43 protein-coding genes and 1 tRNA gene are annotated in these 52296 nt (G+C 64.9%); 10 read left to right on the forward strand and 34 right to left on the reverse strand.

The features are described from left to right. The 6 genes from VKZ87_RS10420 to VKZ87_RS10445 form a co-directional block, all read right to left on the reverse strand. Window positions 1-432, reverse strand: a 432-nt coding sequence (locus tag VKZ87_RS10420; RefSeq protein WP_324221192.1) for a ferric reductase-like transmembrane domain-containing protein, incomplete at its 3' end; no start/stop codon positions are given. 108 nt (window positions 433-540) lie between these two features. Next, window positions 541-3399: a pyruvate, phosphate dikinase gene (ppdK, locus tag VKZ87_RS10425; protein ID WP_324221193.1), complete on the reverse strand. Its 2859-nt coding sequence runs from the start codon at window positions 3397-3399 to the stop codon at window positions 541-543. A 7-nt stretch (window positions 3400-3406) separates the two neighbouring features. After that, window positions 3407-5476: a glycine--tRNA ligase subunit beta gene (gene glyS / locus VKZ87_RS10430; protein ID WP_324221233.1), complete on the reverse strand. Its 2070-nt coding sequence runs from the start codon at window positions 5474-5476 to the stop codon at window positions 3407-3409. A 4-nt stretch (window positions 5477-5480) separates the two neighbouring features. Beyond that, a complete protein-coding gene (locus VKZ87_RS10435; RefSeq protein WP_324221234.1) occupies window positions 5481-6359 on the reverse strand; it encodes a glycine--tRNA ligase subunit alpha in 879 nt (292 codons plus the stop codon). A gap of 112 nt (window positions 6360-6471) precedes the next feature. Beyond that, entirely contained in the window at window positions 6472-6699 is a 228-nt protein-coding gene (locus tag VKZ87_RS10440; RefSeq protein ID WP_324221194.1) for a hypothetical protein, read from the reverse strand. 87 nt (window positions 6700-6786) lie between these two features. Beyond that, the gene (locus VKZ87_RS10445) at window positions 6787-7533 is read right to left on the reverse strand and encodes a tRNA1(Val) (adenine(37)-N6)-methyltransferase (protein ID WP_324221195.1); all 747 of its coding nucleotides are present in this window, start codon (window positions 7531-7533) and stop codon (window positions 6787-6789) included. A 117-nt stretch (window positions 7534-7650) separates the two neighbouring features. Here VKZ87_RS10445 and VKZ87_RS10450 point away from each other — a divergent pair, with 117 nt between their 5' ends. Continuing rightward, window positions 7651-8673: a polyprenyl synthetase family protein gene (locus VKZ87_RS10450; RefSeq protein ID WP_324221196.1), complete on the forward strand. Its 1023-nt coding sequence runs from the start codon at window positions 7651-7653 to the stop codon at window positions 8671-8673. 97 nt (window positions 8674-8770) lie between these two features. Beyond that, window positions 8771-8847 (forward strand) — tRNA-Pro (locus tag VKZ87_RS10455). A gap of 23 nt (window positions 8848-8870) precedes the next feature. Here the strand turns inward: VKZ87_RS10455 and VKZ87_RS10460 are convergent. The 10 genes from VKZ87_RS10460 to VKZ87_RS10505 all read right to left on the reverse strand — a co-directional run bounded on the left by VKZ87_RS10460 (window position 8871) and on the right by VKZ87_RS10505 (window position 20530). Then, entirely contained in the window at window positions 8871-9779 is a 909-nt protein-coding gene (locus VKZ87_RS10460) for a DMT family transporter (RefSeq protein WP_324221197.1), read from the reverse strand. Window positions 9780-9855: 76 nt separating this feature from the next. Continuing rightward, on the reverse strand, window positions 9856-11046 hold the full coding sequence (locus VKZ87_RS10465; RefSeq protein ID WP_324221198.1) for an ABC transporter substrate-binding protein: 1191 nt from the start codon (window positions 11044-11046) through the stop codon (window positions 9856-9858). A gap of 95 nt (window positions 11047-11141) precedes the next feature. Continuing rightward, window positions 11142-12329 carry an ABC transporter substrate-binding protein gene (locus VKZ87_RS10470; RefSeq protein WP_324221199.1) on the reverse strand — a complete coding sequence of 396 codons (1188 nt, stop codon included), beginning with the start codon at window positions 12327-12329 and terminating at the stop codon, window positions 11142-11144. Window positions 12330-12498: 169 nt separating this feature from the next. Further along, window positions 12499-13677 carry an ABC transporter substrate-binding protein gene (locus VKZ87_RS10475; protein ID WP_324221200.1) on the reverse strand — a complete coding sequence of 393 codons (1179 nt, stop codon included), beginning with the start codon at window positions 13675-13677 and terminating at the stop codon, window positions 12499-12501. Window positions 13678-13842: 165 nt separating this feature from the next. Continuing rightward, a complete protein-coding gene (locus VKZ87_RS10480) occupies window positions 13843-15021 on the reverse strand; it encodes an ABC transporter substrate-binding protein (protein WP_324221201.1) in 1179 nt (392 codons plus the stop codon). Window positions 15022-15103: 82 nt separating this feature from the next. After that, complete coding sequence (locus tag VKZ87_RS10485) at window positions 15104-16978, reverse strand: AMP-dependent synthetase/ligase (protein ID WP_324221202.1); 1875 nt, start codon at window positions 16976-16978, stop codon at window positions 15104-15106. Window positions 16979-17014: 36 nt separating this feature from the next. Continuing rightward, window positions 17015-17824, reverse strand: coding sequence for an ABC transporter ATP-binding protein (locus VKZ87_RS10490; protein ID WP_324221203.1), 810 nt, complete (start codon window positions 17822-17824; stop codon window positions 17015-17017). A 3-nt stretch (window positions 17825-17827) separates the two neighbouring features. Beyond that, a complete protein-coding gene (locus tag VKZ87_RS10495) occupies window positions 17828-18586 on the reverse strand; it encodes an ABC transporter ATP-binding protein (protein ID WP_324221204.1) in 759 nt (252 codons plus the stop codon). After that, entirely contained in the window at window positions 18583-19659 is a 1077-nt protein-coding gene (locus VKZ87_RS10500; protein ID WP_324221205.1) for a branched-chain amino acid ABC transporter permease, read from the reverse strand. The genes VKZ87_RS10495 and VKZ87_RS10500 overlap by 4 nt, the downstream gene beginning before the upstream one ends. Before the next feature lie 16 nt (window positions 19660-19675). Continuing rightward, window positions 19676-20530 carry a branched-chain amino acid ABC transporter permease gene (locus VKZ87_RS10505; RefSeq protein ID WP_324221206.1) on the reverse strand — a complete coding sequence of 285 codons (855 nt, stop codon included), beginning with the start codon at window positions 20528-20530 and terminating at the stop codon, window positions 19676-19678. Between the two features lie 190 nt (window positions 20531-20720). Between VKZ87_RS10505 and VKZ87_RS10510 the strand changes: the two genes are divergently transcribed. Further along, window positions 20721-21641 (forward strand): MBL fold metallo-hydrolase, encoded by a 921-nt coding sequence (locus tag VKZ87_RS10510; protein WP_324221207.1) that lies wholly within the window; start codon window positions 20721-20723, stop codon window positions 21639-21641. A 12-nt stretch (window positions 21642-21653) separates the two neighbouring features. Here VKZ87_RS10510 and VKZ87_RS10515 read toward each other — a convergent pair whose 3' ends face one another. Further along, window positions 21654-22994, reverse strand: a complete 1341-nt coding sequence (locus tag VKZ87_RS10515) for a ferredoxin reductase family protein (RefSeq protein WP_324221208.1) — start codon at window positions 22992-22994, stop codon at window positions 21654-21656. A 678-nt stretch (window positions 22995-23672) separates the two neighbouring features. After that, window positions 23673-24446: a GGDEF domain-containing protein gene (locus VKZ87_RS10520; protein WP_324221209.1), complete on the reverse strand. Its 774-nt coding sequence runs from the start codon at window positions 24444-24446 to the stop codon at window positions 23673-23675. Between the two features lie 264 nt (window positions 24447-24710). Here VKZ87_RS10520 and purE point away from each other — a divergent pair, with 264 nt between their 5' ends. The 3 genes from purE (at window position 24711) to VKZ87_RS10535 (ending at window position 26856) form a co-directional block, all read left to right on the forward strand. Then, window positions 24711-25211 (forward strand): 5-(carboxyamino)imidazole ribonucleotide mutase, encoded by a 501-nt coding sequence (gene purE / locus VKZ87_RS10525; RefSeq protein ID WP_414655644.1) that lies wholly within the window; start codon window positions 24711-24713, stop codon window positions 25209-25211. Between the two features lie 2 nt (window positions 25212-25213). Further along, complete coding sequence (locus VKZ87_RS10530; protein ID WP_324221211.1) at window positions 25214-26308, forward strand: 5-(carboxyamino)imidazole ribonucleotide synthase; 1095 nt, start codon at window positions 25214-25216, stop codon at window positions 26306-26308. A 143-nt stretch (window positions 26309-26451) separates the two neighbouring features. After that, window positions 26452-26856, forward strand: a complete 405-nt coding sequence (locus tag VKZ87_RS10535) for a hypothetical protein (RefSeq protein ID WP_324221212.1) — start codon at window positions 26452-26454, stop codon at window positions 26854-26856. Window positions 26857-26865: 9 nt separating this feature from the next. Here the strand turns inward: VKZ87_RS10535 and VKZ87_RS10540 are convergent, their stop codons facing one another. Continuing rightward, window positions 26866-27501: a COQ9 family protein gene (locus VKZ87_RS10540; RefSeq protein WP_324221213.1), complete on the reverse strand. Its 636-nt coding sequence runs from the start codon at window positions 27499-27501 to the stop codon at window positions 26866-26868. Beyond that, window positions 27498-28034 carry a peptide deformylase gene (def, locus tag VKZ87_RS10545; protein ID WP_324221214.1) on the reverse strand — a complete coding sequence of 179 codons (537 nt, stop codon included), beginning with the start codon at window positions 28032-28034 and terminating at the stop codon, window positions 27498-27500. Before def ends, VKZ87_RS10540 begins: the two co-directional genes overlap by 4 nt. Window positions 28035-28225: 191 nt before the next feature. Here def and rpsU point away from each other — a divergent pair, with 191 nt between their 5' ends. After that, the gene (gene rpsU / locus VKZ87_RS10550; RefSeq protein WP_324221215.1) at window positions 28226-28432 is read left to right on the forward strand and encodes a 30S ribosomal protein S21; all 207 of its coding nucleotides are present in this window, start codon (window positions 28226-28228) and stop codon (window positions 28430-28432) included. A gap of 113 nt (window positions 28433-28545) precedes the next feature. On the opposite strand, the gene VKZ87_RS10555 is transcribed toward rpsU, so the two are convergent. The 3 genes from VKZ87_RS10555 to VKZ87_RS10565 all read right to left on the reverse strand — a co-directional run bounded on the left by VKZ87_RS10555 (window position 28546) and on the right by VKZ87_RS10565 (window position 30684). Then, window positions 28546-29844, reverse strand: coding sequence for a TIGR04295 family B12-binding domain-containing radical SAM protein (locus tag VKZ87_RS10555; RefSeq protein ID WP_324221216.1), 1299 nt, complete (start codon window positions 29842-29844; stop codon window positions 28546-28548). Then, window positions 29841-30101 (reverse strand): hypothetical protein, encoded by a 261-nt coding sequence (locus VKZ87_RS10560; protein ID WP_324221217.1) that lies wholly within the window; start codon window positions 30099-30101, stop codon window positions 29841-29843. The genes VKZ87_RS10555 and VKZ87_RS10560 overlap by 4 nt, the downstream gene beginning before the upstream one ends. A gap of 232 nt (window positions 30102-30333) precedes the next feature. Continuing rightward, window positions 30334-30684 carry a PRC-barrel domain-containing protein gene (locus VKZ87_RS10565; RefSeq protein ID WP_324221218.1) on the reverse strand — a complete coding sequence of 117 codons (351 nt, stop codon included), beginning with the start codon at window positions 30682-30684 and terminating at the stop codon, window positions 30334-30336. Window positions 30685-30839: 155 nt separating this feature from the next. On the opposite strand from VKZ87_RS10565, the gene VKZ87_RS10570 reads away from it, so the two are divergent. After that, complete coding sequence (locus tag VKZ87_RS10570) at window positions 30840-31703, forward strand: SDR family oxidoreductase (RefSeq protein WP_324221219.1); 864 nt, start codon at window positions 30840-30842, stop codon at window positions 31701-31703. 146 nt (window positions 31704-31849) lie between these two features. On the opposite strand, the gene VKZ87_RS10575 is transcribed toward VKZ87_RS10570, so the two are convergent. After that, complete coding sequence (locus VKZ87_RS10575) at window positions 31850-32422, reverse strand: sigma-70 family RNA polymerase sigma factor (RefSeq protein WP_324221220.1); 573 nt, start codon at window positions 32420-32422, stop codon at window positions 31850-31852. A 204-nt stretch (window positions 32423-32626) separates the two neighbouring features. Then, window positions 32627-32803, reverse strand: coding sequence for a NepR family anti-sigma factor (locus VKZ87_RS10580; RefSeq protein ID WP_324221221.1), 177 nt, complete (start codon window positions 32801-32803; stop codon window positions 32627-32629). Window positions 32804-33235: 432 nt separating this feature from the next. Between VKZ87_RS10580 and VKZ87_RS10585 the strand changes: the two genes are divergently transcribed. Further along, window positions 33236-34060, forward strand: a complete 825-nt coding sequence (locus VKZ87_RS10585) for a Ku protein (protein ID WP_324221222.1) — start codon at window positions 33236-33238, stop codon at window positions 34058-34060. Window positions 34061-34064: 4 nt separating this feature from the next. On the opposite strand, the gene treY is transcribed toward VKZ87_RS10585, so the two are convergent. Genes treY through VKZ87_RS10615 form a run of 6 tightly spaced genes read right to left on the reverse strand, consistent with a single transcriptional unit; the run spans window position 34065 to window position 48052 of the window. Then, entirely contained in the window at window positions 34065-36797 is a 2733-nt protein-coding gene (treY, locus tag VKZ87_RS10590; RefSeq protein WP_324221223.1) for a malto-oligosyltrehalose synthase, read from the reverse strand. Continuing rightward, window positions 36797-38581 carry a malto-oligosyltrehalose trehalohydrolase gene (treZ, locus tag VKZ87_RS10595; protein ID WP_324221224.1) on the reverse strand — a complete coding sequence of 595 codons (1785 nt, stop codon included), beginning with the start codon at window positions 38579-38581 and terminating at the stop codon, window positions 36797-36799. Before treZ ends, treY begins: the two co-directional genes overlap by 1 nt. After that, on the reverse strand, window positions 38578-40656 hold the full coding sequence (glgX, locus tag VKZ87_RS10600; RefSeq protein ID WP_324221225.1) for a glycogen debranching protein GlgX: 2079 nt from the start codon (window positions 40654-40656) through the stop codon (window positions 38578-38580). Before glgX ends, treZ begins: the two co-directional genes overlap by 4 nt. 3 nt (window positions 40657-40659) lie before the next feature. Beyond that, complete coding sequence (glgB, locus tag VKZ87_RS10605; RefSeq protein ID WP_324221226.1) at window positions 40660-42810, reverse strand: 1,4-alpha-glucan branching protein GlgB; 2151 nt, start codon at window positions 42808-42810, stop codon at window positions 40660-40662. Beyond that, the gene (gene treS, locus VKZ87_RS10610) at window positions 42807-46115 is read right to left on the reverse strand and encodes a maltose alpha-D-glucosyltransferase (RefSeq protein WP_324221227.1); all 3309 of its coding nucleotides are present in this window, start codon (window positions 46113-46115) and stop codon (window positions 42807-42809) included. Before treS ends, glgB begins: the two co-directional genes overlap by 4 nt. Continuing rightward, the gene (locus VKZ87_RS10615) at window positions 46112-48052 is read right to left on the reverse strand and encodes an alpha-1,4-glucan--maltose-1-phosphate maltosyltransferase (RefSeq protein WP_324221228.1); all 1941 of its coding nucleotides are present in this window, start codon (window positions 48050-48052) and stop codon (window positions 46112-46114) included. Before VKZ87_RS10615 ends, treS begins: the two co-directional genes overlap by 4 nt. A gap of 125 nt (window positions 48053-48177) precedes the next feature. Here VKZ87_RS10615 and malQ point away from each other — a divergent pair, with 125 nt between their 5' ends. Continuing rightward, the gene (malQ, locus tag VKZ87_RS10620; protein ID WP_324221229.1) at window positions 48178-50205 is read left to right on the forward strand and encodes a 4-alpha-glucanotransferase; all 2028 of its coding nucleotides are present in this window, start codon (window positions 48178-48180) and stop codon (window positions 50203-50205) included. On the opposite strand, the gene aroQ is transcribed toward malQ, so the two are convergent. The 3 genes from aroQ to VKZ87_RS10635 form a co-directional block, all read right to left on the reverse strand. Next, window positions 50132-50566, reverse strand: coding sequence for a type II 3-dehydroquinate dehydratase (aroQ, locus tag VKZ87_RS10625; protein ID WP_324221230.1), 435 nt, complete (start codon window positions 50564-50566; stop codon window positions 50132-50134). The genes malQ and aroQ overlap by 74 nt on opposite strands. A gap of 14 nt (window positions 50567-50580) precedes the next feature. Then, window positions 50581-51882 carry a TRAP transporter large permease gene (locus tag VKZ87_RS10630; RefSeq protein ID WP_324221231.1) on the reverse strand — a complete coding sequence of 434 codons (1302 nt, stop codon included), beginning with the start codon at window positions 51880-51882 and terminating at the stop codon, window positions 50581-50583. Beyond that, window positions 51879-52296: TRAP transporter small permease (locus VKZ87_RS10635; RefSeq protein ID WP_324221232.1), on the reverse strand; the 418-nt coding region annotated here is incomplete at its 5' end. The genes VKZ87_RS10635 and VKZ87_RS10630, both read right to left, overlap by 4 nt.

Below are 52296 nucleotides of genomic sequence, written 5' to 3' on the forward strand. Positions count from 1 at the left end.
CAGCCGCCGCAGCGCGCCGTCCGTCGAGGTCAGGCCCAGCAGGGTCAGGCCGAACAGGGCGGAAAAGCCGATGACCAGGTAGGTGCGGCTGACGATCTCGGTCGCGACCTTCAACAGCAGGAAACCCTGATCGCCGGCATAAAGGCAGAGATGCAGCAGGGCATAGAACAGGGCTGCCAGTCCGATCTGCCGCCGCAGCAGGATCAGCTTCCGCCAGCGCAGCAGGCGGCGCAGCGGCGTGATCGCCAGCGACAGCAGCAGGAAGCGGACCGCCCAGAGACCGGCCTGGTGCAGCGCTTCGTCATAGGGGCGCGGACCGAGGTCATGGCTGAACGCACGCCAGCCCAGCCACAGCGCCGGCAGCCAGAGCAGCAGGAAGCAGGCTGATTTCAGCGGCGACAAGGCACCGTTGCGTTCGGTCCAGGGCAGCATGAGGGCAACCTGTCGCGTCCGCGCGCCGGGCGCAAATAACAAAGCCGTCAGACACATGAAAACGGCGCCGGATCGCTCCGGCGCCGCTTCACACTCCGGTGAGGCCGATCAGGCCTCGCTTTCCTTTTCCTCGCTGATCGCGGCCTGGGCAGCGGCCAGCCGCGCGATCGGCACGCGGTAGGGCGAGCAGGACACGTAATCGAGGCCGGCATTGTGGCAGAAGCGCACCGACGACGGGTCGCCGCCATGCTCGCCGCAGATGCCGAGCTTGAGATTGCCGCGGGACTTGCGGCCGCGCTCGACGGCAAGCCGCACCAGTTCGCCGACGCCGCTCTGGTCGATGGTGACGAAGGGGTCACGCTCGAAAATGCCGGCGCGCAGGTAATCATCCATGAACATCGCGGCATCGTCGCGGCTGATGCCCAGCGTGGTCTGCGTCAGGTCGTTGGTGCCGAAGGAGAAGAATTCGGCGGTCTCGGCGATCTCACCGGCGCGCAGGGCGGCCCGCGGCAGCTCGATCATGGTGCCGACCAGATACTTCACCTTCCTGCCCTGCTCCTTGAAGACGGCCGCTGCCACGGCATCAACGCGCTTCTTCATGAAGTCGATCTCGGCCTTGGTGGCGACCAGCGGGATCATCACCTCCGGCTCAACCGGCTTGCCGCCGGCCTTCGAGACCTCGACCGCGGCCTCGAAAATGGCGCGCGCCTGCATCTCGTAGATTTCCGGGAAGGTGATGCCGAGGCGGCAGCCGCGATGGCCGAGCATCGGGTTGGTTTCCTCCAGCGCCTTCTTGCGCTCGCGCAGCGCCTCGACGCTCAGGCCCGTACCCCTGGCAACGGCATCGTAATCGGCGTCGGACTTGGGCAGGAATTCATGCAGCGGCGGATCCAGCAGTCGGATCGTCACCGGGCGGCCCGCCATGATCTTGAACAGCTGCACGAAGTCGTCGCGCTGCATCGGCAGGATCTTGGCCAGGGCCTTCTTCCGGCCTTCGACGCTGTCCGAGAGGATCATCTCGCGCACCGCGGTGATGCGGTCGGCGTCGAAGAACATGTGCTCGGTGCGGCAGAGCCCGATGCCTTCGCAGCCGAAGCGGACCGCCGTCTCGGCATCCGCCGGAGTCTCGGCATTGGTGCGCACCTTCAGCCGGCGCATCTTGTCGGCCCAGGCCATCAGCTGGGCGAAATCGCCCGACAGCTGCGGCTCGATCATCGGCATCAGGCCGAGGATCACCTCGCCGGTCGAGCCGTCGATGGTGATCACGTCGCCCTTGTTGATGGTCACGTCGCCGACGACCATGCGGTTCGCGGCATAGTCGATGCGGAGACCGCCGGCGCCCGAGACGCAGGGCCGCCCCATGCCGCGCGCCACGACGGCGGCATGGCTGGTGGTGCCGCCGCGCGCCGTCAGGATGCCCTTCGCGGCATGCATGCCATGGATGTCCTCCGGCGAGGTCTCGACGCGGCAGAGGATGACATCCTCGCCCTTCGCGGCCATCTGCTCGGCGTCATCGGCCAGGAAGACCACCTTGCCGCTGGCGGCGCCCGGCGAAGCCGCCAGGCCCTTGGCAATGACCTTGCGCTCGGCCTTGGGATCGGGCGTCGGATGCAGCAGCTGGTCCAGCGAGGCCGGATCGATGCGCGTCACCGCCTCGGCCTGGGTGATCAGCTTTTCCTTCACCATGTCGACCGCGATCTTGAGTGCCGCCTTGGCGGTGCGCTTGCCCGAACGGGTCTGCAGCATCCACAACTTGCCCTGCTGGACCGTGAACTCGATGTCCTGCATGTCGCGGTAATGCTTTTCCAGCTTCTGGAACACCGAGACCAGCTGCTTGAAGGTGGCCGGCATCGATTCTTCCATCGACGGAAGCTCGTTGCCCACGGCCAGCCGCGCCTTCTTGGTCAGCTGCTGCGGGGTTCGGATGCCGGCAACGACGTCCTCGCCCTGGGCATTGATCAGATACTCGCCGTAATAGGTCTTCTCGCCGGTAGCAGGATCGCGGGTGAAAGCGACGCCCGTGCAGGAGGTCTCGCCCATGTTGCCGAACACCATGGCCTGCACGTTCACCGCCGTGCCCCAGGAGGCCGGGATGTTGTTCAGGGCGCGATAGGTGATGGCACGCTGGTTCATCCAGCTGGAGAAGACCGCGCCGATGGCGCCCCAGAGCTGGTCCTGCACATCCTGCGGGAAGGGCCGGCCCAGTTCCTGCTGCACCTTCTTCTTGTAGGCGGCGACCAGTTCCTTCCAGTCCTCGGCCTTCAGGTCGGTGTCGAGGACCAGGCCCTGCTCTTCCTTGTGCATCTCGAGGATTGCCTCGAAATGCTCATGCCCGACGCCGAGCACGACGTCGGAATACATCTGGATGAAGCGGCGGTAGGAATCCCAGGCGAAGCGCTCGTTACCCGACTGGCGCGCCAGCGCCTCGACGGTGACGTCGTTCAGGCCGAGATTGAGCACCGTGTCCATCATGCCCGGCATCGAGGCGCGGGCGCCCGAGCGCACGCTGACCAGCAGCGGCATCCTGGCGTCGCCGAACTTGGCGCCGACCAGCTTCTCGACCCGCGCCAGCGCGGCATCGACCTGCGGCTTCAGCTCCTTCGGGTACTTCTTGCCGTTGTCGTAATAGGCGGTGCAGACCTCGGTGGTGATGGTGAAGCCCGGCGGCACCGGCAGGCCGAGATTGGACATCTCGGCGAGGTTGGCGCCCTTGCCGCCCAGCAGATTGCGCATGTCGGCGCGGCCCTCGGCCTTGCCGTCGCCGAAAGCGTAAACCAGCTTGCCCTTGACGGGGGACGTGGCCTTGGCCGATTTCGCGGCGCTCTTCACCGCGGTGCCGATGGCCTTCTTGAATTTCACGACGGCACGTTTGGCCTTGGCGGCCTTCCTGGCCTTGGCGGCCGGCTTGCGAGAGGCGGTAGTCTTAGTCTTGAGCTTGGTGGTCTTTTTTAGCTTCGTCTTGGCCATAGCTCCATTACCCTTCGATCTGGGAAAAGTCGGCGATACGATCCATGCAGCCGGCGACAGCCGAAAGCAGGCTCAGGCGGTTGCGACGTATGGCGGCATCGTCGCTGTTGACGGTGACCTTGTCGAAGAAGGCGTCGACGGGCGCACGAAGCCGCGAAAGTGTGGCAAGATAGAGGCGGAATTCGCCTTCGTCCTGTGTCTTCGCAGAGACTTCGCCACCCTGCTCCGCCAGTGCTGAGACCAGACTTTTTTCCTCGTCCTGCGCGATCAGGCTGCTGTCGATCTCGCCAAGCCTGAGATCGGGCGTTTTCTTCAGTTCCGCACGGACGATGTTGTTGGCGCGGCGGTATGCAACCAGCAGGTTTCCGCCATCCTCTTCGGTGAGGAAGCGGCTCAGCGCCTCGGTCTTGGCCAGCACGCGCACCAGATCGTCGTCGCCGCCCTTGGCGAAGACCGCCGCGATCAGGTCGTGACGCACGCCCTTCTCGCGCAGATGCACCTTCAGGCGGTCGACGAAGAACTGCATCAGCTCTTCCACCACGTTGCGCTCGCTGGCCGGCTGCACGAGCTGCAGCGACAGCGCCGAACGGAAGAGCGGCCGCAGCGGCAGGGACAGCCGGTTCTCGATCACCAGCCTGATCACGCCGAGCGCCGCGCGGCGCAGCGCATAGGGATCCTTCGATCCGGTCGGCTTCTCGTCGATGGCGAAGAAGCCGGCCAGCGTGTCGATCTTGTCAGCCAGCGCCACCGACACCGCCACCGGATCGGTGGGGCAGCGGTCGTTCGGGCCCTGCGGCGCGTAATGCTGCGCGATGGCTTCCGCCACCGGCGCGGCCTCGCCGTCATGCAGCGCGTAATAGCGTCCCATGATGCCCTGCAGTTCCGGGAATTCGCCGACCATGCCGGTGACCAGATCGGCCTTGGCCAGCCGCGCTGCGCGACGCGCCTGCATGGCGTCGCCGCCGATGCTGCCCGCAATCTCGTAGGCAAGGCGCTCGACGCGTTCGGCCTTCTGCGCCACGGTTCCCAGCCTGGCGTGGAAGACGATGTCTTTGAGCGCCGACAACCGGCTTTCCAGGGTCTGCCGGCGATCCTGGTCCCAGAAGAATTTGGCATCCGAAAGCCGCGCATTCAACACGCGCTCGTTGCCGGCGACGACCTGCTTGCCGCCGTCCTCGGTCAGGGTGTTGGCGACGATGACGAAGCGCGGCGCCAGCGCGCCGTCCTTCGTGTTCAGGGCGAAATATTTCTGGTGCGCCCGCATCGTCGTGGTCAGCACCTCGCGCGGCACGTCCATGAACTGCTGCGGGATGGCGCCGAGCAGCACCACCGGCTGCTCGACCAGACCGGTCACCTCGTCGGCCAGTCCGGCATCCTCCACCAGGGTCAGGCCCTCGCTCTCGGCGGCGAAGGCGGCATCCTTCAGCACGGCGGCACGGCGGGCTGCGAAATCCGGCTCGACATAGGCCTGGCGCAGGCGGCGCAGATAGTCGGCGGCATCGCGCACGCTGAAGCGCTGCGGTGCCTGGAAGCGGTGGCCGGCGGTGCTGTCGCCTGCCGTGAGATGGCCGAAGGTGAAGGGCACCACCTGGCCTTCGAACAGGCAGAGGATGCTGTGCAGCGGCCGCACCCAGCGCAGCGGCCGGTCGGACCAGCGCATGGATTTCGGCCAGGGCAGCTGGGCCAGCGCCTCGGGCAGTATCTGCGCCAGCACGGAGGCGGTCGCCTCGCCCTTCTTCTCGACCACGGCGAACCAGAATTCCGCCTTGCCGACGGTGCGCTTTTCGCACTGGTCCAGCGAGGCGAGGCCGGCGGAGCGCAGGAAACCCTGCACGGCGGCATCGGGCGAGCCGACGCGCGGCCCCTTCTTCTCCTCGCGCAGATCCGGCTGGCTGCGCGGCAGGCCGGTCACCACCAGCGCCAGGCGGCGCGGCGTGACGAAGCTCTGGTGGCTTTCGAAGGTCAGGCCGGCCTTCCTGAGGCCGTCGGTGACGAGGCGCGCCAGATCCTCGGCGGCGCGCTGCTGCATGCGGGCGGGAATTTCCTCCGAATGCAGTTCGAGCAGGAGTTCGCCCAGCATCTCAGGCGCCTTCCACGGCAGCGTGGCCGCGCGATTTCAGCCACTGGGCGCAGCAGGCTTTGGCAAGCGCGCGGACCCGGCCGATATAGGCGGCGCGCTCGGTCACGCTGATCACGCCGCGCGCGTCCAGCAGGTTGAAGGTATGGCTCGCCTTCATGCACTGGTCATAGGCCGGCAGCGCCAGGCCCTTCTCGATCAGCGCCAAGCATTCCTTCTCGACATCGGCGAAGCGGCGGAACAGCTGCTCGGTGTCGGCATGCTCGAAATTGTAGGCGGAGAACTCGCGTTCGGCCTGGTGGAAGACGTCGCCGTATTTCACGCCGCGGCCGTTGAAATCGAGCTCGTAGACATTCTCGCAGCCCTGCACATACATGGCGAGGCGCTCGAGCCCGTAGGTGATCTCGGCCGAAACCGGCGAGCAGTCGAAGCCGCCGACCTGCTGGAAATAGGTGAACTGCGTCACCTCCATGCCGTCGCACCAGACTTCCCAGCCCAGACCCCAGGCGCCCAGGGTCGGGCTTTCCCAGTCGTCCTCGACGAAGCGGATGTCATGGTTCTTCGGCGAGATGCCGAGCGCTTCCAGCGAGCCGAGATAAAGCTCGAGCACATTGTCCGGGCTCGGCTTCAGGATCACCTGGAACTGGTAGTAATGCTGCAGCCGGTTCGGGTTCTCGCCGTAGCGGCCGTCCTTCGGCCGGCGCGAGGGCTGCACATAGGCGGCGTTCCACGGCTCGGGGCCGAGCGCCCGCAGGGTGGTGGCCGGGTGAAAGGTGCCGGCGCCGACTTCCATGTCATAGGGCTGCAGCAGCAGGCAGCCCTGCCGGGCCCAGTAGGTCTGCAGCGTGAGAATGAGGTCCTGGAACGACGAAGCCGCGGCGATTCCGGTGGGCGCCATCGAGGGTCCTTTGCGCTCTCGCCTTGTTGCGGTGCGGGGTGGTCGAAAACGGGCGGGACCTTAGCCACCGCCTGCCCAAGAATCAAGGCACTGGGGATTAGACGACCGGATAAGGGCAGTCGTTGCGGCCGCAGGATTTCGCCGTGCTTTCCGCCACATAGGCGCCGCAGACGCGGCAGGCGGCCAGATCCTCGGCCTTCACCTGGGGACGCGGCGGCGGCGGGGTCACCGGCGTGGAATCGGGCGCCGATTTCTTCCGGTTCACGTAGCGGTAGCCGTACCAGACCCCGGCAATCACGAGAATCAGCAGAAGATATTTCAGCATGGGCACAGGATCCGGCCGGTTGGTCTGCCGACGGGGCGGCGGATGGTCAATTCTGCGGCCTTGGCGGGTGGGCCGCAAGGCCCGGGGTCAGGCGGGAAACGGCGCGCCGTCGCGCAGCACGGCGTCAACCGCCGGATAATAGCCGCCATCGGCCCGGTGCAGCACCACGCCGGGCTCCAGGGTCAGGGGCGCCCGGCTGCCCTTCACGGCGCGGATGATCACCCGCTTCGCCGCCTCGCCTTCCCGGGACCAGAGCGGCGTGACGCGGATGGCGCCGGCTTTTGCCGCCAGCGCGGCCAGCAGTTCCGGCAGCCGCTCGCTACGGTGGATCAGGGTGATGCCGCCGCCCGGACGGCAGAACCGGGCCAGGGCCGCCACCCAGTGGCCCAGATCGGCCTCGCCCGCCTCGCTGCGCGCGGTGGCCCGGCCGGCATGGGGCGAAGCACGGTGGCGCCGGGCGTCGAAATAGGGCGGATTGGCGAACACCTGGTCATAGCTGTTGGGTACGATCCCGGCGACCCGGGCACGGATGTCGCCGGCTGCGACCTTCAGCCGCGCCGCCATGCCGTTCGCCGCGATGTTCCGGTTGCAGAGCGCGACCAGCTCTTCCTGGATCTCGATCCCGTCGACCGCCACCTCACCGACCCGGGCGGCGAGGCAGAGCATGCCGACGCCGGTGCCGCAGCCGAGATCGAGGACACGCATGCCCGGTTCGGCCGGCACGGCCGCGGCCAGCATCACGGCATCGGCGCTGGCGCGCTGGCCCCTGCGCGGCTGCACCACATGCACCCGCCCGCTCAGCAGGGCGTCTTCGGTCAGATCGTCGCTCAACATCGTGGAATATTGGAGATTTGCGTCACAAAATGCGACCGGCAGGACGGCCGGGCAAAGCTTGACCGGTCTTGCCAGCCCACTATGCTCCAGCCGGAACGCCAGACACAACACGGGCTTATGGTGCAGACCGCTCCGAAAACGCAATTCGCCGAGGCTAGGACGCCGAGCATCGAGCCGCTGCGCCAGCTCGTCGCCGACGACATGGCGGCGGTGAACCGCGAGATCCTCGCCCGCATGGCGAGCGAGGTCAGCCTGATTCCGGAACTGGCCAGCCACCTGATTGCCGCCGGCGGCAAGCGGATCCGCCCGCTGCTGACGCTGGGCGCCGCCCGGCTATGCGGCTATCGCGGCGACAAGCATGTCCTGCTCGCCGCCTGCGTCGAATTCATCCACACCGCCACCCTGCTGCATGACGACGTGGTGGACGAAAGCGAGCGCCGGCGCGGCAATTCGACCGCCAACGTCCTGTGGGGCAACCAGCCCTCCGTGCTGGTCGGCGATTTCCTGTTCAGCCGCGCCTTCCAGCTGATGGTCGAGACCGGCTCGCTGGAAGTGCTGCGCATTCTCGCCAATGCCTCGGCGGTGATCGCCGAGGGCGAGGTGCTGCAGCTGATGACCGCCAACGACATGGATTCCACCGAGGCCGACTACCTGCGGGTGATCGAGGCCAAGACGGCGGCCCTGTTCGCCGCCGCGACCCGGGTCGGCGCGGTGATCGCCGGCCGCCCGGAGCCGGAAGTACAGGCCATGGACGATTACGGCCGTTTCCTCGGCATCGCCTTCCAGCTGGTCGACGACGCGCTGGACTATTCCTCCGACGGCGCGACCCTGGGCAAGAATACCGGCGACGATTTCCGCGAGGGCAAGGTGACCCTGCCGGTGGCGCTGGCCTTCGACCGGGGCACGGAGGCCGAGCGCGGCTTCTGGCGACGGGTGATCGAGCGGCCCGAGGAGCAGAACGACGATGACTGGTCCCAGGCCCTGCGCTATCTGGAGCGCCACGGCACCATCGCCGAGACGCTGGAGCGGGCCCGCCTCTACGGCCACAAGGCGCATGAGGCGCTGGCGGTCTTCCCCGCCGTACCGGCCCGCGAGGCCCTGGCCGAGGCGGTCGATTTCGCCATCGGCCGGGCGCTCTGACCCGGGCGAAAGGCCTGATTTTCCCAAAGCATATTCCTGACGGGGCGCGGCTTGCGGGCGGCTGCCCCAGGCGCTATACAGGCGCCCGCGCCGGCGGCGGAGTGTAGCTCAGCCTGGTAGAGCACTAGCTTCGGGAGCTAGGGGCCGGAGGTTCGAATCCTCTCACTCCGACCAGCGCGCCTTTCCCCAATTTCCCCTCATTCGGTCCAGACCTGCGGCACCGGCTGCCGCCGCACCGTTTCGCGGTAGAGGATGTACAGCCCGCTGGCGACCACGATGGCGCAGCCGACCCAGGTCTGCAGGTCGGGGAAATCGCCCCAGATATACCAGCCGAACAGCACCGACCAGAGCAGGTGGGTGTAGTCAAAGGGCGCCGCCACCGAGGCCGGCGCCAGCGCATAGCCGCGCGTCATGAAGAGCTGGGCCGTGCCGCCCATCAGACCGACGCCGATCAGCAGCGGCAGGTCCGACCAGGCCGGCGTGACCCACACGAAGGGCAGCGTCAGGCCGGTCACGACGGTGCAGAAGGCCGTGAAATAGAAGGCGATCGTCGTCGACGGCTCGCTCTCGCTGAGCTTGCGGATCTGGATCATCGCCAGCGCATAGAGCAGCGTCGCCAGCACCACGATCAGCGCCCCGCTCTGCACCATCCCCATGCCCGGCCGGATGATCACCAGCATGCCGATGAAGCCGACCACGATGGCCGACCAGCGATGCACCCCCACCTTCTCGCGCAGCAGCCAGATCGACAGGAAGGCGATGAAGATCGGGCCCGAGAAGGAGATCGCCGTGACATCGGCCAGCGGCATGAAGCTGTAGGAAAAGAAGAAGCCGAACATGGCCGCCAGGCCGAAGGCCGAGCGCATGCAGTGCCCGAGCAGCTGCCGTGTCCGCAGCAGGCCGAGGCCGCCGCCGCGCATCACCATGACCAGGATCGGCGGAAAGGCGCAGAGGCTGCGGAAAAACATGATCTGCAGCGTGGGATAGCCGGCGGTCAGCCATTTCACCAGGGCATCCATTACGCCGAAACAGGACACGGCGAACACCATGCAGCCGATGCCGAGGGGGATATTCGGCTGGCTGCGAACGAAAGGCGCGACGGGCATGGGGGACGCTTTTATGACATGAGAAGGCCCGGCATGTGTGCCATGCCGGGCCCGGATTTGCACCCGTCTTCGGGGATCAGTTCGTGAGCAGGTCCCCGCTCCGCACCCAGCGGCCGTTCTTCACCTGGGCCAGGAAGGCGGCGTCGGTGCCGTTGCGCCTGTTCGGCCCGAAGGTCATGACCGGGCCGCCGAAGATGTCCCTGTAGCCCTGGATCGATTCCATCGCCTTGATGAACTTCTCCACCGTCAGGTCCTTGCCGGCACGGTCCAGCCCCATGACGACCAGATCGGCGGCGACATAGGAAAGCTGCGCCGAGGGATTCGGATCGCTGCCGTACCTGGCCTTGTACTTGTCCACCCACTGCTGGATCGCCGGCGAGCCGGTATCGCGATAGGGCGCCTCGATCTGCGTCATGGCGTAGAGGCCATCCGTCACCCCGCCCGGCGCGCCGGAAACGTTGAGGTCGAAGGCCGCCGTCGTGCCGACCATGTCGACCTCCCAGCCCATCTTCTTGGCCGTGGCGATCGGCAGGATCGAGTCGCGCACGATGGTGCCCAGCGTGATCAGGTCGCAGTTGGCCGCGCGCAGCCGGGTGATCTGGGCGGTGAAATCGGTATCCGCCGGCTTATGGGTGGCGGTTTCCACCAGCTTCATGTTCATCGCCGCCAGCTGGTCCCTGGTGCCATCCAGGATCTCGCGCCCGAAATCCGTATCCTGATGCAGCGAGCAGATATTCTTGCGCCCCTTGACGGTGGCGAAATGCTTCACCGCGGCCCGGATCTGCGCGTAGTAGGACGTGGTCGCCGACCATTTCAGCGGATGGAAAGGTTCGAACATCTGCCGCGCCGCGGTCAGCGGGAACATGTTCGGCACGCCGGCCTTGAGCTGGTCCGGCAGGATCGCGTTATTCATCGGGGTGCCGATCGACAGCAGCATGAGGAAGATCTTGTCGCGGTTGATCAGCTTGTTGGCCGCCTGCACCGAGCGCGGCACCTGGTACTGGCCATCCTCGACGATGTAGCGGATCTTGCGGCCATGGATGCCGCCTGCCTCGTTCACCTCGTCGAAGCGCATCCGCGCCGCATTGGCGGAATGCACGCCGAAGGCCGCCGCCACACCGGACAGGTCGGTCTGCGTGCCGATGATGATCTCGGTCTTGCTGACGCCCTGCAGCTTCGGCTGCGCGAGGGCCGTGTGGCCGGCCGACAGGGACAGAAGGGCGACGGTCGCGAAGCCGGCAACCGCGCCGATGGTGACTCTGGTCATGGCTCTCTCCGTTTCAGGGATAAAAAAGGCCGCGACCACCCCGGAGGGCGCTCGCGGCCGGTCATCTCAAGCACACCCGGTAATCCTGCTGCCGCTCAGCTCCCGTAATTGACCGGGCCGGCAATCTGGACGAAGCGGCCTTTCTGCACCTGGTACAGGAAGCTCTCGTTGCTGCCCTGGCGCTTGTCGGGCCCGTAGGACGCCACCGGACCGCCGAAGATGTCGCGATAGCCCCTGATGCTCTCCATCGCCGCGATCAGCGTATCCACGGTCAGGTTCCGGCCGGCGCGGTCGAAAGCGAAGATCAGCTGGTCCGCCAGGGCATGGCCGTAGACGGCGCCGATGTTCGGATCGCTGCCGAACCGCTCCTTGTAGCGGTCCATCCAGGCGACCACCGTGGGTGACGCCGTGTCGCGATACGGCAGCACCGTGCCGGCCATCGTGTAGAAGCCCTCGGTAACGCCGCCCGGCGCCCCGGCGACGATCTGGTCGTAATTCGCCGACTGGCCGAGGAAGGTGACGTCCCAGCCCATCTTGCGCGCCGTGGCATAGGGCACGATGGCGTCGCGGATGATGGTGCCGAGCACGACGAGGTCGCAATCGGCGGCACGCAGCTTGGTGATCTGGGCGGTAAAGTCGGTGTCGGCCGGCTTGTTGGTCGCCGTCTCGATCAGCGGCAGATTCATCGCCTTGGTCTGGTCCTGCACCGCCTCGAGGATCTCCTTGCCGAAATCGGTATCCTGATACAGCGTGCAGATGCGCTTCTTGCCCTGGTTGGCGACCATCCAGACGATGCCGGCGCGGATCTGGTCGTAATAGGTCGAGCCGCCGGAGAATTTCAGCCGATGGAACGGCAGATACATCTGCCGCGCCGCGGTGATCGGAAAGAAGTTCGGCACATTCGCCTTCAGCTGGTCCGGCAGGACGGCGTTGTTCATCGGGGTGCCGAGCGCGCCGGCCATCAGGAAGATGTTGTCGCGGTTGATCAGCTTGTTGGCCGCCTGCACGGCGCGCGGCACCTGGTACTGGTTGTCCTCGACGATCAGCCTGATCTTGCGGCCATGCACGCCGCCCTGGGCATTAAGTTCGTCGAAGCGCATCCGCATGGCGTTGGACGAGCCGACACCATAGGACGCCGCGACACCGCTCAGGTCGGTGTGCATGCCGATGATGATTTCGGTGGCGGTGACGCCGCGGGTTTTGCCCGATTGCGCCGGGGCATGCCCGGCGGCAAGCACGAGAACGGCCGCTGCTGCGACCCCGAGTAATCCTACTCCACGCATGCGAACCTCCCTGGAATTTTTATAGTTGCGGGAAAAGACTAGCGTGGAAGCAGGGTGTCGCCACCCGGAATTTACGTTACGTCAGCAATGCTGACCCGCTTGCTGCGTTGCGCAAAAGAAAACGCCCGCGGCTTGCGCCGCGGGCGTTCCGACCGAAGCCGTATACGGATCAGTACTTCAGCGGGCCGGCAATCTGCACGAAACGGCCCTTCTGGATCTGATAGAACAGCACGTCGGTGGTGCCCTGGTGCTTGTTGGGACCGAAGCTGATCACCGGGCCGCCGAAGATATCGCGGTAGCCGTTGATGCTCTCGAGTGCCGCGAGGAACTTCTCGGTGGTGAGATCCTTCCCGGCACGCTGCAGCGCGGTGACGATCAGATCGGCGATGTTGTGGCCGTACACGGCGCCGATATTCGGATCGCTGCCGTACTTCGCCTTGTAGGCATCCCACCAGGCGGCAACGGTGGCGTTGGCGGTGTCACGATACGGCATCACCGTGCCGGCGCCGACATAGAGGCCCTCGGTCACGCCGCCGGGCGCGGAGGCCACGATCTGGTCGAAGCTGGCCGACTGCGACACGAAGTCGACATCGGTCCAGCCCATCTTGCGGGCCGTGGCATAGGGCACGATGGCGTCACGCACGATGGCGCCCATGGCGATCAGGTCGCAGCCGGCCGAACGCAGCTTGGTGATCTGCGCGGTGAAATCGGTGTCAGTCGGCTTGTTGGTGGCGGTCTCGACCACCTGCATGTTCATCGCCTTGGCCTGGTCCTGCACCGCTTCCAGGATCTCCTTGCCGAAATCGGTATCCTGATACAGCGTGCAGAGCTTCTTGCGACCGTTCTTCTCGACCAGATACTTGATGCCCGCGCGGCTGTGGTCGTAGTAGCTCGAGAAGGTCTGGAACTTGAGCTTGTGGAACGGCTCGGCCATCGAGCGTGCCGCGGTCAGCGGCGACAGGTTCGGCACATTGGCCTTGAACTGCTCCTCGAACACCGCATTGTTGTGCGGCGTGCCGAGGGCGCCGGCCATCAGGAAGATGCGGTCGCGATTGATCAGCTTGTTCGCTGCCTGCACGGCGCGCGGCACCTGATACTGATGATCCTCGACGATGAAGCGGATCTTGCGGCCATGCACGCCGCCTTCGCCGTTGATCTTGTCGAAGTACAGCCGCATGGCGTTCGACACATGGACGCCGTAGGACGCCGCCGGCCCGCTGAGATCGGTATGCTGGCCGATCACCACCTCGCTCTTGGAGACGCCACGCACATTCTGCGCCATGGCCGGGACCGCAGCTGCGGTCGCCAGCGCCATCGCGGCAACACCGAGTACATAAACTCCACGCATCTCAATCTCCCCAGAAAAAGTTTCTTGTTTGCGGATCGAGGCTAGCCCGGAACCGCATGGAATAGATAGCAGATTCTGCCGTTTTCCGGGTGACTGTGCAGCGCAAAAGAAAACGCCCGCGGCAAAGCCGCGGGCGCCTCCTACCCCTTTAACCCTTTAAGGGTTTTAATACCGGAGCGGGCCGGCAATCTTCACGAAACGGCCCTTCTGGATCTGGTACAGCAGCACCTCGTTCGTGCCGAGATGCTTGTCCGGGCCGAAATTCACCACCGGGCCGCCGAAAATGTCGCGGTAACCGCTGATGCTCTCCAGCGCCTTGACGAACTTCTCGGTCGTCAGGTCCTTACCGGCCTTTTCCAGCGCGGTGATGATCAGGTTGGCCGTGTTGGTGCCATAGACGGCGCCGATATTGGGGTCCGCGCCGTATTTCGCCTTGTAGGCGTCCCACCAGGCCGCAACCGTGGCATCGGCGGTGTCGCGGTAGGGCATCACCGTGCCGGCGCCGACATACATGCCCTCGGTGACGCCGCCCGGCGCCGAGGCCACGATCTGGTCGAAGCTGGCCGACTGCGAGACGAAGTCGACGTCGTTCCAGCCCATCTTGCGCGCGGTGGCGTAGGACAGGATGGCGTCGCGCACGATGGCGCCCAGCGCCACCAGGTCGCAGCCGGCGTTGCGCAGCTTGGTGATCTGGGCGGTGAAATCGGTGTCGGTCGGCTTGTTGGTCGCCGTCTCGACCAGCGGCAGGTTCATCGCCTTGACCTGGTCCTGCACGCCTTCCAGGGTCTCCTTGCCGAAATCGGTGTCCTGGTAGAGCGTGCAGATTTTCTTGCGGCCGTTCTTCTCGACCACGTATTTGATGCCGGCGCGGATGTGGTCGTAGTAGCTCGAGATGGTCTGGAACTTGAGCGGATGATGCGGCTCGACCATCGAACGGGCGGCCGTGACCGGGTTGACGTTCGGGATGCCGGCCTTGAACTGCTCCTCGAACACCGCGGCATTATGCGGCGTGCCGAGCGCGCCGGCCATGATGAAGATCTTGTCGCGGTTGATCAGCTTGTTCGCCGCCTGCACGGCGCGCGGAACCTGATACTGGCTGTCCTCGACGATCAGCCGGATCTTGCGGCCATGGATGCCGCCCTCGGCATTGATCTTCTCGAACTGCAGCCGCATCGCATTGGACGAGCTGACGCCGTAGGACGCCGCGACGCCGCTGAGATCGGTATGCATGCCGATCACGATTTCCGACTTGGTGACGCCGCGCACGTTCTGCGCGGATGCGGTGCCGGCAAGGCCGGCTGCGGCCAGCAGGGCCGCCGAAAACGCCAAAGACCTGATACGCATACTGTATTTCCTCCTGGGTGGGCCTGGTTCTACTGCAAAGGACAGCCGATTCTCACGCCGGCATGAATCTTCCGCCGGTGCCTCAGGCGCCGGCATACATCTCGTCGATCATCGCCTTGTACTTCTCGTTCACGAATTTCCGCTTCAGCTTCATGGTCGGCGTCAGCTCGTCGTCCTCGGCCGTCAGCTGCTGGTCGATCAGGCGGAACTTCTTGATCGTCTCGACGCGGGCGAAATTGCGGTTCACCTTCTCGATCTCTTCCCAGATCAGGTCCTGCACCTCCTTCGCGTGGCACAGCGAAGCGAAGTTGGTGAAGGGCACGTTCAGGTCCTGAGCGTATTTCACCACGTTCTCGTGGTCGATCATGATCAGGCAGGTGAGGAACTTGCGGCGGTCGCCGATCACCACGGCGTCCGAGATATAGGGGCTGAACTTCAGCTGGTTCTCGATCTCCGACGGGGTGATGTTCTTGCCGCCGGCCGTGATGATGATGTCCTTCATCCGGTCGGTGATCTTGTACCAGCCCTCGTTGTCGACCACGCCGACATCGCCGGTATGCAGCCAGCCGTCGATGATGGTCTCGGCGGTCTTGGCCGGATTGTTCAGGTAGCCCATGAAGACGTGCGGTCCCCTCAGCAGAATCTCGCCTTCCGGGCTGATCTTCACTTCCGTGTTCGGCACCGCCTTGCCGATCATGCCGAGCTTCACCTCGCCGTCCGGCGGCGCGGTGGCGAGGCCGACATTCTCGGTCTGGCCATAGACCTCGCGCATATCCTTGCCGAGTGCGAGATACCACTTGATCAGGTCGGGCGAGATCGGCGCCGCGCCGGTGACCAGCCACTTGCAGCGGTCGATGCCGATCATGCGCTTGACGTTCTTCAGCACCAGCAGGTCGGCCAGCCAGAAGGCGAATTTCAGCAGGGCCGAAGGCTCGCGGCCTTCCAGGCGGCATTGCGCGACCTTGTAGCCGATGCCCAGCGCGGTGCGGTAGGCCCATTTGCCGAAGGCGGTCGCGTCCTTCATGCGGATGGCAATGCCGGAGTAGAATTTCTCCCACAGCCGCGGCACGGCGAAAAAGACGGTCGGCTGCACCTCCTGCAGGTTCTGCGCCACCGTCTCCGGGCTCTCGGCGAAATTCACCGTCGAGCCCGAGCGGATCGGCCAGAGCAGCGTGAAGCCGCGCTCGGCGATGTGGCAGAGCGGCAGGAAGCTGAGCTGCTCGTCGCTCTCCCCCTGCTCCAGCAGGCGCCCGGCATTCTCCATCTGGAACACCAGGTTGCGGTGGCTGATCATCGCACCCTTCGGCGCGCCGGTGGTGCCCGAGGTGTAGATCAGGATGGCGAGATCTTCCGGCCGGCCGAGTTCGAGCTGCTGCTCCCAGTAGTCCGGATTGTCCTGCTCGAAACCGCGCCCGAGCTCCAGCAGCTGGTCGAAGCTGATCACCATCGGATCGCTGAAGTCGGTCAGGCCCTCCATGTCGATGACGACGATCTTCTTCAGCGTCGGGCAGCGGTCGCGCACCTCGAGGACCTTGTCGAGCTGCTCCTCGTTCTCGGCGATGTAGACCACCGTGCGGCTGTCGTTGACGATGTATTCGACCTGCTTGGCCGAGTCGGTGGTGTAGATGCCGTTGGTTACCGCGCCGATGCCCTGGGCGCCGAGATCGGCGTAGAGCCACTGCGGATTGCCTTCCGAGATGATCGAGACCACCTCGCCGCGCTTCACCCCCAGCGCGGCGAAGCCGAGGCCGGCATGCTTGGCGTTCTCGCCGTACTCGGTCCAGGTGATCGACTTCCAGATGCCGAGATCCTTCTCGCGCATCGCCACCTTGGAGCCGCGCTCCTTCACCTTGCGCCAGAAATAGCGCGGCAGGGTGTCGCGCTCTATCACCTCGAGGATATCGGCATCGACTTCCACGCCCGTCTTGGGGTCGCGCTTCTTCGCTGTATTCGCCATGGCCGTCCTCCCGTCACGACCGGCGCGGCATCTCTGCTAGCGCCAGGTCTTGCGTTTCTTCCAGCGGCGCTTGCCGCGTACGCCCTGTTCCTTCATGCCGAGGTAGAATTCCTTGATGTCTTCCTTCTCGAGCAGCCGGGCGCAGGTATCGGCCATCACGATGCGGCCGACCTCCAGCACATAGCCGTAATGGGCGGCGTTCAGCGCCACGTTGGCGTTCTGCTCGACCAGCAGGATGGTGGTCTTCTGCTCGGCGTTGATGCGGACGATGATCTCGAAGATGTCCTTCACCAGCTTGGGCGACAGGCCCAGGCTCGGCTCGTCGAGCAGCAGCAGCTTGGGCCGGCCCATCAGCGCGCGGCCGATCGCCAGCATCTGCTGCTCGCCGCCCGACATGGAGCCCGCCGGCTGGTGCTCGCGCTCCTTCAGGCGCGGGAAATAGCCGTAGACCATCTCCATGTCCCGCGCGATGCCGTCGGCATCGCGGCGCGTATAGGCGCCCATCAGCAGGTTGTCGCGCACGCTCAGGAACGGGAAGGTCTCGCGCCCCTCCGGCACATGGCCGATGCCGAGCCGCATCACCTTGTCGGGATCCATCTTCTGGATCTCGCGGCCCTCGAAGACGACGCTGCCCTTCTGCGGGTCCATGACGCCGGAAATCGTCTTCAGGATCGTCGTCTTGCCGGCGCCGTTGGCGCCCAGCACGGTGACGATCGATCCCTTCGGCACCTCCAGGCTGACGCCGCGGATCGCCATGATCGGACCGTAGTAGGTTTCGATGTTGCTGAGCCGCAGCAGCGGCTCGGCGGCATTCGCTTCGGGGGCGGGCTTGAGTTCGGCGCTCATGCTTCAGCCTCCCAGATACGCCTTGACCACTTCGGGGTGGCTCTGCACCTCCGAAGGGGTGCCCTGCGCCAGCACGCGGCCGTAATTCAGCGCCAGCACGCGGTCGGACACCTCGTTGACCAGGCTCATGTCATGCTCGACCATCAGCACGGTGATACCGAGCTCGTTCTTGATGTCCTGGATCCACCAGGCCATGTCCTCGGTCTCTTCCGTGTTCAGGCCCGAGGACGGCTCGTCGAGCAGCAGCAGCTTCGGCTCGGAGCAGAGCGCGCGCGCCAGCTCGACCACCTTGCGTGCGCCGTAGGGCAGATTCACGATCAGCGTGTCGCGGTAATGCTGCAGGTCGAGGAAGTCGATGACATGCTCGGCCTTCTCGCGGTGCGCCAGCTCGCTTTTCCGCACATGCGGCGCGAAGACCATTTCCCACCAGGGCTTGGTGCCGCGATGGGCATGGCGGCCGAGCAGCAGGTTCTGCAGCACGGTGGCATGCTCGAACAGCTCGATGTTCTGGAAGGTGCGCGCGATGCCCATGCCCGCAATCTGGTGCGGCGGCACGCTGGTGATGTCGCGGCCCTCGAAGATCAGCCGGCCTTCGGTCGGATTGTAGATGCGGCTGATCAGGTTGAAGACGGTGGTCTTGCCGGCGCCGTTCGGGCCGATGATGGTGAACACCTCGCCCTTGTTGATGGCGAAGCTGACCCCGTCGACGGCCTTGATGCCGCCGAAGTTGATGGCGATGTTGTCAGCCTGGAACAGCGTCACCGGAAGCGCTCCGACTTGGTATAGGTCTTCTGCCGCTTGAAGGTTGCCTTCTTGTAGAGCGGGAAGAGCGAGAAATAGAGCTTCACCTTGAGCCAGCGGCCGTAGATGCCGAGCGGCTCGAACAGGATGAAGAAGACCAGGATGACGCCGAACAGGCCCGGCTCGAGGCCCGGCTGGCGGGCGATGTTCTCCGGCAGGTAGTCGCGCAGGATGGCGATCATCTGCGGCAGGGCGCCGACGAAGATGGCGCCGTAGATCGCGCCGTGGATCGATCCCAGCCCGCCGACCACGACCATCAGCAGCAGCTGGATCGAGAGCAGGATGTTGAAGGCATCCGGCGCCAGGTAGCCGATCTTGTGGGCGAACAGCGTACCGCCGAAGCCGGTGAAGCCGGCCGAGATGGCAAACGCCAGCGTCTTGTAGCGCGCGAGGTTGACGCCCATCGACTGCGCGGCGATCTCGGAATCGCGGATCGCGATGAAGGCGCGGCCCGTCGGCGTGCGCAGCAGATTGAGCGCCACCAGCACCGCGAGCACCGTCGCGCCGAGGCAGAGATAGTAGAACGGCACGTCGTCGGTGATCGCGACGCCGAAGGCCTCCGGCCGCGGCACCGGGAAGCCGGCGAAGCCGCCGGTGACATCTTCCCAGCGGATCAGGATCTGCTCGATGATGAAGGCGAAGGCCAGCGTGGCAATCGCCAGATAGATGCCGGTGAGCCGCAGCGCCGGGAAGCCGATCACCGCGCCGATGAAGGCCGACAGCAGGGTCGCCGCCGGCACCGAGATGACGAAGGGCACGCCGAGCTTGAGCAGCACGGCATGGGTATAGGCGCCGATGCCGAGGAAGGCGGCATGGCCGAGCGACACCTGGCCGGTATAGCCGACCAGCAGCATCAGGCCGATGCCGACCACCGCGAGGATCAGCACGTAACTGATCTCGCCGAGCCAGAAATTCTCCAGCACGAAGGGGGCGGCGATGAGAGCCACCATCAGCAGGCCGTACCAGAACCGCGCGACATTGTCGGGGAAAAGGTTGATGTCCTGGTTGTAGTCGGTTTTGAAGAGAAAGCGCATCGGCTACACCGTTTCCCTACACACGCTTGCGGCCGATATTGCCGAACAGCCCCTGCGGACGCAGGAACAGCACGCCCAGGATGACGACATAGGCCGCGACATCCTTGAAGCCCTCGGCGAGATAGACGCCGGAAAACTGTTCGATCACGCCGATCACCAGACCGCCGATCACCGCGCCCGGGATCGAGCCGAAGCCGCCCAGCACGGCGGCGGCAAAGGCCTTCAGCCCGAGCAGGCCGATGGTGACGTCGATGAAGGCAACCGGCGCCAGCAGGATGCCGGCCACCGCGGCGACGCCGGCGGAAATCGCCCAGATCAGCGAGAAGATCATCTTCACCGGGATGCCCATGTAATAGGCGGCCAGCTGGTTCTGCGACGCCGCCTGCATGGCGACGCCGATGCGGGTGAAGCGGAAGAAGGCGTAGAGCGCGGCACAGAGGATCGCCGTGCCGGCCACGATGGAGGCGTTCACGTCGGCGATGACCAGCCCGCCGGCGCGGATCACGCCGCCGGTGAACGGCGTCTCGAAGCTGCGCGTCTCGGTGCCCCAGATCATCGAGGCGGCGGCGCGGAAGATGAAGCCGAGCCCGATGGTGAGCATGACGACGGCGAATTGCGGCTGGCCGATCACCTGGCGCAGCACCACGGTGTCGAGCAGGTAGCCGAACACGGCCATGAAGAGAACGGCGCCGGCGAAGGCGATCCAGTAATTGAGGCCGAAGCCCTCGATCAGGGTGAAGGCCACGAAGGCGCCCAGCATCAGCAGGTCGCCCTGGGCGAAGTTCACCATTTCGGTGGCCTTGTAGATGAGCACGAAACCGAGCGCGATCAGGCCGTAGATGCAGCCCGCCGCAAGCCCGTTCAGCAACAACTGGACGATTTCAGACAGCTTGTCCTCCCAATTCCCTCAAAGGCGATTCTTGGTGTCGCCATAAAGTGATGGCAGATTATGTATGCGGAAACGTCGCGGTCAATGGCTTCGCGCTCGCGTGAACGCTTGTCATCCGAAGCTGCCGCGCAAACTTTACGGTTTACGCAACGTCAATACTGCAGGAGCCGAGATGGCGATCCCTTTTGTGAAAGAACTCGACTTCGCTTACGGCACCATCGCGCAGTTGAGCCCGCTGGTGCGCCGCGTGATCGCCCGCAATCCCTCCGCCTTCACCTTTCACGGCACCGGCACCTATGTCGTCGGCCGGCCGGGCGGCAGGGTTGCCGTGATCGATCCGGGGCCTGACGACGATGCGCATATTGACGCACTGCTCGACGCGCTGCGCGGCGACACCGTCAGCCATATCCTGATCACGCACACCCATCGCGACCATTCGCCCGGCGCCGCCCGGCTGAAGGAAGTGACCGGCGCGCCGACCTATGCCTACGGGCCGCATCCGCTGCCCAGGGGCGGCATCGCCGTGGAGGAAGGCGGCGACCACGATTTCCGGCCCGACCATCTGCTGGAAGACGGCACCCGGCTGGTGGGCGATGGCTGGACGATGAGCGCGCTGCACACGCCCGGCCATATCTCGAACCATCTCTGCTTCGCGCTGGAGGAAGAACGGGCGCTGTTCTCGGGCGACCATGTGATGGGCTGGTCCACCACGGTGATCTCGCCGCCCGACGGCAACATGACGGATTACTACAACAGCCTGCGCCGGCTGCTGCCGCGCGAGGACCGGCGCTACTACCCGACCCATGGCGCGCCGATCGACGAGCGCACCACCGGCCGCGACCCGCAGCGTTTCGTCGAGGCCCTGCTGGCGCACCGCATGGGCCGCGAGACGCAGATCATCGACTGCCTCACCCGCAACGGGCCGATGACGATTCCGCAGATGGTGCAGCGCATGTATGCCGACGTGCCGTCCTACCTGCACGGCGCCGCCGCGCGCTCGGTGCTGGCGCATCTGATCCACATGGCGGCGGAAGGCCGCGTGAAGGCGGAGGGCGATGCGGTGGACGAGCGGGCGGTGTATCGCCTCGGATGACGGCGACCGGCCTCAGCGCAGGTTGAACATTTCCTGGTGGAAGTGGTCGGGCGGAAAGCCGCGGGCCGTCATCGCCGTGCGCAGGGCGTCGCCGAAGGCCGGCGGCCCGGCGAACCAGATCGCCGCCGCCTTCCAGTCGGGAATCATCTGTTCCAGCCGCGCCAGGTCGAGGCGGCCATCCTGCTGCTCGACGAGCAGATGGAAGCGCACGCCGGCTTTTCCCGCCAGCATGCGGATATTGTCGATGAAGGCGGCTGCCGGCGCCCGCGTCGTGTAGATCAGGTCGACATCCGCATCGAACTGCCGCTCGGCCAGGCCCTGCAGCCCGGCGATGAACGGCGAGATGCCCATGCCGCCGCCGATCCAGATCTGGCGGCGCCGTTCGCCCTGGAAGTCGAAGCGGCCGTATGGCCCTTCCACGACGACGGTCTGGCCGGGGAAAAGCTGCTGCGGCAGGACGCGGGTATAGTCGCCCAGTCCCTTGATGCTGAAGCTCAGCCGGCCGTCGCGGCGCCAGGCGGAGGTCATGGTGAAGGGATGCGCGCCCTCGCCGCCGCCGAAATCGATGAAGGCGAACTGTCCCGCCTGATGGCCGGGCCAGGCCGTGCTCAGCCGGATGCCGACATCGAGCACCGCGTTGTCGTCGTGATACCGCAGGGTCTCGATCGCGCCGACCGCCCGGCGGCTCTTGCCGATCCGGTGCAGCAGCGAGATGGCCGCGGCAACCGAACCGGCCGCCATCAGCAGGATCATGATCGGACCGAGCGGCGCCGACCAGTAGCTGCGATCCATCAGGATGACCGAGTGGAATACCAGCACGAGATAGAGCGCGGAGAGCAGCCGGTGCGCCGGCAGGAACCAGCGGTACGGAAACCGCTTCCACAGCGCCACGACGACCAGCACAAGCAGAAGGTAAAAGGCCCATTCGCCCAGGTCACCGGCGATGTCCCGCCAGTCGCGGAAGGGATCGAACCCGACCGGCGCGGCGGATGGCGCGGATGATGGACGGGCCGGCCGGGTCAGCCAGCCCTGCCGCACGGCCCAGCGCGGGCCGTTCTCGAACAGCCAGTGCAGGACCGCGAACAGGGTGCCGGCGATGCCGAGCCATTTGTGCAGGCGATAGAATTTGTCGAGCCCGCCGAGCAGCCTCTCGATCTGCGCCGGCCGCGCCGCAAGGATCACCGCCACCGACATGCAGCCGATGGCCAGGATGCCGCTGTAGTAGATCAGGCTGCTGCGCAGCCGCCAGAAGCCCGAGGTCAGCGCGCCTTCGGGCAGGCTCAGCAGCCAGGCCGCGGTCAGCAGGAGCAGAATGGCGGCAAAGACGAATCTGAGGCGGTTGATGACGGACATTGCAGATCCCGTTGCGGTCCGGCCGGACGGCCCGGCAGCATCGCCGCGCGCGGCCGCGCATTGCTCCGATCAGAGCATCAGCCGGGCTGTCCGGCGTCAAGAATCCAGCCGCCACTGACAATCAGGCGCAGGAAAATCTGCGCGCGCAGGTCGCTTCCGGTGGGTTCGCTGGTAGTGCCGATCCGGCAAGGTGATGCACGCCGGGCTGGTTCTTTTTCATCTATCGTTCGTCAATCGCCCGCGATCCTCATCGGAGGGTGGAAACTTGGAGCGGCTTGGCGCGACCACTGTCGCATACTGAGAGCGCTGACGGATGACTTGACCTTCTTCCTACATTATGTACATATTATGTTCCTATCGGTCAGGCAGCCTTCCCTGCGGTCTGGCCCCCTGCTGTTGAACATCGTCAATCGGATCAGCGACATACGGGTGTATGCCGGCTTTTGATGCCTCGATGCGCGCGCCCCTGAGCATGCTCTCCGGCAACGGGACTCAACGGGATTCAACAGGACTGAACGGGACTCAACTGGCTCTCAACGGGATTGAACGGGACTGAACTGGCTTCCAACGGGATCGAACTGGCCCCGAACGGGCTCCAACGGGACCGGGCAGGTTCAGGACTATCAATGGGTTGGCGTAAAACCGCCGTCGCTGGCGGCCTTCGGAGCCGGTTGTCGCTCACGCCCGGGCGGCGCGGCGGGCGAGCTTGTGGTTGTACATCATCTGGTCGGCGGCAGCCAAAGCGGTGCCGGGATCCTCGCCGGCCTTGAGCGGATAGACACCGTAGGCGGCATCCAGCGGCAGGACCTTGCCTTCCCAGTGCAGCGGCCGGCGGTGAATCGCCTCGGCCAGCATGTCGGCCTTCTCGCGCGCCTGCTGCGCGTCCGTCTCGCTCAGGATCACGCCGTATTCGTCGCCGCCGAGGCGGGCCAGCACGTCCACCTCGCGGGTATTGTCGAGCAGGATCTGCCCGACCTGGATCAGCGCCGCATCGCCCGCCGCATGGCCATGCTTGTCATTGATCTCCTTCAGGCCGTTGAGGTCGAAATAGATCAGCGCCGAGGGGCGGCCGTAGCGCTCGACATGGGCCATGGCGCGCGACAGCTCACGCACGAAGGCGCGGCGGTTGTAAAGCGGCGTGAGCGTGTCGCGGTCGGCCAGCCGTTCCAGTTCGGCGAGGCGGTGCCGGGTGCGGTTCAGCTCGTTGCGCAGCTGGTCCACCTCGCCCATCAGCCGCATGATGGCATCACGCACCCGCGGCGTAAGCTCGGTTTCCGGAATGCCCATGACGGTGGCGGTGGCGGCCGGCGGGGCAACCGGCGCAGCGGCGGCCGTGCCCTGAGTCGCGGCCACGGGCAGCGGACGCGCGGCGGCACCGCCGGCGCCCACGTTGCCCACAGGCAGGCTGCCGGATCCCAGGCCGACCGGGCGGCGATCCTCAATCCTGGCCATTTCTCATGCCGAACATGGCTCCACCACGACAGGACCGGCGGTCCAGCCGCCGGACGCACTCCACCCATTCAGAACCAGTGAAGCCTGCCGACCATTAACAAATCATGGTGCTGGCGAATCAAGCGGCAAATTGCCCCGCCGGCGTTACAGTTCGATAAGCAGTGCGGCGGAGCCGTCCGCGAGCCGATTTAACCGGCCGGGGGCCGCTTTACAGGCGGGACCCGCTCCCTATAATCCGCGCCTTTCCGCGACAGGAGCATGCAGATGGCGTCCCGTAAATCGCCTCTCGTCGGCATCATTATGGGCAGCCAGTCCGACTGGGCCACCATGCAGCATGCCGCCGAGATTCTGGCAGCGCTGAAGATCCCGGCCGAGCACCGCATCGTTTCGGCCCATCGCACGCCGAAGCGGCTCTACGATTATGCCACCACGGCAGCGGAGCGCGGCATCAAGGTGATCATCGCCGGCGCCGGCGGCGCCGCCCATCTGCCGGGCATGGCGGCCGCCATGACGCATCTGCCGGTGCTCGGCGTGCCGGTGGAAAGCCGCGCCCTCAAGGGCCTCGACTCGCTGCTCTCCATCCAGCAGATGCCCGGCGGCGTGCCGGTCGGCGCGCTGGCCGTCGGCAAGCCCGGGGCGATCAATGCCGCCCTGCTCGCCGCCAGCATCCTGGCGCTGAACGACCCCGCCCTGTCGAAGCGCCTGCAGGCCTGGCGGGCGAAGCAGACGAAATCCGTCAAGCTGCAGCCCGTCAGCGGAAAATGACCATGACGCCGATCGCGCCCGGCTCGATGATCGGCATTCTCGGCGGCGGCCAGCTCGGCCGCATGCTGGCGATCGCGGCGGCCAGGCTCGGCTATCACTGCCACATTTTCGCGCCCGATGCCGATCCGCCGGCAGCCGAAGTCTCGGCGCGCTGCACCCGGGCCGAATATACCGATGCCGCCGCCATGGCGGCCTTCGCGGCCTCCTGCGCCGTGGTGACCTACGAGTTCGAGAACATCCCGGTCGAGCCGGTGGCGGCGGTCGCGCGCACTGCGCTGGTGCGGCCGGGCGTCGAGACGCTGCGCATCACCCAGGACCGGCTGCTGGAAAAGACCTTCTGCAACGAGCGCGGCATCGGCACCGCGCCGTTCCGCGCCGTCGGCTCGCCCGCAGATCTGCAGGCGGCGATCGCCGACCTCGGCCTGCCGCTGGTGCTGAAGACGCGGCGCATGGGCTATGACGGCAAGGGCCAGGTGAAGATCGAGCGCGCCGACCAGGCGGCCGAGGCTTTCGCGTCGCTGAAGTCGGATGCACTGATCGCGGAAGGGTTCGTGGCCTTCCGCCGCGAACTGTCGGTCGTGCTGGCGCGCGGCACCGATGGCCGCATCGTTTCCTGGGGCCCGGTGGAGAATATCCATCGCAACCACATCCTGTGGCGCACCCTCGCGCCTGCGGTGATGGAACCGGCGCAGCGCGAGGCGGCCGAGCGGATCGCGGCCACGCTGGCGGAAGGCCTGGACTATGTCGGCGTGCTGGCGGTCGAGCTGTTCGACTGCGGCGACCGCATTCTGGTCAACGAGATGGCGCCGCGGGTGCACAATTCCGGCCACTGGACGCTGGATGCCGCCGTCACTTCGCAGTTCGAGCAGCATATCCGCGCCATCTGCGGCCTGCCGCTGGGCAGCGGCGACCGGCTCTGCGACGCCGTGATGGAGAACCTGATTGGCGACGAGATCGGCACCTGGCCCGCCCTGCTGGCCGAACCGGACGCCAAGCTGCATCTCTACGGCAAGGCCGAAGCGCGGCCCGGCCGCAAGATGGGCCATGTCACCCGGCTCTCGCCGGCGGGTCGCCCCGGGACGCTCAGCCGGGAGTAAGGGTTTATTCACCCTGTTCCGCTTGGCGGCAAACGGCGCCTGTCCTATACTCGGTCACAGAATAATCACCGCGTCCCGCCGAGAATGACGGGTCCTGCCGGCACCGGCCAGAAGGCTGCGGGCTGCCGGGCGGAGCGAGCCTCATGGCCCTGATCGACAGCGTTTCCTCTGCCGGCGCCGCCGCGCTGCAGCCCTTCCAGCCGCGCTCCCTGCAGGGCGATACCGGCACCGACAATCCGTCCGTGCAGCAGTTCCAGCAGCAGCTGCAGACCCCGCCCGCGATACAGCCGGGCGCAACCCAGACGCCGGGCGCGGTGCAGCAGCCCGAGCCGCCGCAGAATCCGCCGCCGCCCCAGCCGGTCACGGGCAATGCACCGGGCAGCAACGCCCAGTCGCTGAGCGAGATCCTGCGTGAGGCCAGCGAGCGGCAGGCGGCGAATAACGAGCCGTCCTCCTCGCCTTCGGCAGTGAACTACAACGCCAACGGCACGCCCAACGCGGCGCAGCGCCCGACCCAGGCGGGCCAGCTCGTCAGCCTGTCGGTCTGAGGTTTCTTCCTAGGCGCGGCGGAAGCCGCGCGGCGCCAGCCGGTCGGTGAAGCGCCGCAGCCTGCCCTTCGCCTTCTCGATGCGCATCACGTCGGCCAGCCGCCGGTCGAGGAAACCCGCCGTGGCGGTGAAGCCCTCCGACTTGTCGTCCAGCCAGCGCAGCAGCGTCGCCGAATAGACGCCGGCCAGCATCAGCCGCTTGGTGTAGAAGTTGAAGTCGGTCGCGGTGTCGCCGGCGGCATACCAGATCGCGTCCACCGTACGGTAAAGCTGCTTCAGCGCACGCGGCGCATGCTGCGGCAGGGCTTCCAGATTGAGCGCCCGGCGCACCGCCTCGCGATGCGGTGCGACCAGCTCGAGGCGAGTGAGAATCGCGGTGCGCACGCGCTCCGGCACCCGCATGGCGGCGAGATCGCGGCTTTCCAGCGCGCGCAGCATGGCGGCATCGGTTTCCGCCACCCAGAAATCGAGCACGGCAACGGCGCCGTCGGGGAAGGCGCGCGATACCAGTCCGGCATCGAAGCCGCAATCCCTTGCCGCCATCGCCAGCGCCTTGTGGCTCCAGCCGTCAAACGGCACATGGACCAGCATCGCCTCCAGCAGGGCGCGCCTTTCGCTGAGGAGATGCGTCGTGTCGCTGCTCATTCCTCTGCCTCCTCGGGCCGCAGGGCGGCCCGGTGCTTCAGTTCGGTTTCAAACACCAAGTCCTTCAGGTCGGTCATGCGCTGCGGATAGAGGATGCCGTCCAGGTGATCCAGTTCGTGCTGCACCACGCGGGCATGCCAGCCCTCGACCTCGCGCGCGAGCCGGGTGCCGTCCGGCAGGGTACCCTCATAGACGATGCGGGTGTAGCGCGGTACAAGGCCGCGCAGACCGGGAACCGACAGGCAGCCCTCCCAGGCAAGATCCTTCTCCTCCGTCAGCGGCTCCCAGCGCGGATTGACCAGGGTCACCAGCTCCCGCCTGTCCTCAGGGCCTTCCGGCGGGGTCAGGAAAACCGCCACCCGCAGGGGGACATGGACCTGCGGCGCCGCCAGCCCCTGGCCGGGGGCGTCGATCATGGTTTCCACCATGTCCCGGATCAGGGTCCGGATCTCCGGGGCGGTCGGATCGGCCACCGGATCGGCCGGCTGGGCCAGCACCGGGTGCCCCATGCGGGCGATTTTCAGGATTGCCATGGCCCCAGCCTAGGGCGGTCCGGGTCATAGGCCAAGTACCACAAGGCCTTAGCCGCTCCGGGACCGGCCCGGAATCTTGCCGGAAGGCGTGAAACGCGCTTCACAAAGGCCGATCGCCGTGCTAGAAGGCGCGGCTTGCCGGAGCTCGCTCCGGACAGATTCTCTTGGCAATTCGAAAGGATGGGACACACGTGCAAGTCCTGGTGCGCGATAACAATGTCGATCAGGCCCTGAAGGCGCTGAAGAAGAAGATGCAGCGTGAAGGCATCTTCCGTGAGATGAAGCTGCGCGGCCATTACGAGAAGCCGTCGGAGCGCCGCGCCCGTGAAAAGGCCGAAGCCATTCGTCGCGCCCGCAAGCTGGCCCGCAAACGCGCCCAGCGCGAAGGCGCCGCATAAGAATTTCGGTCGAATTGCCGATTGATGAAGCCGCCCGGATCACCAGGCGGCTTTTTCATTGGTCCGGCATCCTGATCAGCCTGATATCGGCGCCGGCCACCGTATCAGCGCCATCAGGACATGACGCGGCCCCAGCGCGGGCTGCTGCATGACTCCTCCAGAACCGACAGCGGCAGCAGCCGCTCATCCTGGATATCGCTGAAGTCGCGCAAGGCGGCGAGATAATGCTCATGCGCGCGTTCCCAGGCATGATCGTCGGGTTCACCCCAAAGCGCGCGATAGCCTGGCGAACTCGGATAGGGATAGAGCGGCGCCGGCTCGTTGGCCCAGACGCCGGATTTCTGCAGCCGGTCGCGCCAGTAATCGACCAGGGCCGGGTCATCCTGCACCCTGCCGGTCAGATTGGCCTGCACGAAGGGAACATGCCGGCGCGCCTTGATCAGCAGGGCGGCAAGGGCCTCGGTGTCCAGCCGGCAGCTGGCTAGCTGTTCCTGCCCCTCCACCGCCAGGCTTTCGATGCCGGCCTCGATGGAGACGCAGCCGGCACGCCCGAGCAGCTCGAGCAGTTCAGGCTTCCAGAGATCGATGCACGTCTGCACGCCAAACCGGACGGGCCGCGCGATCAGTGCCTCGAGCAGGGCCTTCTGCGGCAGGAAAATCTCGTCGACGAAATAGAGATAGGTGACGCCCTGCCGGATCAGGCCGTCGATTTCCTCCAGAAGCGGTACGAGATCGCGGCGGCGGTATTTGTCGCGGAAATCGGTCAAGCTGCAATCGTACGGACAACCGCGCGAGGCCTCCACCTCGGCACCCGGGCCGTCCGGCTCGCGGTCGAAGCGGTGATGATGGTGGTGGTGGCGCGCGATCCATTCGTCCGGCCAGCAGAGGGCCGGATGGGACGCGAAGGAAGTTGCATGAACAGCCGCCTCGACATGGCCTGCTCCGTCACGGCAGGACACTGCCGGCAGGCTCTCTGGAGCGTGGCCATTGGCAAGTTCGAGTACGACTTCCTCGCACTCGCCGCGGATGACGCAGCCGACGCCGAGCCTGCGCAGGGTTGATCCGGGCGTGGCCGAGCCATGCGGTCCCACCGCCACGGTTCGGCCGCCGCGGCCTGCGAGCGCGGCAAGGAATTCCGCCGGCACGCGCAGTTCCGGGGGAGCGCAGCGCCAGAACAGGTAGGTCGGCGCCGTGGTCAGCACGGTCATATCCGGCTCGAACGCCCCCACGCTCTCCGCCGTCTGGGTCATCGTCAGGTCGAGCAGATGACCATCCAGCAGCAGGACTTCATGGCCGGCCTGCTCCAGCAACGCCTTGGTGTATCCCAGTTCGAGCGGCAGATGGGGCGAGCGACAGCCGTAATAGATGCTGCCGTCGAAACTCCAGGGGGGGTTGACGAGGGCCACTCTCATGCGCGCAGTCTTTCCGGTTTACCGGCCCGCATGCCGGGGCCACCGCTCAGGGACCCGATCCAGCCAGCCGGGTCGCGCAGACGCTGACGCCAGCCGATATGGACGCATCTGCCGAACTGATGCTCGAGGACATCGCGCACCTGCACGCCGTCGCCATGGCTGATGATCAGCGCGCCCTTCGTGGCGCGCAGCAGGAAATGTGCCTCCCAGTCCTGATCTCGGGTGCCGCGCCGCCAAGGGGTGTAGCTGCAGCTCATATGCAGCACGGCGACCGGCAGACCGGAGGATCTCGCGTCAGCGCATCCGGAGCCCGGGCATGGTGATCGCGCCGCAGCAGTTCCCGACAGAGGTAGCGCCCCGCCGGTAACCGGAGAATGCGATGCGATGCCATGCCATCCCTTTTCCTGGTCGGAGGGTGCCGCAATGTGGCCAGCAACACTGGCCTGCTGTTTTGGTTCCTGCGGTATTTCCGGCAGAAACCCTGCTGTTCTAGAGCCAGTAGGGTGGCACGCCGTAATATTCATGGACCTGCTGGCCCCAGGCCCTGTCCTCCCAGTCCATGCGGTCCCCCGCGCCGTAGTTCGGCGCGCCCTTCAGACGCTCCTTGTCGAGATCGACGACATAACCGTCCTTCTCGGTGTCGTATTTCAGCACGCTCCAAGGCAACGGATGATGGCGGTCGCCGATGCCGAGAAAGCCACCGAACGACATGTCGGCGTAAGCCACTTTCCCGGTCAGCTTGTCGATCATCACATTCTGGATGGAGCCCAGTTTCTCGCCGGTGGAATTGTAGACCGTGGTGCCTTCCACCTTCTCGGAAGAGATCAGCCGCGAACCCATCGTCGCCTCCATTTGAGCCTCGATTCCCATAACGGTAACGGCCGGGCCCTCCGGCCGAATGAGGAGTCAACCTGCCGGTCAGACCTCGGTTCCAAAGTCCCGCGGAACAGGAAAAACGGACGAAGGGTTGCAGCGATCACGCAAGGAGGACGAGCATGACACAGAGCAAGGCAGAGACGGCACGACCGCCGCAGCAGCAGAACAAACAGCCCGGTTCGGAGAAGCCGATGCGGCCCAGGCCGCAGGATCGGGCGGAGAACTACAGGGCAGCCGGCAAACTCGAAGGAAAGGTCGCGCTGATCACCGGCGGCGACAGCGGCATCGGGCGCTCGACGGCGATTGCCATGGCGAAGGAAGGTGCCGATATCGCATTTGCCTATCTCGACGAACACGATGATGCCGCGGAGACAGAACGCCTTATCTCCGCGACCGGTCGCAGTTGCAAGCGCCTGTCAGGCGATCTGGCGAGCAGGGATACCGCCGTCAGGATTGTCGAGGAAACCCTGTCGACCTTTGGAAAGATCGACATCCTGATCAATAACGCCGCCGAACAGCATGTTGCAAAGAGCCTGACCGAAATTGACGAGGCGCAGCTGAAAACCACCTTCGGGACGAACATCTTTGCGATGTTCTTCCTGACGCAGACGGTACTGCCGCATCTGAAAAAAGGCGCGGCAATCATCAACACGACGTCGATCACCGCTTTCCATGGCCATCCCGTGCTGATCGACTATGCCTCCACCAAGGGGGCCATAGTCGCCTTCACCCGTTCCATGGCGAAGGCGCTTGTCGATCAGGGCATCCGGGTGAATGCCGTGGCGCCGGGGCCGGTCTGGACGCCGCTGATCCCGGCCTCGTTCAGTGCCGAAGAGGTGGCGAAGTTCGGCAACAGCAACCCGATGGGCCGCGCCGCCGAAGCGGATGAAATTTCACCCTGTTACGTCTTCCTGGCCTCCGAAGACGCCGCCTTCATGACCGGGCAGGTGCTGCATCCCAATGGCGGGGAGTACATGGCCTGACAACAGGGAACCTTCGGCGCGCCGCCGGGTTGATACGGCGGGAAAGTATTTACGGAGGCTGAGTGATGTCCGAAATCGGAAAGTGGGCGCGCGACCTGGCCTTCCTCTGCCTCGTGATCGGCACGCTGGGTGTTGTAATCTGATCCCTAGCTGTCCCGGGAGGCCTCGCTGCCGATCAGGTCGGCCGGAGAAATTTCCTTCATATCCTCAAGTCCAAAGCGGGGCGCCTGCCCCTCGCCCTCGAGCATCAGCGCCATGGCCTGCCTGGCGCGCGACAGTCGGCTTTTGATCGTGCCGATGCTGCAGCCGCAGATCGAAGCGGCTTCCTCATACGACAGGCCGCTGGCGCCGATCAGGATGAGCACCTCGCGCTGCTTCAGCGGCAGGCGATGCAACGCCTCGGCCACTTCCTGCAGCTCCAGCCGCGCCTGCTGCGCCGGCTGGGCGACCAGTCCTTCGGCATATTTTCCGTCGACATCAGCCACTTCGCGCCGCTTCTGACGCAGAAGATTGTAATAGGTGTTGCGCAGAATCGTATAGAGCCAGGCCCGCATGCTGGTTCCCAGCATGAACGCCTTCCGGTTGGCCCAGGCTTTCGCCAGCGTTTCCTGGATCAGATCATCCGCAAGATCACGGTTATGGCAAAGGGAATGTGCCCAGGCACGCAAAGCGGGGATCTCTGCCAGCAGCGTCGCCTTGAAATCCGGTTTCGATGCCATGAACATCCTTCACTGAAAAGCTGACTAACGGGAACTGCGACGGAGTGCTGACGAAGCATTGTTTCCAATGTCGTTACACGGTCGTGCAATGACAAGGGATAAAGTTGTGTCCGGAGAATATGAAAGGCGCATGCGCGCCGAGTGTTGAAGACGGGCTATACAATGCAAGGTATATGGCTGCGGCGATCACGCCGCTGCCGGAAACTAGCCCTTTTCTTCCAGCTCCTTGAGCTTGTCGACAATACGCTGCGGGATCGGTTCGCTGGCGATGTTGTCGAATAACTGCTTGAGGCTGCGGCCAAGCCAGTCCTGCGAACCTTCTTCCATTTCAGCCGGACGGACGGTGGCGGATTCCGCAGTCTTGACCGTGCGCTTGCGCAATACAGTGGCTCTGTCCCGAGAATCACCCATTGCCCAGCCTCACAGTCGGAATTCCTTGCGGCATACGGAAAGGTTCGAAGCGGCGACCAGCGCGCCTGACACAGCTTGAGCGGCGATCGGCCGGCGCGCAACTATAATTCAGCGGCTGAGACAAGAAAACACTCCATGCTCACTGCGACCCGGCGGACCGGATCCGGGCTTCAACCCGCATCCCCGATCTTTGTTCACTGCCAAGTGCTTGGCGGCAGTCCCGCAGCCAGCGAAGCCACGTTTTCCGGGAACCTGGTGAGATCGCCCGTGTTTGGTCATCAGTCCGAACTCCCTCCACGGATCCGATCCCGGATGGCAAAGCGCAAAACGGCAACCCGCAGCTCCAAACCCAAAACCCGTCGGAAGCCCTCCGATAATCGCTCTCCGGCGCGCGAGAAGGGCGTGACATCGGCGCGACCGCTCTGGACCGGGAATTTGCGGCTGGCACTCGTCTCGGTACCGGTTCGTCTGTATCCCGCCACGAAAACAGGCGCGCAGATCAGCTTCCACCAGGTTCATGAGCCTTCAGGCAAGCGGATCCGCTACCAGAAGACCGTTCCCGGCATCGGCCCGGTGGACACGGACGAAATCGTCAAGGGTTTTGAGGTCAACAAGGGCAGCTATGTCCTGATCGACCCCGAGGAAGTCGAGGCACTGAAGATCGAGGCCAAGAAGACACTCGATCTGGTGCAGTTCGTGAAGCAGGGAGAGATCGATCCGATCTGGTTCGACAGACCCTACTATGTGGTGCCGGACGGCGATCTCGCCGAGGAAGCCTACAGCGTCCTGCGCGACGCCCTCCGCTCTTCCGGGCGCCTCGGTCTGGGCCAGTTCGTCATGCGGGGCCGGGAATATGTCGCGGCGCTGAAGCCCTGCGGCAACGGCCTGCTACTGGAAACCCTGCGGTTTGCCGACGAGGTGAGAAGTGCGGCGCCCTTCTTCGCCGATGTGGATGCCGGGACGTCGGACAACGAGCTGCTGGGTCTGGCCAAGGAGCTGATCGAGCGGAAGAGCGCCCCCTTCGACCCGCGCCAGTTCAAGGACAATTACACCGCCGCCGTCCGCAACCTCATCGACGCCAAGCTGAAGCGCAAGAAGCCGGTGCAGGTCGAGGAAGAAGAACCGGCCGGAAGCGCCCAGGTCATCGATCTCGTCGAAGCGCTCAAGCGGAGTGTGAAAACCGCCGATCGCGGCTCGGCATCGAAGACGACCCGCAAGGCAAGCTGAACCGTCAGGGTCCGGAGACGAACACACCAACCGGAAAATGCGCGAAGCCTTCCCCCAGCACAATATGGCCGCGATGAGTCTTGCCCGGAGTCTGCAGGCAATCGACGAAAGCGCCATCCGCAGGCAGGTTGATGGTCGTATCGCCCCAGGCTGCCCCCTGGATCCATTGCCGGCCACCTTCCGAGAGTCCGGCGAGCAGCCGCCCGGCTGCGATGATGACCGTGCGGCCAGCATGGCTGCGGCTGAAGGCGATTACGGACCCGGCCCGAGTCCCCGTGACGTCCACCGGCTGGTAATCTCCTGAAGTGAAAATTTCCGGCTGGCGTTTGCGAAGCCGCAGCAATGTCTCCAGCAGCCGCAGCTTGATCCGGCCATCCGGCCAGTCCGCGGCCAGAGTCGCCCAGTCCGGATTCGGAGTCTGCGCCAGCACCTGCTGCCGCGCGGGGTAATCGACCGGCCTGCGGTTATCCGGATCGACAAAGGACAGATCCCAGAACTCGGTGCCCTGATAGACGTCCGGAACGCCAGGCATCATCATCTTGATCGCAACCTGGCTGAGGCTGTTCAGAGCGCCGAGCAGGGACGTCCGGCGGGCAAAGTCCGCGAAGTCAACACTGAACTCAGGAGAGCGAACGGGATCGAGAAGCCCCCGCAGAAAGCTTTCGACGACCTTCTCATAATCCTCGTTCGGGTAATGCCATGAGGTTTCCTGCTTGCCCTCCCGCATGGCCTTGACCGTATACGCGACCGCACGATCGGCGAAATCAACCTCATCCTTCAGCGGCCAGGCTCCGAGCAGCGCCTGATAGAGCAGATATTCGTGATCCGCCGAAGGGGCGCGCTGCCCGGACAGATCGCCCAGCAGGGGCTGGTTCCAGCGCTGCCAGCGTTGCACGGCCTCCTGCCATTCGTCGGCCATCTCCGACAGGGCGGCAAGGCGCAGCCGGGCATCCTCGCCGCGCTTCATGTCATGGGTCGCAGTTGCGGTCAGGCCATGGGGCTGCTGGTCCAGACGCTGCCGCATGGCGCGATGGAAACCGGAGCCATCGAGCCCGCCGCCATCGGGATGCCCGCCCACCTCGTTCAGTCCGATCAGGCGGGTATAGCGGTAGAAGCAGGTATCCTCGAGCGACTTGGCCATCACCGGCCCGGTGAACTGCTGCAGCTTTCCGATGAACCGACTGATGCGACGGCGACTGTAGCCGCGCGTTTTCTGCAACAGGTCAAGGGTGAAAAGGTCCTGCAGGAAATCGAACAACGCCGACTCGATCCGCGGCGCTGCCTTTCGTGCCGCTGAAATCGCGCTCCGGATGATCGCCCGATCCTGATCGGAGGCGCCATTTTCCGGCGTCACATAAGTCCGGTAGACCGGCAGCGCCCGGACATAGGCGAGAAGTGCGGAACGGAGCTGTTCGGCCGTGAAGTCCTGGCTGCGTGCATGGCCGGCCGCGATGCGGCGCAGAAGCCGCACAAGGGTGGCGAGCTCGCCGGCAAACATCGTGGCGATCACCTCGGCTTTTGCGCTCTGCTCGATGTCCTCATAAGAGGCTTGCTGGCCGGTGAAGGCACGCCAGGCTGTGTCCAGCCGCGTCAGGCCGTCATCCGAAACGAACAGCCGTGCAATGGCATTCATCCATTCATAGCCCGTGGTGCCGGCAACGGATGGAAACTGCGGCAGCGCCTCGTCCCTGCCGAGGATTTTCTCGATCACGATGTAGAAATCGGACGGCGCACCGCATTGCACGGCGTGATCCCCCAGCATTCTGCAATAACCGACCGGGTCATACAGGCCATCCACATGATCGAGGCGGATTCCCTGCAGCCTGCCGGCGCGGATCAGATCGCCGACCAGTCTGTGGGTTGCTTCAAAGACCGCCGGATCTTCCATGCGCAGCCCGGCCAGATCGTTAATATCGAAGAAACGGCGGTAATTGATCTCGCTGCCCGAACTGCGCCAGTAGGCGGGCATGTAATGCTGCCGCAGAAGAAGCCGGTGCAACCGATGCCGCGCGACAGCACCGGAGCAGGCATCGTAGGCCGACAGGACGGAATCCATGGCCGCTGCAAGCCGCGGCATGCCGGCCAGCGCGGCCTTCAGCTTGTCCGCCGCGCTCCTGTCCGTTTGCAGCGCCCGGGGCGAAAGCCGAAGCTCGGGCAGCTCGGCCATGCCTGCCACCTGCCGGAGCAGGGCCGGATAATCCGCCGGGCGCACCGGCAGGCGATGTTCGAAATACCGGATAGAGAAGCTGCCCTGCTCGACATCGAAGGCGAGTTTCAGCTCGCCCTCTTCCAGCACCTGCCCGTAGGGCTTGCCCAGGATCGGCAGTGTCACCGCCGGGCGGCGGCGTCCGGGAGCAGCTCTCCAGTCGATGTCGAAGAAAAACGCGTAAGGCGAGGCCGGCCCCCACTCCAGCACATCGAGCCACCAGGCATTATCGGTGCGGCCGATCCCCATGTGATTGGGTACGAAGTCGAGGATGAGGCCCAGACCGGCTTCGGCCAGGGCCCCACAGAAGCGGTCGAATTCTGCCTCGCCGCCGAATTGCGGGTCGATCCGGTTGTGGTCGACCACGTCGTAACCGTGCGTGCTACCCTCCCGCGCCTGCAGGAAGGGGGAGGCATAGACATGGCTGATGCCGAGATCCCTGAGATACGGCACCAGCGCTGCAGCCTGCCGGAAGCCGAAATCCTTGCTGAACTGCAGCCGGTAGGTGGCGGTCGGTATCGCGGGCGGCATCAGTCCTGCCCGATCTGCCAGAATACCGACCAGGGTTCGAGATCGGCGGCCGGCGGCGTACCCCAGATCGGCATACCTGAGCGTCGCGTGGCGGGGAGTCTTGCCGGCCGGTCGCCGAGATTGGCCAGGAGATGGAGACGGCTGCCATCGCCGAGCCGCCAGCTGGCAACGACGGCACCGTCGCCATCATCCCGCGCGGCTTCCTGCCGGCCCGCGATGCCAGTCAGCCGGGGCACGATCTGCTGCCGGCGTATCGTCAGCAGGCGCCGGACCAAATCGAGGCGGGCACGATGCTTCGGCTGACGCAGGTCCCCCCAGTCGAGCTTGGCCATATTGAATGTTTCGATCTGCATCGGATTGGGCAGCGTCCTGCCGGGCGGCAACCGCGCGAAGATGTCCTGGAACTCGCGTTTGCGGCCCTCCTCGACCGCCTTGGCCAGGTCGCCGGTGAAATCGCAGAAGAACGGGAATGGCTGCTCCGCACCCCATTCCTCGCCCATGTAGAGCATGGGTGGCATCGGCAGCAGCAGCGTGATCGCCAGCGCGGCCTCGATGGCGGGGGCGGGTGCCAGCGTCTCGAGACGGTCTCCGAAAGGGCGGTTTCCGATCTGGTCGTGGTTCTGGAGGAAGTTGACGAAAGCAACAGGTGGCAGGTTTGTACTGTCCTCCCCGCGCGGCAGGGAGCCGCGATGAGGCGACGGCTCGCCCTGATAGGCAAAGCCGCTGCTCAGACAGCGCAGCAGATGCCGCCGCGGCGCATCGGCATAGTCGCCGTAATAGCCCGCCTTTTCCCCGGTCAGCAGGACATGCCAGGCGTGGTGGTAATCGTCGTTCCACTGCGCGCGATACCGCCCTGCCCCGGGATCGCCACCCGGATCGAGCAGCCGCGCGGCATTGTCGTCATTCTCGAGCACGAGATGGATATGGCGGCCGGTCTCCCGGGCCAGCCGGTCCACGGCGCGGCTCATTTCCTCGAGGATAGGCGGATCGCCGACTTCGGTGATCGCATGCACCGCATCGAGCCGCAATCCGTCGAAGCGATAGTCGTCCAGCCAGTGCAATGCGTTGTCCACGGCGAAGGCGCGGACTTCCGGAACCCGGTAGTCGATCGCGCCGCCCCAGGGCGTCATCCGGTCCCTGGTGAAGAAGGCTGGCGCGTAGCGCGGCAGGTAATTCCCCTCCGGTCCGAAATGGTTATAGACGACATCCAGGAAGATCATCAGGCCGCGCTCATGCGCCGCATCGATCATCGCCTTCAGGTCCTCCGGGCGGCCATAGACACTGTCCGGAGCATAGGGCAGGACGCCATCGTAACCCCAGTTGCGACGACCGGGGAAATCGGACAGCGGCATCAGTTCGATCGCCGTGATTCCGGTCTCGACGAGGTGATCCAGATGATCGATGACGCCCCTGTAGGTACCCTCTGCCGAGAAGGTGCCGACATGCAACTCGAGAAAGACACATTCCTGCCAGGGGCGTCCGCGCCAGGACTCCGTCCGCCATGGGTAACGATGATCGATGACCTCGCTGGGGCCATTCACGTCATCCGGCTGGAAGGCAGCTGCCGGGTCGGGAACATCGATCTCGTCATCGATCCGGAACTGGTACCGGGTGCCGGCGCCTGCATGAGACTCCGTGCGCGAGAACCAGCCATCGGCATCGGCCTTCATCGGCGCCCTGCGGCTATCGATGACAAGATCGACGCGTTTCGCAGCCGGTGCCCAGAGGCGGAATTCAACACCGCCGTCGGACAGCAGCCGCGGCCCGTGCCGCGCTTCCCTCACGGCTCGCCGCCCAGAAGCGACACCGACCGCATCGGTGCCGGAAAGGCCTCTCCGCATGCAAAAACCTCACTCTGGAGTTCGCCGCCGCGCGGCGCGGTGCTGAACAGGCAGGACCAGCGACCGAAGCCCGGCCAGTCCGGAAGAACCTGCTCGATGACGCCGGCCGAGCCGTTGATGGCAATGAGCACGGGCGGCGCGCCGCGTTCGCGGGGTCCGATCAGGTAGGCCAGAAAGCGGGCCGCCGGAAAATGCCAGTCGGTCTGGTCCATTTCACTGCCATCCGGTTTCAGCCAATGGACAGAATAGGGCTCTCCCGGTTGCCCGCCCGTCAGCCAGCGTTGCGATGCGATCTGGGGAAAACGCCGTCGCAGGGCGATCAGTTCCGCGATCATCGGCGTGAGATCGCGCTTCGGGTCCCCCCGTCCGCTCCAGTCGGTCCAGCCGGTTTCATTGTCCTGGCAATAGGCGTTGTTGTTGCCGCCCTGGCTGTTGTTGACCTCGTCGCCGGCGAGGATCAGCGGCACGCCCTCGGCCAGCAGCAGGCAGGCCATCAGGTTCTGCTGCAGCCGCAGGCGACGCTTCAGGATGACGGGATCGTTGCTCGGTCCTTCCACGCCGCAGTTCTGGCTGTGATTTTCATCGCTGCCGTCGCGATTGCCCTCGCCATTCTGCTCGTTGTGCTTCTCCTCGTGGCTGACGAGGTCGTTCAGCGTGAAGCCGTCATGCACGGTAATGTGGTTTATGCTGGCGCGCGGCGTCTGGCCGCCATGCTTGAAGAGATCGTCCGAGCCGACCATGCGGCGTGCCAGTTCGCCGATCATGCTTTTTTCGCCGCGCCAGAAGCGTCGCTGCGCCTCCCGGAACTTGTCGTTCCACTCCGACCAGCCTTTCGGGTACCGCCCCACCTGGTAGCCGCCCGGACCGAGATCCCACGGTTCCGCCACCAGCTTGATCTTGGAGAGGACCGGGTCCTGGCGGATCGCGGCGAAGAAGGCGGCGTTCGGATTGAATCCGTTCGCATCCCTGCCCAGCGTAGTGGCAAGATCGAAGCGGAAACCGTCGATGTGGTAGTTGACCACCCAGTGGCGGAGGGAATCCATCACCATCTGCAGGACATAGGGCTGGGTCAGGTTCAGCGTATTGCCGCAGCCGGTGTAGTCCTCGTAATAGCGGCGGTTGTCGTGCCGGAGCCAGTAATAGGAGGCATTGTCGATACCGCGGAAACACAGCGTCGGGCCGAGATGGCTTCCCTCGGCGGTGTGGTTGTACACGACATCGAGAATGACCTCGATCCCGGCATCATGCAGACGCGCGATCGTTGACTTGAAAGCAGCCGGGGTGTTGTCGGGCCCATAACGCGGCTCCGGCGCGAAGAAGCCGATGGTGTTGTAACCCCAGTAGTTCTTCAGCCCGCGTTCCACCAGTTGCCGGTCATCGACGAAGGCGTGGACAGGCAGCAGTTCGAGCGACGTCACCCCCAGACGTCTGAGATGCGCGATGACCCCGGGTGCCGCCAGGCCGCGGAACAGCCCCCGCCAGGCAGGCGGCACATCTTCGTTCTGGATCGTCAGGCCTTTGACATGGGCCTCGTAGAAGACCGTCTGGTCCCAGGGAATCCGCGGCGGACGGTCCCTGCCCCAGGTAAAGGCGTCATCGATGACCATGGACTTGAGCGCGCCACGGGCATTATCGCGCCGGTCAAACGAGAGATCGCCGCGCGGGCTGCCCATGCGGTATCCGAAATGTGCATCGCTCCAGACCGGACGCCCCGCGACGCGCTTGGCATAGGGATCGAGCAGCAGCTTGTAGGGATTGAAGCGGTGTCCCTGCCAGGGGTCATAGGGGCCATGGACCCGATACCCGTAGAGCTGTCCGGGGGAAACGTCAGGCAGGAAGCCATGCCAGACATCGTCGGTCCGCTCCGGCAACGGTATACGCTCAAGCTCGCGACGCCCCTGGGCGTCGAACAGGCATAACTCGACTTTTTCGGCATGAGCCGAGAACAGCGCGAAGTTCACCCCGCGACCGTCCCAGGTCGCCCCGAGCGTGTCGGCATAACCGGCCTGTATCCGCATTGATCAGCCCGGCACCAGAAACAGCGCCCCCAGCGGCGGCAGAGTCAGGCTGAGTTCAGGGGCGCCGGTCTCACCGACCGCAGCAGTGAGCTGGCCGCTGTTTCCGACATTGCTGCCTCCATAGAACTCGGAGTCGGTATTGAGAACCTCGCGCCACGGCCCGGCCGTCGGCACCGGGACGCGGTAGTCCTGATGCACGACCGGGGTGAAGTTGGCCACGATGAGACAGAGGTTCCCATCCTTTCGTCCCCGCCGGACCCAGGCAAAGACGCTGCGGGCAGAGTCATCGGCAACCATCCACTCGAACCCTTCCGGTTCCGCGTCCCGCTCATGCAGGGCCGACGTCGAGCGGTACAGCCGGTTCAGGTCGCGGACCAGAGCCTGCATGCCCCGATGAAGCGGCTGGTCCAGCAGATGCCAGTCCAGACTCTGGTCATGGTTCCACTCACGCTCCTGGGCGAATTCGCCCCCCATGAACAGCAGTTTCTTGCCCGGATGGCCGTACATGAAGGCGAAATAGGTTCGCAGATTGGCGAAACGCTGCCACTGGTCGCCCGGCATCCGGCCCAGCAGCGATCCTTTGCCATGGACAACTTCATCATGCGAAAGCGGCAGGATGAAGTTTTCCGAGAAGGCATAATGCAGGCCGAACAGGATCTCGCCGTGATGATGGCTGCGATAGACCGGATCACGGCTGATATATTTCAGCGTGTCGTGCATCCAGCCCATGTTCCACTTGTATCCGAACCCGAGACCGCCCCATTCCACCGGGCGGGAGACCTGCGGCCAGGCCGTGGATTCCTCCGCCATCGTGGTGGCGTCGGGGAAACGGCCGAAGACGAGCGTGTTGGTCCGGCGGAGAAACTCGATGGCTTCCAGGTTCTCCCGTCCGCCGTGACGATTGGGTACCCAGCCGCCCGCCGGCCGGCTGTAATCCAGGTACAGCATGGATGCCACGGCATCGACACGCAGGCCGTCGACGCCGTAGCGATCGAGCCAGAACAGCGCGTTCGATGTCAAGAAGTTTACAACCTCCGTGCGGCCGTAGTTGTAGATCAGCGTGTCCCAGTCGAGATGCTTGCCCTGCCGGGGATCGGCATGCTCGTAAAGCCCCGTTCCGTCGAAGCTGGCCAGACCATGAGGATCATCGGGGAAATGGCCGGGAACCCAGTCCAGGATGACTGACAGGCCGGCCCGGTGACAGGCATCGACGAGCAGCGCAAAGTCTTCCGGCGAACCGAACCGGCTGGTGGGGGCATAAAGGCCTGTCGGCTGGTAACCCCAGGAGCCGTCGAAGGGATGCTCCATGACCGGCAGCAGTTCGAGATGGGTAAAGCCGATATCCGCCGCATAGGCGGGCAGCTGCTCTGCCAGTTCGCGGTAGCTCAGCCAGCGATTGCCATCGCCGCGCCGCCATGAACCCAGATGGACTTCCAGGATCGAGATCGGACTGTCGAGCCGGTTGGCGCCCTTCACGCCCGCAGCCGGCCGGGGGATTTTTTTCAGATCCGCGACAATCGACGCGGTACCCGGTCGCATCTCCGCCGCGAAAGCGAACGGATCGGCCTTGGGCGGCAGCAGATGGCCATCGGCTCCAAGGATCTCGTATTTGTACTTCTGCCCCGGCCGGGCCTCGGGCACGAAGATTTCCCAGCACCCATTGCCGCGGGCCCGCATGGCATGCCGCCGGCCATCCCAGAAATTGAACTCGCCGATCACGCTGACTCGTCTGGCGTTTGGCGCCACCACCACGAAGGCAACACCCTCGACCCCTTCCATGACCCGCGGATGGGCGCCCAGGATTTCATAAGCCTGCTGATGGGTTCCCTCACCAAGGAGATAGAGATCGAAATCCGACAGAACCGGCGGAAAGCGGTACGGATCTTCCAGCTCTACAGTCTCATCGCCAAACTGCGCCTTCAGCCGGTATGGCCCGTCAGGTGCCCGCGCCCTGCCCTCGAACAATCCCGCCTCATGCAGTGGCTGCAGCTGGAACTCGCTGCCCTTCGACGGCAGCACCGCCACGCTGATCGCGGTCGGCAGATAGGCCCGGACGACAGTCTCCTCGGCGTCGCGATGCGGGCCGAGATAGGCGAAGGGATCGCTGTGGCGCCCTTCGATGATGGCCCAGGCTTCCGGCGTCAGCTTGCTCATCGCGGCAGTTCCTCACCCGGAAACAGCAATTCCCACATGCCGATCAGCGGGACATGCAGCCAGCCCGGCCGGTTGGCGAGTTCGTATCCAACCTCGTAGACCACCTTCTCCAGCAGCAGGAAGCGCAGCCATTCATCGAAAGCGGTCTGCCCGGAGGGGATGAGATCTGACTCGCCGATACGGTCGCGATAACTGCGCAGGAATTCGGCAATCGCCTCGCGCCGCCATTGCAATGCGGCGTCGTAGATCTGCCCCGCACCGTCCGGCATGGTCTGGATCATGCGGTCCACCGCCGACAGCGCCGCATAGTCCAGGGAGCGGAGCAGCCCGGCGACATCACGCAGCGGTGACGCCTTCCGCCGCCGCTCCTCCATGCTGCGTTCCGGCTCGCCTTCGAAATCGATCAGGAAAACGTCGTCGCTGACGATCATGATCTGGCCAAGATGGAAGTCGCCATGATGGCGCGCCTTCTGCGCACCGGTAATATCCGGCTGTGCAGCCCGGACACGCTGCATTGCCTCGGCGCGCCGCTCCGACAGCCCGCGAGCCAGGGGACGGGACCGGTCCGAAATATGGGCCGAGGTCTGCTCCAGCCGGCTGAAGAGGCTTTCCAGATTCCTCGTGAGCCGGTCCCGGAGCGCATCGATATCGGCTTCAAGAACGGGCTCCGGGATGAAGGCAGGATCACCGTCCGCGTCCGCCAGGGCGAGATGCAGTTCGGCCAGCCGCGTCCCGATCTGCTGCATCCGCGGCATGTAGCTGCCATGCCTGGCTGCAGCAGCTTCGGGCTGGCTCTCAAGCAGGTGATACTCCTCCAGATAGCGGTCGAGGTAGTTGGCGGTCAGGGTCCAGCCGTCGCCCTGGTTCCAGACGAAACTCTGCACCACGGCGAGCGCGTACCGGCCGTCGTCCATCACGGCCTCCAGCGTGCCCAGCAGCAGAGGCGTGTTGCGATAGGACATCCTGGCCAGATGACGGCCGATCTCGATATCGGGATTCATCCCTCCCTGCAGGCGCCGGTACCATTTGATTACAAAGGCCTCGTCGACAATGACCGAGGAATTGCTCTGTTCGACACCCATCGCCCGGGCATTCTCGATCGCCGGGGCTTCGCCCGAGAATGCCGCCGTAGGACGGAACTCAAGGCGGCAGCCGGCGCTGTCGATCGTGGCGCCGGCATGGATACGCGACAGCAGCCAGACGGCGAGATCCTTCTCGCCCACCGCGTTCAGCAATGCCCCCTGCCGGGGGCCGCGCCGCACCACAGCGACGATGGACGATGCCGGCGCACTGCGTGTCTGTCTCGACCATTCCCAGTGTACGCCCAGCGGCAGCTGGTACCGGCTCGAACCCTCGGGTGACGGGACGTCCACGATGGCGAGCGCGTACTCGCCGCCGGCATTCTCGGCCGGGATGACGGCTTTCAGCCGCGGCGCGATCACCCGCTGTTCCTTGCCCGCAAACCAGCGCTGGGCAGAGAGGTAGGCCGGCAGGGCATCGGCCTCGAGGGCCTGACGCACGGCAGTGTTGCCCAGCGAGTTCCAGGAATTCGTCCAGACCAGCGTCGTATAGGCCGGCAGCAGGGTCCGCGTGGTCGGCACCGGCTCGTCGCCGCTGCAGAGCTGGAACCAGAAAAAACCATAGGGAGCCAGGGTCACGGTGAAGGGCGTGCTGCCAATCTTGGGAAACGTCGTGCGACCGAGCATTTCCAGCGGCACGCGCCCGGCCCAGGCGGAAAGGTCGATTTCGACGGCCTGCGCCGACCGCGACAGATTGGCGATGCAGAGGATCACTTCCTCTCCGCACTGCCGGAGATAGACCAGGACGGACCGGTTCTCCGGCCGCAGGAAGGTCAGTGTTCCGCGACCGAAACAATGCGTCGACTTGCGGACCGCAATGATGCGTTTCATCCAGCTCAGGAGCGAGGCGATGTTCTTCGACTGCGCTTCAACATTCACCGCCTGGTATCCGTAGATCGGATCCATGATCGCCGGCAGATACAGCTGCGCCGGGTCGCTTTGCGAAAAGCCGCCGTTGCGGTCCGGCGTCCACTGCATCGGCGTCCGCACGCCATTGCGGTCGCCGAGAAAGATATTGTCCCCCATCCCGATCTCGTCGCCGTAGTAGATGATCGGCGTACCCGGAAAGGAGAAGAGCAGGCTGTTCACCAGCTCGATCTTGCGCCGGTCGTTATCCATCAGCGGCGCCAGCCGGCGCCGGATGCCGAGATTGATACGGGCCCGGGGCGAGGCGGCATAGGTGCTCCAGAGGTAGTCGCGCTCCTCGTCCGTCACCATCTCCAGCGTCAGTTCGTCGTGATTGCGCAGAAAGAGCGCCCATTGGCAGTTCTCCGGAATCTCCGGGGTCTGCCGCATGATGTCGGTGATCGGATGCCGGTCCTCGGCGGCGATGGCCATGTAGATTCGCGGCATCAGGGGAAAGTGATAGGCCATGTGGCATTCATCGCCTTCCCCGAAATAGGCACTCACGTCCTCCGGCCACTGGTTTGCCTCGGCCAGCAGCAGGCGGCCCGGCGCATAGGCATCAAGTTCGGCGCGGAGTTTCTTGATGATCGCGTGCGTTTCGGGAAGATTCTCGTTGTTGGTGCCCTCGCGCTCGCAGAGATACGGAATGGCATCGAGCCGGAAGCCGTCCACCCCCTTGTCCAGCCAGAAATGCATGATCTGGGTGATGGCATCCACGACATCCGGGTTGTCGAAATTGAGGTCCGGCTGATGCGAGAAGAAGCGGTGCCAGTAATAGGCGCCGGCCTCCGCATCCCAGGTCCAGTTCGACTTCTCGGTATCGGTGAAAATGATCCGCGTATCGGTGTATTTCTGGTCCGTATCGCTCCAGACATACCAGTCCCGGTACCGCGATCCCGGCCTGCTGCGGCGCGCCCGCTTGAACCATGGATGCTGATCGGAGGTGTGGTTGACGACCAGTTCAATGATGACCCGAAGGCCGCGCCGTTTCGCCTCGGTCAGGAAGCGGCGGAAGTCCGACATCGTACCGAAGGCGGAATTCAGCTTGCGGTAATCGGCAATGTCATAGCCGTCATCGAGCCCCGGGCTTTCGTAGAAGGGCAGCAGCCAAAGCGCCGTCACGCCGAGCGACTGCAGGTAATCGAGCCGGCTGGTCAGACCGGCAAAATCCCCGATGCCATCGCCGGTGCTGTCGGCGAAAGCTTTCACATGCAGCTGATAAATGATGGCATCCTTGTACCAGGTCGGATTGCCGGCATCCTCCTGGCCGCCCCTCCGCAGGGTGGTGACGACATCGTTGCCGGACAGGGGAGCATTCATGACAGGCACCGGAAGATCAGCATCGGATCGTCGGTCGGGTCGATGCGGAGGCGGATGCCGCCCCATTCGAGCGTATGCCTTGCACCCGTCACGAGATTCTCGATGGCGGTGACGGGCTTCCGGTTGCCTACCGGCCCGATGTCGATGCCGCCGAAATGGAACCAGAACTCCTTCGGCTCACTGCCCTCAACCGAGATCGCAACCGCCACGGCGTTGCTGCCGTCAACGGAGTCCTTGACGAAACCCATCACCCGGTCGTGGTCGACCTGGGCAAGACGCAGGTTGTTCGTCTGCAGCAGCGCTGGGTTTTCTCGGCGGATCCTGTTCAGCCGGGCGATGAATGGCTTGATGTTTCCAGGCCGGTTCCAGTCGCGCGTCCTGTACTCGTATTTTTCGGAATTCAGATATTCCTCCTTGCCGGGGATCGGCTCATGCTCGAGCAGCTCGAAACCGTTGTAGATCCCGTATGTGGAGGAGAGCGTCGCAGCGAGCGCGAACCGCGCCTTGAACGCCCAGGGTTCGCCGCCCTGCAGATGCCAGGGAAGGATGTCGGGCGTGGTGACGAAAAAGTTCGGCCGGAAGAACTCCCGCGTCGGAAAACTGGTCAGCTCGCTGATGTATTCCGAAAGCTCGGCCTTGTGCGTGCGCCAGGTGAAGTAGGTGTAGGACTGGCTGAATCCGAACTTGGCCAGCGCCTTCATTACCTTGGGTCGGGTGAAGGCTTCCGACAGGAAGATGACGCCGGGATCTTCCCGCTGGACCTCGGCGATCATCCACTCCCAGAACGGAAACGGCTTGGTATGGGGATTGTCGACGCGGAAGATGCGCACACCCTGCCGCACCCAGAAGAGCACAATGTCCCGCAGGGCCATCCAGAGACCAGCCGCGTCCTTGCAGTGGAAGTCCACATTCACGATGTCTTCGTATTTCTTCGGCGGATTTTCGGCGTAACGGATGGAGCCATCCGGACGATGGCGGAACCATTCGGGATGCTCGCGCAACCATGGATGATCCGGCGAGCATTGCACCGCGAAATCGAGGGCAACCTCCATGCCATGCTCGCGGCAAGCCGAAACCAGGCGACGGAAATCGTCGAGCGTCCCCAGTTCAGGATGGATGGCGTCATGGCCGCCCTCTGCCGAGCCTATGGCATAGGGGCTGCCCGGATCACCGGGCTCTGACGTCAGGCTGTTGTTGCGCCCCTTGCGCGCCGTCCGCCCGATCGGATGGATCGGTAGCAGATAGAGCACATCGAATCCCATTGCCGCGATGTCGGGCAGCCTGGCGATGCAGTCATCGAAGGTGGCGCTGCGACCGGGCACCTGTCCCTGGCTGCGCGCCATGATCTCGTACCAGGCTCCGGCACGGGCCCGCACCCGCTCGACCATCAAAGGAAAAACCGGACTGGTGACCAGATTGCCGCGCGGCTGGGCCCGCTGCATGGCCTCGCCGAGTTCGGGTGCCAGCCAGGCATCCGGGGCGTCCTGCTCCGGTGGCCTAACGCCTGCCTCGGCCAGCATCAGCCGGCCTTCGTCGAGTTCGACACTCACATCCTGACCGGCCTCGATGCGACGCCTGAGATCGCGCTGCCAGGTTGCGAAAGGATCACTCCAGGCTTCGATGTGGAAGCTGTAACGCCCCGGCTCGGGCGGCACGAACCGCCCGTGCCAGCGGTCGTTCTCATGGTGAAGCATAGGCGTGGATTGGGAGGCCGCGCCGCCCTCGCGACGCCAGACGAGGCTTGCCAGCGTCACCTCCGTGCCATCACGGAAGATATCCGCCCAGACACCGACCGCCTCGCCGGCGATCCGCTTCGCCGGGAAACGGCCGCCGTTGATCACCGGATAAACATCTTCGATGACATATTGCGGCGCTGAGACCGGAACCGGGCTGACCGGCTTTTTCTCGGTGGAACTGTAGCGACGCTGGAGATTCACGGGACCTGCCTGCCGGGGCGTTTTCACTCGAGCCAATAAGCCGGGCGAAAAGCCTTTGTTCCCTCCCTCGATGCAGGCAGGAACATTCATATCCGCCCCCAGTTATTCGGCGGAGGAGGCATCCCGTGACAGAAGATTCCGTCGCAGCACTGGCCGAGGCCGCAGGTCTCGAGCTGTCCTATACGGCATTCGACGGCTCTGTCCGGCAGGCAGACGAAGCCGTCCTGCGCGATCTGGCCGCCGATATCCTCCCTCCGGCAGACAAGGAACCCGTCACCCCGCCCCGCTATGTCATTCTGCGGCAGAGTGACGCCCTGACTGCCGCAGCGTTGGGCATCGGCTCATTGCAATGGCAGATCCTGTGCGGCAAAGAAATCGTCTGCGACAGCGAGACAACGCCCCGGGCGCTGCCGCCAGGGATCTACACGGTCCGTTCGCAGAAGCCGGCGTCGGAGTTCAGGCTTGTCATCGCGCCGTCCCAGGCCTATCAGCCGCCAGCCGGCACCGGTGGACGACGCATCTGGCTCATTGCCGTCCAGCTCTACGGCATCCGCTCCGGACGCAATTGGGGGCATGGTGACTTTTCCGATCTGTCTGACCTGCTGCGCCTTGCCGCCTCGGCGGGCGCCGGCGGCGTCGGCGTCAATCCCCTGCATGCGCTGTTTCCGTCCCGTCCGGTGGAGGCCAGCCCTTATTCACCAAGCAGCCGCGTCTTCCTGAACCCGCTCTACATCGACGTGACGGCAGTGCCGGGCTTTCCCGAAGCGGAGGCCGCAACTTGGCAGCGGGAACTGGCATCGCTGCGGGCCACTGACCTGGTGGACTATCCGCGGGTGGCCGCGCTGAAACGCCATGCGCTGCGGCTGGCCTATGACCGCTTCCAGACCCATCCGCCGCCGGAACAGGCCCATGATTTTGCAGCCTTCCGCGAGTCCGCCGGGCCGGAACTGCGCCGCTTTGCCGTCTACGAGGTTCTGTGCGAGCGGCTGGGTACCGCTTGGCGCGACTGGCCGGAGCGCTGGCGCCATCCGGATGCCGGGGCTATCGCCGCCCTGGCGGCTTCGGCGCCGATCGACATCGGGTTCGTCGAATTCCAGCAATGGCAGGCACACCGTCAGCTTGAGGCCTGCCGCAATCTCGCCAAGGCCCTGCAGCTGCCGCTCGGGCTCTACCTGGATTTTGCCGTCGGCATCCACCCGGACGGGTTCGACGTCTGGAATGACCCCGAAGCTTTCCTGACCGAGGCCTCGGTCGGCGCGCCACCGGATCTGCTCAACCGGGGCGGTCAGGACTGGGGACTGGCCTGCTTCAATCCGCGCACCCTGCAGGCCCGCGGCTACGAACCGTTCCGCCATTCCCTGCGGGCCGCCATGCAGTTCTCGGGCGCCATGCGGTTCGACCATATCCTCGGCCTGAACCGCCTCTATCTCATCCCGCGCGGGCGCGATCCGCGCAACGGCGCCTATCTGCGCTTTCCCATCCGCGAGCTGCTCGCCGTGATGGCGATCGAGAGCGTGCGCCATGAATGCCTGGTCATCGGCGAGGATCTGGGAACGGTACCCGAGGGTCTGCGGGACATTCTCGATGAATGGGGCATCTGGACCTATCTGATCCTGCTCTTCGAGCGCGACGAAGACGGAGGCATCCGGCCGGTGCAGGACTTCCCTGCCCGCGCACTGACCGCCTTCAACACTCATGACATGGCTACGTTTGCCGGCTGGTGGGCCGGGGAAGACCTGGAGGAAATGCGCAACGCAGGGCTGACGCTCGGAGAAACCCCTGAAGAGCGGGAAACGGCGCGCGAGGCGTTGCGATCGGCGCTCGCCGCGGCCGGCATCCGGAGCGGTGACCGGCCGGATTTCGCGGCCGTCGCACGGCTGATGGCCCGCAGCCCATGCGGCATACTCGCCATCGGCGCCGAAGACCTTGTGGGGTCGTCGAAGCAGCCGAACATGCCCGGCACCTGGAAGGAATACCCAAACTGGCGCTGGCGTCTGCCGGTTGCGATCGAGGAACTGCCGCACCAGCTCGGCTTTCGCGCCATCGCGGATGCGATGGCCGAGGAAGGCCGCGCTTTCGTTACCTCCGGCCGACCAGATCGATCATCGCCCGCACCGCAAAGGGATAGCCCTGCGGCCCAAGCCCGGCGATGACGGCTGTCGCAATCTTCGAAACCAGGGAATTGTGGTAGATCGCCTCGCGCCGGTGAATGTTCGAGATATGAAACTCGATGATCGGACCCGGAAACTGCTTCAACGCGTCGAGAATGGCGATCGATGTGAAGGTGAAGGCGGCAGGATTGATGATGATCCCGTCGGCCTCATCAATCGCCTCGTGAATCCAGTTGATGATCTCGCCTTCAATATTGGACTGATGGAAACGGATCGGCCGTTCGCCCGCCGCCTCGCGGCACATCGCCTCCACTTCCGCCAGGGTCGTGTGGCCATAGATTTCCGGCTCGCGCTTGCCCAGCCGGTTCAGATTCGGTCCGTTCAACACGAAAATGGGCTTCATGCATCACTCCATCGTTACCCCTGGTAGCCCAGCAGCCTCGGCAGCCACAGCACCAGTTCGGGAAAGAAGGTAATCAGCGCCAGCGACACGATCATCGCCCACAGGAAAGGCAGCGTGTCCCGCACGATATCGCGGATCGGCACCTCGGCGATGCGCGTCATCACGAACAGCAGCAGGCCGTAGGGCGGCGTGATCAGGCCAAGCATGATGTTGACCACCGCCATCACGCCGAAATGCACCATGTCGATCCCCAGAGCCTGCGCCGTCGGGATCAGGACCGGTACGATAACCAGCAGGATCGTCGTACCCTCCAGCAGGCAGCCCAGCAGCAGCAGCAACACGTTGACCAGAACCAGGAAGCCGAGCGGCGAGAGATCCCAGGTGGTCAGCAGTACCTTGATGCCTTCGGGGATATTCTCCACGGTGACGACATAGTTGAAGACCAGGGCGCCGGCGATCAGCATGCCGATGGACGCCGAAGTCCGCGCGCTGGCCAGAACCGAGCGGTAGAAGTCGCGGAAGCTGACGCTGCGATACAGCACTACCGAAATCACCAGCGCATAGGCTGCCGCCACCGCCGCCGCCTCCGTCGGCGTGGTTACGCCGCTGTAGATGCCGCCCAGCAGCACCACCGGCATCATCAGGCTTGGAAAGGCCTGCCAGGTGATGCGAGGCAGCTCGCGCAGGGGCGTGGGCGGCTCGACGGGGAAATTCTCCCGGCGCGCGCCCCAGGCGACGATGATCATCTGCGCCGCGGCCATGAGCAGACCGGGAATCACGCCGCCGAGGAACAGGTAGCCGATGGACGCATCGGATATCAGCGCAAAGAGGATCATCGGTATCGATGGCGGAATGATCGGCCCGATCACGGCGGTCGCGGCCGTGAGCGCTGCGGCGTAACTGGCGCGATACTTGCCGTCCGCCGTCATCATGTTCTGCATCAGCTTGCCGGTGCCGGCGGCGTCGGCGATGGCGGAACCTGACATGCCGGCGAAGATGATGCTCTGCAGCACATTCACCTGCGCCAGGCCCCCGCGGAAGCGGCCGACGATGGCATTGCAGAAACGCAGCAGCCGGTCGGTCATCGACCCGATATTCATCAGCTCGGCCGCGAGGACGAACAGCGGCACCGCAAGGATGACGTAATTGGTGTACATGCCGTTCAGCAGCTGCTCGGCGGCGGTGCCTAGGTCGAGGCCGGCGAGCCACAAATAGAGTATCGAGCCCGCGATCATGGCATGGCCGATGGGAAGACCAAGGAAAGCCAGGGTCGTCATCGCGACGATGGCGACAGAGAACGGGCTTGCGAAATTCATACGCCGGACGCTGCCTTGGTGGGGTCGATGTCCTGTCCCGTTCTGCCGCGCAGGGCCTGCCATGACAGCCAGAGATAGCGGATCAGGATGGCGACGACGAACAGGATGTAAATGGAATACAGCCAGTCCATCCGGATCCTGAGGTAGGCGGCCTTTTCCACCTTCATGAAGGTGACGTAATCCACGCTGGCCGGCAGGGATGCGGCATAGAGGATCACGGTGGAGATCGTGGCAACCAGCATCATCACCCGGCGGGTGCCGGGCCGGACGGCGCCGTAGATCAGGTCGAAGCGGATTTCCTCCTCCTCGCGGATGACGAAAGCCGCGCCCCACAGAACCAGCCAGATCCAGAGAACCGTGCTGACCTCATTGGTCCAGCCGATCGGCAGATTGAGGAGATAGCGGAAAGCGATC

The organism is Ferrovibrio sp., assembly GCF_035304305.1.
In the GTDB taxonomy this organism is placed as follows: domain Bacteria; phylum Pseudomonadota; class Alphaproteobacteria; order Ferrovibrionales; family Ferrovibrionaceae; genus Ferrovibrio.

Coding starts and splice junctions, on each gene's coding strand:
- VKZ87_RS10475 (WP_324221200.1), bottom strand. CDS start 13,677: ATGCGTGGAGTTTATGTACTCGGTGTTGCCGCGATGGCGCTGGCGACC.
- VKZ87_RS10555 (WP_324221216.1), bottom strand. CDS start 29,844: ATGAGAGTGGCCCTCGTCAACCCCCCCTGGAGTTTCGACGGCAGCATC.
- VKZ87_RS10535 (WP_324221212.1), top strand. CDS start 26,452: ATGGCCCTGATCGACAGCGTTTCCTCTGCCGGCGCCGCCGCGCTGCAG.
- VKZ87_RS10570 (WP_324221219.1), top strand. CDS start 30,840: ATGACACAGAGCAAGGCAGAGACGGCACGACCGCCGCAGCAGCAGAAC.
- treY (WP_324221223.1), bottom strand. CDS start 36,797: ATGCCGCCCGCGATACCGACCGCCACCTACCGGCTGCAGTTCAGCAAG.
- VKZ87_RS10490 (WP_324221203.1), bottom strand. CDS start 17,824: ATGAGCGCCGAACTCAAGCCCGCCCCCGAAGCGAATGCCGCCGAGCCG.
- VKZ87_RS10440 (WP_324221194.1), bottom strand. CDS start 6,699: ATGCTGAAATATCTTCTGCTGATTCTCGTGATTGCCGGGGTCTGGTAC.
- VKZ87_RS10445 (WP_324221195.1), bottom strand. CDS start 7,533: ATGTTGAGCGACGATCTGACCGAAGACGCCCTGCTGAGCGGGCGGGTG.
- VKZ87_RS10520 (WP_324221209.1), bottom strand. CDS start 24,446: ATGGCCAGGATTGAGGATCGCCGCCCGGTCGGCCTGGGATCCGGCAGC.
- VKZ87_RS10470 (WP_324221199.1), bottom strand. CDS start 12,329: ATGCGTGGAGTAGGATTACTCGGGGTCGCAGCAGCGGCCGTTCTCGTG.
- VKZ87_RS10515 (WP_324221208.1), bottom strand. CDS start 22,994: ATGTCCGTCATCAACCGCCTCAGATTCGTCTTTGCCGCCATTCTGCTC.
- VKZ87_RS10530 (WP_324221211.1), top strand. CDS start 25,214: ATGACGCCGATCGCGCCCGGCTCGATGATCGGCATTCTCGGCGGCGGC.
- VKZ87_RS10500 (WP_324221205.1), bottom strand. CDS start 19,659: ATGCGCTTTCTCTTCAAAACCGACTACAACCAGGACATCAACCTTTTC.
- VKZ87_RS10485 (WP_324221202.1), bottom strand. CDS start 16,978: ATGGCGAATACAGCGAAGAAGCGCGACCCCAAGACGGGCGTGGAAGTC.
- VKZ87_RS10540 (WP_324221213.1), bottom strand. CDS start 27,501: ATGAGCAGCGACACGACGCATCTCCTCAGCGAAAGGCGCGCCCTGCTG.
- VKZ87_RS10450 (WP_324221196.1), top strand. CDS start 7,651: ATGGTGCAGACCGCTCCGAAAACGCAATTCGCCGAGGCTAGGACGCCG.
- VKZ87_RS10630 (WP_324221231.1), bottom strand. CDS start 51,882: ATGAATTTCGCAAGCCCGTTCTCTGTCGCCATCGTCGCGATGACGACC.
- def (WP_324221214.1), bottom strand. CDS start 28,034: ATGGCAATCCTGAAAATCGCCCGCATGGGGCACCCGGTGCTGGCCCAG.
- VKZ87_RS10565 (WP_324221218.1), bottom strand. CDS start 30,684: ATGGGTTCGCGGCTGATCTCTTCCGAGAAGGTGGAAGGCACCACGGTC.
- ppdK (WP_324221193.1), bottom strand. CDS start 3,399: ATGGCCAAGACGAAGCTAAAAAAGACCACCAAGCTCAAGACTAAGACT.
- VKZ87_RS10480 (WP_324221201.1), bottom strand. CDS start 15,021: ATGCGTATCAGGTCTTTGGCGTTTTCGGCGGCCCTGCTGGCCGCAGCC.
- VKZ87_RS10510 (WP_324221207.1), top strand. CDS start 20,721: ATGGCGATCCCTTTTGTGAAAGAACTCGACTTCGCTTACGGCACCATC.
- VKZ87_RS10575 (WP_324221220.1), bottom strand. CDS start 32,422: ATGGCATCGAAACCGGATTTCAAGGCGACGCTGCTGGCAGAGATCCCC.
- treS (WP_324221227.1), bottom strand. CDS start 46,115: ATGAATGCTCCCCTGTCCGGCAACGATGTCGTCACCACCCTGCGGAGG.
- aroQ (WP_324221230.1), bottom strand. CDS start 50,566: ATGAAGCCCATTTTCGTGTTGAACGGACCGAATCTGAACCGGCTGGGC.
- glgB (WP_324221226.1), bottom strand. CDS start 42,810: ATGAGCAAGCTGACGCCGGAAGCCTGGGCCATCATCGAAGGGCGCCAC.
- VKZ87_RS10560 (WP_324221217.1), bottom strand. CDS start 30,101: ATGAGCTGCAGCTACACCCCTTGGCGGCGCGGCACCCGAGATCAGGAC.
- VKZ87_RS10460 (WP_324221197.1), bottom strand. CDS start 9,779: ATGCCCGTCGCGCCTTTCGTTCGCAGCCAGCCGAATATCCCCCTCGGC.
- VKZ87_RS10465 (WP_324221198.1), bottom strand. CDS start 11,046: ATGACCAGAGTCACCATCGGCGCGGTTGCCGGCTTCGCGACCGTCGCC.
- purE (WP_414655644.1), top strand. CDS start 24,711: ATGGCGTCCCGTAAATCGCCTCTCGTCGGCATCATTATGGGCAGCCAG.
- glgX (WP_324221225.1), bottom strand. CDS start 40,656: ATGCGGATACAGGCCGGTTATGCCGACACGCTCGGGGCGACCTGGGAC.